This window comes from Streptomyces sp. NPDC026575, from assembly GCF_055567415.1.
The window spans coordinates 350568-405260 of the sequence record NZ_JBVHQM010000001.1 but is presented as its reverse complement, the minus strand read 5'-3'; the positions used below and the strand labels follow the sequence as shown (position 1 = coordinate 405260).

At 68.6% G+C, this 54693-nt stretch carries 55 protein-coding genes and 5 pseudogenes (1 of these 60 cut by a window edge); 23 read left to right on the top strand and 37 right to left on the bottom strand.

The window, feature by feature from the left end; genetic code table 11:
* From ACZ4NB_RS01940 to ACZ4NB_RS01910, 7 genes and pseudogenes are all read right to left on the bottom strand, one after another.
* A protein-coding gene (locus tag ACZ4NB_RS01940) for a 4-hydroxy-3-methylbut-2-enyl diphosphate reductase (RefSeq protein WP_467657654.1) crosses the window boundary here: on the bottom strand, positions 1 to 189 show its beginning. It extends 819 nt beyond the left edge of the window; the window shows 189 of its 1008 coding nt (coding positions 1–189); it begins with the start codon at positions 187 to 189; the stop codon falls past the left edge of the window.
* Positions 186 to 1268 (bottom strand): polyprenyl synthetase family protein, encoded by a 1083-nt coding sequence (locus tag ACZ4NB_RS01935; RefSeq protein WP_467657653.1) that lies wholly within the window; start codon positions 1266 to 1268, stop codon positions 186 to 188. Before ACZ4NB_RS01935 ends, ACZ4NB_RS01940 begins: the two co-directional genes overlap by 4 nt.
* Positions 1265 to 2401 carry a flavodoxin-dependent (E)-4-hydroxy-3-methylbut-2-enyl-diphosphate synthase gene (ispG, locus tag ACZ4NB_RS01930; RefSeq protein ID WP_467657652.1) on the bottom strand — a complete coding sequence of 379 codons (1137 nt, stop codon included), beginning with the start codon at positions 2399 to 2401 and terminating at the stop codon, positions 1265 to 1267. Before ispG ends, ACZ4NB_RS01935 begins: the two co-directional genes overlap by 4 nt.
* 1 nt (position 2402) lies before the next feature.
* The gene (dxr, locus tag ACZ4NB_RS01925; RefSeq protein WP_467657650.1) at positions 2403 to 3635 is read right to left on the bottom strand and encodes a 1-deoxy-D-xylulose-5-phosphate reductoisomerase; all 1233 of its coding nucleotides are present in this window, start codon (positions 3633 to 3635) and stop codon (positions 2403 to 2405) included.
* A gap of 116 nt (positions 3636 to 3751) precedes the next feature.
* Positions 3752 to 5713, bottom strand: a complete 1962-nt coding sequence (locus tag ACZ4NB_RS01920; RefSeq protein WP_467657649.1) for a 1-deoxy-D-xylulose-5-phosphate synthase — start codon at positions 5711 to 5713, stop codon at positions 3752 to 3754.
* Positions 5714 to 6122: 409 nt separating this feature from the next.
* A pseudogene (locus tag ACZ4NB_RS01915) lies at positions 6123 to 6448 on the bottom strand (transposase family protein); the annotation flags it as partial.
* Between the two features lie 815 nt (positions 6449 to 7263).
* Positions 7264 to 8178 carry a tyrosine-type recombinase/integrase gene (locus tag ACZ4NB_RS01910; protein ID WP_467657648.1) on the bottom strand — a complete coding sequence of 305 codons (915 nt, stop codon included), beginning with the start codon at positions 8176 to 8178 and terminating at the stop codon, positions 7264 to 7266.
* Positions 8179 to 8652: 474 nt separating this feature from the next.
* Between ACZ4NB_RS01910 and ACZ4NB_RS01905 the strand changes: the two are divergent.
* Positions 8653 to 9422, top strand: a pseudogene (locus tag ACZ4NB_RS01905) (transposase family protein).
* 56 nt (positions 9423 to 9478) lie between these two features.
* On the opposite strand, the pseudogene ACZ4NB_RS01900 reads toward ACZ4NB_RS01905, so the two are convergent.
* Positions 9479 to 9670, bottom strand: a pseudogene (locus tag ACZ4NB_RS01900) (DUF6233 domain-containing protein); the annotation flags it as partial.
* Between the two features lie 1299 nt (positions 9671 to 10969).
* Here ACZ4NB_RS01900 and ACZ4NB_RS01895 point away from each other — a divergent pair.
* The gene (locus tag ACZ4NB_RS01895) at positions 10970 to 11446 is read left to right on the top strand and encodes a hypothetical protein (protein ID WP_364845508.1); all 477 of its coding nucleotides are present in this window, start codon (positions 10970 to 10972) and stop codon (positions 11444 to 11446) included.
* A 938-nt stretch (positions 11447 to 12384) separates the two neighbouring features.
* Positions 12385 to 14145: a group II intron reverse transcriptase/maturase gene (gene ltrA, locus ACZ4NB_RS01890; protein ID WP_467657646.1), complete on the top strand. Its 1761-nt coding sequence runs from the start codon at positions 12385 to 12387 to the stop codon at positions 14143 to 14145.
* Between the two features lie 242 nt (positions 14146 to 14387).
* Here ltrA and ACZ4NB_RS01885 read toward each other — a convergent pair whose 3' ends face one another.
* The 7 genes from ACZ4NB_RS01885 to ACZ4NB_RS01855 all read right to left on the bottom strand — a co-directional run bounded on the left by ACZ4NB_RS01885 (position 14388) and on the right by ACZ4NB_RS01855 (position 20845).
* Complete coding sequence (locus ACZ4NB_RS01885) at positions 14388 to 15785, bottom strand: hypothetical protein (protein WP_467657645.1); 1398 nt, start codon at positions 15783 to 15785, stop codon at positions 14388 to 14390.
* Positions 15782 to 16201: a hypothetical protein gene (locus ACZ4NB_RS01880; protein ID WP_467657644.1), complete on the bottom strand. Its 420-nt coding sequence runs from the start codon at positions 16199 to 16201 to the stop codon at positions 15782 to 15784. Before ACZ4NB_RS01880 ends, ACZ4NB_RS01885 begins: the two co-directional genes overlap by 4 nt.
* Before the next feature lie 116 nt (positions 16202 to 16317).
* On the bottom strand, positions 16318 to 17268 hold the full coding sequence (locus ACZ4NB_RS01875) for a CHAT domain-containing protein (protein WP_467657643.1): 951 nt from the start codon (positions 17266 to 17268) through the stop codon (positions 16318 to 16320).
* Positions 17265 to 17882 carry a hypothetical protein gene (locus tag ACZ4NB_RS01870; protein ID WP_467657642.1) on the bottom strand — a complete coding sequence of 206 codons (618 nt, stop codon included), beginning with the start codon at positions 17880 to 17882 and terminating at the stop codon, positions 17265 to 17267. Before ACZ4NB_RS01870 ends, ACZ4NB_RS01875 begins: the two co-directional genes overlap by 4 nt.
* A 99-nt stretch (positions 17883 to 17981) precedes the next feature.
* Positions 17982 to 18806, bottom strand: coding sequence for an IS5 family transposase (locus ACZ4NB_RS01865; RefSeq protein ID WP_467657641.1), 825 nt, complete (start codon positions 18804 to 18806; stop codon positions 17982 to 17984).
* Between the two features lie 359 nt (positions 18807 to 19165).
* Positions 19166 to 19894 (bottom strand): hypothetical protein, encoded by a 729-nt coding sequence (locus tag ACZ4NB_RS01860; RefSeq protein WP_467657639.1) that lies wholly within the window; start codon positions 19892 to 19894, stop codon positions 19166 to 19168.
* 139 nt (positions 19895 to 20033) lie between these two features.
* A protein-coding gene (locus ACZ4NB_RS01855; RefSeq protein WP_467657638.1) for an IS5 family transposase occupies positions 20034 to 20845 on the bottom strand; the annotation gives its coding sequence in 2 pieces (ribosomal slippage) (positions 20034 to 20519 and positions 20522 to 20845; 810 coding nt in all).
* A 180-nt stretch (positions 20846 to 21025) separates the two neighbouring features.
* Between ACZ4NB_RS01855 and ACZ4NB_RS01850 the strand changes: the two genes are divergently transcribed.
* Positions 21026 to 22120: an alanine racemase gene (locus ACZ4NB_RS01850; protein WP_467657637.1), complete on the top strand. Its 1095-nt coding sequence runs from the start codon at positions 21026 to 21028 to the stop codon at positions 22118 to 22120.
* Positions 22121 to 22166: 46 nt separating this feature from the next.
* On the opposite strand, the gene ACZ4NB_RS01845 is transcribed toward ACZ4NB_RS01850, so the two are convergent.
* Positions 22167 to 22823: a TetR/AcrR family transcriptional regulator gene (locus tag ACZ4NB_RS01845; protein WP_467657636.1), complete on the bottom strand. Its 657-nt coding sequence runs from the start codon at positions 22821 to 22823 to the stop codon at positions 22167 to 22169.
* A 135-nt stretch (positions 22824 to 22958) separates the two neighbouring features.
* Between ACZ4NB_RS01845 and ACZ4NB_RS01840 the strand changes: the two genes are divergently transcribed.
* The 5 genes from ACZ4NB_RS01840 to ACZ4NB_RS01820 all read left to right on the top strand — a co-directional run bounded on the left by ACZ4NB_RS01840 (position 22959) and on the right by ACZ4NB_RS01820 (position 25964).
* A complete protein-coding gene (locus ACZ4NB_RS01840; protein WP_467657634.1) occupies positions 22959 to 23702 on the top strand; it encodes an SDR family NAD(P)-dependent oxidoreductase in 744 nt (247 codons plus the stop codon).
* A 27-nt stretch (positions 23703 to 23729) separates the two neighbouring features.
* Positions 23730 to 24173, top strand: a complete 444-nt coding sequence (locus ACZ4NB_RS01835; RefSeq protein WP_467657633.1) for a VOC family protein — start codon at positions 23730 to 23732, stop codon at positions 24171 to 24173.
* Positions 24170 to 24916 carry an SDR family NAD(P)-dependent oxidoreductase gene (locus ACZ4NB_RS01830; protein ID WP_467657632.1) on the top strand — a complete coding sequence of 249 codons (747 nt, stop codon included), beginning with the start codon at positions 24170 to 24172 and terminating at the stop codon, positions 24914 to 24916. Before ACZ4NB_RS01835 ends, ACZ4NB_RS01830 begins: the two co-directional genes overlap by 4 nt.
* Before the next feature lie 49 nt (positions 24917 to 24965).
* Complete coding sequence (locus ACZ4NB_RS01825) at positions 24966 to 25262, top strand: alpha/beta fold hydrolase (RefSeq protein ID WP_467657630.1); 297 nt, start codon at positions 24966 to 24968, stop codon at positions 25260 to 25262.
* Positions 25263 to 25562: 300 nt separating this feature from the next.
* Positions 25563 to 25964, top strand: a complete 402-nt coding sequence (locus tag ACZ4NB_RS01820) for a nuclear transport factor 2 family protein (protein WP_053924797.1) — start codon at positions 25563 to 25565, stop codon at positions 25962 to 25964.
* Here the strand turns inward: ACZ4NB_RS01820 and ACZ4NB_RS01815 are convergent.
* Positions 25887 to 26183, bottom strand: a complete 297-nt coding sequence (locus ACZ4NB_RS01815; RefSeq protein WP_467657629.1) for an MmyB family transcriptional regulator — start codon at positions 26181 to 26183, stop codon at positions 25887 to 25889. The genes ACZ4NB_RS01820 and ACZ4NB_RS01815 overlap by 78 nt on opposite strands.
* 66 nt (positions 26184 to 26249) lie before the next feature.
* Positions 26250 to 27221 (bottom strand): alpha/beta fold hydrolase, encoded by a 972-nt coding sequence (locus ACZ4NB_RS01810; RefSeq protein ID WP_467657628.1) that lies wholly within the window; start codon positions 27219 to 27221, stop codon positions 26250 to 26252.
* A gap of 149 nt (positions 27222 to 27370) precedes the next feature.
* Between ACZ4NB_RS01810 and ACZ4NB_RS01805 the strand changes: the two genes are divergently transcribed.
* The 4 genes from ACZ4NB_RS01805 (at position 27371) to ACZ4NB_RS01790 (ending at position 30903) form a co-directional block, all read left to right on the top strand.
* Complete coding sequence (locus ACZ4NB_RS01805; RefSeq protein ID WP_467657626.1) at positions 27371 to 27658, top strand: hypothetical protein; 288 nt, start codon at positions 27371 to 27373, stop codon at positions 27656 to 27658.
* 515 nt (positions 27659 to 28173) lie between these two features.
* On the top strand, positions 28174 to 29148 hold the full coding sequence (locus ACZ4NB_RS01800) for a zinc-dependent alcohol dehydrogenase family protein (RefSeq protein WP_467657625.1): 975 nt from the start codon (positions 28174 to 28176) through the stop codon (positions 29146 to 29148).
* A 72-nt stretch (positions 29149 to 29220) separates the two neighbouring features.
* Positions 29221 to 29838, top strand: a complete 618-nt coding sequence (locus ACZ4NB_RS01795) for an NADPH-dependent F420 reductase (protein ID WP_467657624.1) — start codon at positions 29221 to 29223, stop codon at positions 29836 to 29838.
* A 57-nt stretch (positions 29839 to 29895) separates the two neighbouring features.
* Complete coding sequence (locus ACZ4NB_RS01790; RefSeq protein WP_467657622.1) at positions 29896 to 30903, top strand: zinc-binding dehydrogenase; 1008 nt, start codon at positions 29896 to 29898, stop codon at positions 30901 to 30903.
* Positions 30904 to 31004: 101 nt separating this feature from the next.
* On the opposite strand, the gene ACZ4NB_RS01785 is transcribed toward ACZ4NB_RS01790, so the two are convergent.
* The gene (locus tag ACZ4NB_RS01785) at positions 31005 to 31721 is read right to left on the bottom strand and encodes a TetR/AcrR family transcriptional regulator (protein WP_467657621.1); all 717 of its coding nucleotides are present in this window, start codon (positions 31719 to 31721) and stop codon (positions 31005 to 31007) included.
* Positions 31722 to 31837: 116 nt separating this feature from the next.
* Between ACZ4NB_RS01785 and ACZ4NB_RS01780 the strand changes: the two genes are divergently transcribed.
* Positions 31838 to 32545, top strand: a complete 708-nt coding sequence (locus tag ACZ4NB_RS01780) for an NAD(P)-dependent oxidoreductase (RefSeq protein ID WP_053924791.1) — start codon at positions 31838 to 31840, stop codon at positions 32543 to 32545.
* Between the two features lie 60 nt (positions 32546 to 32605).
* Here the strand turns inward: ACZ4NB_RS01780 and ACZ4NB_RS01775 are convergent, their stop codons facing one another.
* The 6 genes from ACZ4NB_RS01775 to ACZ4NB_RS01750 form a co-directional block, all read right to left on the bottom strand.
* Positions 32606 to 32815: a hypothetical protein gene (locus ACZ4NB_RS01775; RefSeq protein WP_467657620.1), complete on the bottom strand. Its 210-nt coding sequence runs from the start codon at positions 32813 to 32815 to the stop codon at positions 32606 to 32608.
* A gap of 703 nt (positions 32816 to 33518) precedes the next feature.
* Positions 33519 to 33800 carry a carbamoyltransferase C-terminal domain-containing protein gene (locus ACZ4NB_RS01770; RefSeq protein ID WP_467657619.1) on the bottom strand — a complete coding sequence of 94 codons (282 nt, stop codon included), beginning with the start codon at positions 33798 to 33800 and terminating at the stop codon, positions 33519 to 33521.
* 266 nt (positions 33801 to 34066) lie between these two features.
* On the bottom strand, positions 34067 to 34417 hold the full coding sequence (locus tag ACZ4NB_RS01765; RefSeq protein ID WP_053924787.1) for a UBP-type zinc finger domain-containing protein: 351 nt from the start codon (positions 34415 to 34417) through the stop codon (positions 34067 to 34069).
* A complete protein-coding gene (locus tag ACZ4NB_RS01760; protein WP_467657617.1) occupies positions 34414 to 35874 on the bottom strand; it encodes an ATP-binding protein in 1461 nt (486 codons plus the stop codon). The genes ACZ4NB_RS01765 and ACZ4NB_RS01760 overlap by 4 nt, the downstream gene beginning before the upstream one ends.
* On the bottom strand, positions 35871 to 37547 hold the full coding sequence (locus ACZ4NB_RS01755) for an NAD(P)/FAD-dependent oxidoreductase (protein ID WP_467657615.1): 1677 nt from the start codon (positions 37545 to 37547) through the stop codon (positions 35871 to 35873). The genes ACZ4NB_RS01760 and ACZ4NB_RS01755 overlap by 4 nt, the downstream gene beginning before the upstream one ends.
* A gap of 142 nt (positions 37548 to 37689) precedes the next feature.
* Positions 37690 to 37863: a hypothetical protein gene (locus tag ACZ4NB_RS01750; protein WP_467657614.1), complete on the bottom strand. Its 174-nt coding sequence runs from the start codon at positions 37861 to 37863 to the stop codon at positions 37690 to 37692.
* 222 nt (positions 37864 to 38085) lie between these two features.
* Here ACZ4NB_RS01750 and ACZ4NB_RS01745 point away from each other — a divergent pair, with 222 nt between their 5' ends.
* Positions 38086 to 38442 carry a MarR family winged helix-turn-helix transcriptional regulator gene (locus ACZ4NB_RS01745; RefSeq protein ID WP_467657613.1) on the top strand — a complete coding sequence of 119 codons (357 nt, stop codon included), beginning with the start codon at positions 38086 to 38088 and terminating at the stop codon, positions 38440 to 38442.
* A 119-nt stretch (positions 38443 to 38561) separates the two neighbouring features.
* On the opposite strand, the gene ACZ4NB_RS01740 is transcribed toward ACZ4NB_RS01745, so the two are convergent.
* The 4 genes and pseudogenes from ACZ4NB_RS01740 to ACZ4NB_RS01725 all read right to left on the bottom strand — a co-directional run.
* Complete coding sequence (locus ACZ4NB_RS01740) at positions 38562 to 39587, bottom strand: alcohol dehydrogenase (RefSeq protein WP_467657611.1); 1026 nt, start codon at positions 39585 to 39587, stop codon at positions 38562 to 38564.
* Between the two features lie 833 nt (positions 39588 to 40420).
* Positions 40421 to 40705 (bottom strand): annotated as a pseudogene (locus ACZ4NB_RS01735) (transposase); the annotation flags it as partial.
* Positions 40706 to 41033: 328 nt separating this feature from the next.
* Positions 41034 to 41315, bottom strand: coding sequence for a three-helix bundle dimerization domain-containing protein (locus ACZ4NB_RS01730; RefSeq protein WP_467657755.1), 282 nt, complete (start codon positions 41313 to 41315; stop codon positions 41034 to 41036).
* Positions 41316 to 41612: 297 nt separating this feature from the next.
* Positions 41613 to 42023: pseudogene (locus ACZ4NB_RS01725) on the bottom strand (phosphatase PAP2 family protein); the annotation flags it as partial.
* A 161-nt stretch (positions 42024 to 42184) separates the two neighbouring features.
* On the opposite strand from ACZ4NB_RS01725, the gene ACZ4NB_RS01720 reads away from it, so the two are divergent.
* The 4 genes from ACZ4NB_RS01720 to ACZ4NB_RS01705 all read left to right on the top strand — a co-directional run bounded on the left by ACZ4NB_RS01720 (position 42185) and on the right by ACZ4NB_RS01705 (position 46046).
* A complete protein-coding gene (locus ACZ4NB_RS01720; RefSeq protein ID WP_467657610.1) occupies positions 42185 to 42565 on the top strand; it encodes a BlaI/MecI/CopY family transcriptional regulator in 381 nt (126 codons plus the stop codon).
* Complete coding sequence (locus ACZ4NB_RS01715) at positions 42562 to 43509, top strand: M56 family metallopeptidase (RefSeq protein ID WP_467657609.1); 948 nt, start codon at positions 42562 to 42564, stop codon at positions 43507 to 43509. Before ACZ4NB_RS01720 ends, ACZ4NB_RS01715 begins: the two co-directional genes overlap by 4 nt.
* Before the next feature lie 486 nt (positions 43510 to 43995).
* Positions 43996 to 44658, top strand: a complete 663-nt coding sequence (locus ACZ4NB_RS01710) for a response regulator transcription factor (RefSeq protein ID WP_467657608.1) — start codon at positions 43996 to 43998, stop codon at positions 44656 to 44658.
* Positions 44655 to 46046 carry a sensor histidine kinase gene (locus tag ACZ4NB_RS01705; protein WP_467657607.1) on the top strand — a complete coding sequence of 464 codons (1392 nt, stop codon included), beginning with the start codon at positions 44655 to 44657 and terminating at the stop codon, positions 46044 to 46046. Before ACZ4NB_RS01710 ends, ACZ4NB_RS01705 begins: the two co-directional genes overlap by 4 nt.
* Before the next feature lie 16 nt (positions 46047 to 46062).
* On the opposite strand, the gene ACZ4NB_RS01700 is transcribed toward ACZ4NB_RS01705, so the two are convergent.
* From ACZ4NB_RS01700 to ACZ4NB_RS01690, 3 genes are all read right to left on the bottom strand, one after another.
* A complete protein-coding gene (locus tag ACZ4NB_RS01700) occupies positions 46063 to 46290 on the bottom strand; it encodes a hypothetical protein (protein WP_467657606.1) in 228 nt (75 codons plus the stop codon).
* Positions 46291 to 46423: 133 nt separating this feature from the next.
* Entirely contained in the window at positions 46424 to 46675 is a 252-nt protein-coding gene (locus tag ACZ4NB_RS01695) for a hypothetical protein (protein ID WP_467657604.1), read from the bottom strand.
* A 94-nt stretch (positions 46676 to 46769) separates the two neighbouring features.
* Complete coding sequence (locus ACZ4NB_RS01690; RefSeq protein WP_467657603.1) at positions 46770 to 47612, bottom strand: COG4705 family protein; 843 nt, start codon at positions 47610 to 47612, stop codon at positions 46770 to 46772.
* Positions 47613 to 47850: 238 nt separating this feature from the next.
* On the opposite strand from ACZ4NB_RS01690, the gene ACZ4NB_RS01685 reads away from it, so the two are divergent.
* From ACZ4NB_RS01685 to ACZ4NB_RS01675, 3 genes are read left to right on the top strand one after another with little or no spacing between them, the layout of a single operon-like run.
* Positions 47851 to 48819 (top strand): bile acid:sodium symporter family protein, encoded by a 969-nt coding sequence (locus ACZ4NB_RS01685; protein WP_467657602.1) that lies wholly within the window; start codon positions 47851 to 47853, stop codon positions 48817 to 48819.
* Between the two features lie 9 nt (positions 48820 to 48828).
* Positions 48829 to 49278 (top strand): response regulator transcription factor, encoded by a 450-nt coding sequence (locus ACZ4NB_RS01680; RefSeq protein WP_467657600.1) that lies wholly within the window; start codon positions 48829 to 48831, stop codon positions 49276 to 49278.
* Between the two features lie 3 nt (positions 49279 to 49281).
* Positions 49282 to 49512 (top strand): winged helix-turn-helix domain-containing protein, encoded by a 231-nt coding sequence (locus ACZ4NB_RS01675; RefSeq protein WP_467657599.1) that lies wholly within the window; start codon positions 49282 to 49284, stop codon positions 49510 to 49512.
* Here the strand turns inward: ACZ4NB_RS01675 and ACZ4NB_RS01670 are convergent.
* The 5 genes from ACZ4NB_RS01670 to ACZ4NB_RS01650 form a co-directional block, all read right to left on the bottom strand.
* A complete protein-coding gene (locus ACZ4NB_RS01670) occupies positions 49482 to 50633 on the bottom strand; it encodes an ABC transporter ATP-binding protein (RefSeq protein ID WP_467657598.1) in 1152 nt (383 codons plus the stop codon). The genes ACZ4NB_RS01675 and ACZ4NB_RS01670 overlap by 31 nt on opposite strands.
* Positions 50630 to 51292: an ABC transporter ATP-binding protein gene (locus ACZ4NB_RS01665; protein ID WP_467657597.1), complete on the bottom strand. Its 663-nt coding sequence runs from the start codon at positions 51290 to 51292 to the stop codon at positions 50630 to 50632. The genes ACZ4NB_RS01670 and ACZ4NB_RS01665 overlap by 4 nt, the downstream gene beginning before the upstream one ends.
* Positions 51292 to 51645 carry a hypothetical protein gene (locus tag ACZ4NB_RS01660; RefSeq protein ID WP_467657596.1) on the bottom strand — a complete coding sequence of 118 codons (354 nt, stop codon included), beginning with the start codon at positions 51643 to 51645 and terminating at the stop codon, positions 51292 to 51294. The genes ACZ4NB_RS01665 and ACZ4NB_RS01660 overlap by 1 nt, the downstream gene beginning before the upstream one ends.
* 172 nt (positions 51646 to 51817) lie before the next feature.
* A complete protein-coding gene (locus ACZ4NB_RS01655) occupies positions 51818 to 52699 on the bottom strand; it encodes an LLM class flavin-dependent oxidoreductase (protein WP_467657595.1) in 882 nt (293 codons plus the stop codon).
* Positions 52696 to 53622 carry an NmrA/HSCARG family protein gene (locus ACZ4NB_RS01650; RefSeq protein ID WP_467657593.1) on the bottom strand — a complete coding sequence of 309 codons (927 nt, stop codon included), beginning with the start codon at positions 53620 to 53622 and terminating at the stop codon, positions 52696 to 52698. Before ACZ4NB_RS01650 ends, ACZ4NB_RS01655 begins: the two co-directional genes overlap by 4 nt.
* Before the next feature lie 121 nt (positions 53623 to 53743).
* Between ACZ4NB_RS01650 and ACZ4NB_RS01645 the strand changes: the two genes are divergently transcribed.
* Positions 53744 to 54322 carry a TetR/AcrR family transcriptional regulator gene (locus ACZ4NB_RS01645; protein WP_467657592.1) on the top strand — a complete coding sequence of 193 codons (579 nt, stop codon included), beginning with the start codon at positions 53744 to 53746 and terminating at the stop codon, positions 54320 to 54322.
* Positions 54323 to 54693 lie beyond the last annotated feature (371 nt).

The following is a 54693-nucleotide window of genomic DNA, read 5'->3' as shown; positions in this document are numbered from 1 at the left end:
GGTCTCCTCTACGAAGACCGCGCCCTTCTGCTCCAGGATCTTGATGACGTACTGGTTGTGGACGATTTCGTGGCGTACGTACACCGGCGGCCCGTGCAGTTCGAGGGCTTTTTCCACGGTGGCGATGGCGCGGTCCACGCCGGCGCAGCAGCCGCGTGGAGCCGCCAGCAGGACGCGTCGGCGGTTCATGACGCACGCTCCGTGGCGAGTGCCGCGACCTGCCGCAAGGCATCGGCCGCGGCGGGCGGGCAAGGGATGCTCCTCAGTGCGGTGAGGGCTTGTCCGTAGCGGGTGGTGATCATGTTCTCCACGGCGGCGCGGGCTCCGTTGGCGTCGAGGACGTCCCGGATGTGTGCCGCGCCGTCCTCGGTCAGGCCCGGATCGCCCACCATTTGGTGTAGGTACCGTCGTTGGGCGGGGGTCGCGTGCTGGGTGGCGAGAGCGAGCAGGACGGTGTGCTTGCCTTCACGCAGGTCGTCCAGGACGGGTTTGCCGGTCTGGTTCGGGTTGCCGTACACGCCCAGGAGGTCGTCGCGGAGCTGGAAGGCTTCACCCAGCGGCAGCGCGAAGGCGGTCAGGGCCTCGTGGAGGGCGGGTTCGGCTCCGGCGAGGACGGCTCCGGTGTGCAGGGGTCGCTCGATGGTGTATTTCGCGGTCTTGTATCGGATCACGCGTAGGGCTGCGGCCACATCATCCATGGGCCCCAGGGGAGCCGTGAGGTCCAGGTACTGGCCGTAGATGACTTCCTCGCGCATCGCATCAATCACGCGTCGTGCGGCGGTGAGCCGGGCGGGCGGGTGGCCCGCACTGTGCAGGAGTTCGTCGGACCAGGCCATGGCCATGTCGCCGGCCAGGATCGCGCCGCTGGTGCCCCACCATGCCGCGTCGTGGCCTCGCCTGCCGGGGTGGCAGGCGGCGAGAGCGTGGTGGACGGTGGGCCGTCCACGGCGAGTCGGGGTGCGGTCCATGATGTCGTCGTGGATGAGGCAGAAGGCGTGGAACATCTCCAGCGCCGCCGCCGTCCGGACGATGGGCGTGAGGTCGCCGTGGCCGCCGCCCGTGTGCCAGCCGATCACACACAGCATGGGGCGCAGCCGTTTCCCGCCCGCGTCCAGGAATTCCTGCAGGGTCCAGGGGAGGTCGGTGGGCAAGCGCATTTGCTCGGCGACTCGGGCCTTGGATTCGAGGAACTCGCGTAGCACACCGTCAACTTGGGTGGGTACAGCGGCCAGGTCGATGGGCGGGGTGGTCAGGGACGAGATTGTCATGAGCCTCCGCCTCCCGGTGCGGGGTGGTTCTCTTCCGTCAGGCGCAGGGCTTCGTCGATCAGGGTGTCGACTACCTGGTGCTCGGGAACGGTCTTGACGACCTGCCCGCGCACGAAGATCTGGCCCTTGCCGTTGCCGCAAGACACGCCGAGGTCGGCTTCGCGGGATTCGCCGGGCCCGTTGACGACGCAGCCCATCACCGCGACCCGTAGCGGGTGGGGGAAACCGTCGAAGGCGGCTTCGACCCGGTTGGCGAGGCGGTGGATGTCGACTTGGAGGCGGCCGCAGCCGGGGCAGGAGACGATCTCCAGCTTGCGCGGGCGCAGTCCCAGGGACTGGAGGATGTGGTTGCCGGCCTTGATCTGCTCGACAGGGGGTGCGGAGAGGGAAACACGGATGGTGTCCCCGATCCCTTCGCCCAGGAGGATCCCGAAGGCAACGGCGGACTTGATGGCGCCCTGGAAAGCGGGGCCGGCTTCGGTGACGCCGAGGTGGAGGGGGTAGTCACAGCGTTCGGCGAGGAGACGGTTCGCGGCGATCATCGTCAGCGGGTCATGGTGTTTGACCGCGATCTTGATATCGGTGAAGTCGTGTTCCTCGAACAGTGAGCACTCCCACAGAGCGGATTCCGCCAGTGCCTGCGGCGTGGCACCGCCGTACTTGGCCAGCAGACGGGGGTCCAGGGAGCCGGCGTTGACCCCGACGCGGATCGGCACACCGGCCGCGGCCGCCGCGGCGGCGATCTCCTTGATCTTGTCGTCGAACCGTTTGATGTTGCCGGGGTTGACCCGTACCGCGGCGCAGCCGGCGTCGATGGCGGCGAAGACGTAACGGGGCTGGAAGTGGATGTCCGCGATCACCGGGAGCTTCGACTTCTCGACGATGGCAGGCAGAGCTTCGGCGTCATCCTGGGAGGGCACGGCGACGCGGACGATGTCACAGCCCGCGGCAGTGATCTCGGCGATCTGCTGCAACGTGGCGTCCACGTCAGCGGTGTTGGTGGTGGTCATGGTCTGGACGGATACCGGTGCGCCGCCGCCGACTGGGACATCGCCGACATGGATTCGCCGGGTGCGGCGGCGCACCGGAGCAGTGGGGGGCGGGGCGGGGAGGCCGAGATCGATGGCGGGCATGTCAGACCTCCTGCGCCTGGTATGCGGGGCTGGGGATGGGGTGGTGGAGGTGTTCGTGGGTGTGCCGGCGGGCCCAGGTGTCGGCGGCGCGGATGGCGTCGAGGGAGAGCTCGTGGTCGGGGACCGGGATGTGGTGGTCGAGGGCGTGTTCGATGGCCTGGGTGATGGCGGGGAAGGGGACGATGTCGTTGAGGAACGCGGCGACTGCCTCTTCGTTGGCGGCGTTGAACACGGCCGGGGCACTGCCGCCGAGGCGGCCTGCGTGGCGGGCCAGGGCGATGGCGGGGAACCGCGCCTCGTCGACGGGCTCGAAGGCCCAGGTGTGCGCCCGGGTCCAGTCCAGGGGCGGGATGACGGCGGGGGGCGGCCGGTGGGGCCAGGCCAGGGCGGCGGCGATGGGCAGGCGCATGTTCGGCGGGGCCGCCTGGGCGAGGGTGGAGCCGTCGGCGTACTCGGCCATCGAATGTATGGCGGACTGCGGGTGTATGACGGCCGTGATGCGGTCGTAGCCGATGCCGAACAGCATCTGGGCCTCGATGATCTCCAAGCCCTTGTTGACCAGGGTCGCCGAGTTCACGGTGACCAGGGGGCCCATCCGCCAGGTCGGGTGCTCCAGGGCCTGCGCCGGGGTGATGGCAGCCAACTGCGTGGGGGTGTGGTTGCGGAAGGGGCCGCCGCTGCAGGTCAGGACCAGGCGCTGGAGGCCGGGCACGGGGCAGGCGTAGGCCCATCCGGGAAGGCACTGCATGATCGCGCTGTGTTCGGAGTCCACTGGCACGATCTGCCCCGGCCCCGCCACCCGCCGGATCAACTCGCCCCCGGTGACCAGGGATTCCTTGTTCGCCAGCGCCACACACCGCCCGGCTTCCAGAGCGGTCAGCGTGGCCGGCAGGCCCGCGGCACCGGGGAGGGCGTTGAGCAGGATGTCGCACGACCAGGCGGCGGCCACCGCCAGCCCTTCCGGACCGGCCAGCACCATGGGCAGCGGGTGGCGGGGCCTACCGGTCTCCCGCACCAGTGCGGCGAGCGCGGCGGTGACGTCCCCGACAGCGCCGGGGTCGGTGACGGCCACTACCTTGGCCCCGGTGCGCAGGGCCTGACGGGCCAGCACATCGGGGCGTCCACCGCCCGCAGCCAGGCCGACCGCCCGGAAGCGGTCCGGATACGCCGTGATGACGTCGAGTGCCTGTGATCCGACCGAGCCTGTCGATCCCAGGACCACCACCGACCGCACACCACCATCCCCACCGACCGCGGTCGGCGTCCCGGTCGTTGTCAGGGTGCCGCCCTGGCGCAGCGGTGGCCGGGCGGAGCGGCCGGGCGGGTGTGGAAGAACTGGCTGGGCGGCCATTACTGCCCCACTTCATGGTGGGGGCGGTCGGCGCGGGCGCGCAGGACGGAGTAGGCGATGCCCTGCGCGGTGAGCCCGGCGGCGGCCAGGATGTCGGAGCGGGTGCCGTGAGAGAGAAACCGTCCCGGCAATCCGAGCACCCGCACCGGCACTCGGGAGCCCGCATCGGCCACCGCGCGCGCCACGGCCGTGCCCACACCGCCGGATCGGGTGTTGTCCTCCACCGTCACCACCAGCCGGTGGCGCACGGCGAGTTCGGTGAGTTCGGGTGGTACGGGCAGCACCCAGCGCGGGTCCACCACACTCACCCCGACCCCTTGCTCCTGCAGGTAGCGCGCGGCTTCCACCGCCGGCCCGGCCAATGGGCCCACGGCCACCAGCAGCACATCCCGCGCCGTGGATCGGTGGAGGACCTCCAGGGGCCCGTGGCGTTCCAGGGCCGCGATGTCCGCGGAAACGGAGGCTTTGGGGAAGCGCAACGCGGTCGGCCCATCGGTGTGAGCGACGGCTTCGCCCAGGAGCTCCCGTAGCCGGGTGGCGTCCCGGGGAACCCCGACCCGCATCCCAGGCACCGCACCCAGCAGCGTCAGGTCCCACATCCCGTGATGCGACGGCCCATCAGGACCCGTCACCCCCGCCCGGTCCAGGACGAACGTCACCGGCAGCCGGTGCAGCGCCACATCCATCAGCACCTGGTCGAAAGCACGGCCCAGGAACGTGGCATAGACCGCCACGACCGGATGCAGGCCGCCCAGAGCCAGGCCCGCGGCAGACGTCACCGCATGCTGCTCGGCGATCCCGACATCGAACAGGCGGTGCGGGAACCGCTCGCCGAAGCGGGCCAAGCCAGTCGGTCCCGGCATCGCCGCAGTGATCGCCACCAGGTCCTCGTGCCGTTCGCCCAGCCCGCACAGCTCGTCGGCGAACACACTTGTCCACGACGGCGCGCCGACGCCCGTAGGCGGCCGGCCGGTGGCGGGGTCCAGGACACCGACCGCATGCATACAGTCCGCCGCATCGCCCTCGGCCGGGGCGTAGCCACGGCCCTTGACCGTCACCGCATGCACCACCACCGGACGGCGCAGATCCCGCGCCATCGACAGGGCCTCTTCCAGCGACGGCAGGTGGTGGCCGTCGACCGGGCCGAGATAGGCGAAACCGAGCAGGCGGAACAGATTCCGGGCCACCGGCAGCGGCCCGGGCAGCGCGGCGTCATCTCCGCCATGGTGGCCACCGGTACTCAGGTGATCTGTCCCGCCGCCTGAGTCAGGGCCAGCACCCGTTCGTGGCTTGTTGTTGCCCTCCTCGGCATCAACCAGCGAGTCGATGTTGTCGGGTCCGGTGCCGCGCAGGTGCTGGAGGTGGTCGGCGAGGGCGCCGATCGTGGGGGCGTAGGAGCGCATGTTGTCGTTGAGGACGACGACGACCGGACGTTCAGGCGCGGCGCCGAGGTTGTTCAGCGCCTCCCAGCACATCCCGCCCGTCAACGCACCGTCCCCGACAACGGCGACCACCGCACGGTCACTCTCACCCGCCAGATGGCGGGCCTTGGCCAGGCCGTCGGCGTAGGACAAGACGGTGGAGGCATGGGAGTTCTCGATCACATCGTGCGGGGACTCGGCCTGGGAAAGGTAGCCGGACAGACCGCCCGCCTGCCGCAGGCGGTCGAACCCCCCGGCCCGGCCGGTCAGGAGCTTGTGGACATAGCCCTGGTGACCGATGTCGAACAGCACCGTGTCCTGCGGGGAGTTGAACACCCGGTGCAAGGCGATGCTCAGCTCCACCACACCCAGATTCGGCCCCAAATGCCCACCGGCCGCGCATACCTTCTCCACCAGGAAGGCCCGCATCCGCGCGGCCAGCAGTGGAACTGACCCCGCTGGAAGGCGCCTTATCGCCTCAGGGCTGATATCAGAGTCCAGCAACAACTGATCTGATTGTGTCGCGGTAATGGTGGACATCGCAGGTCTCTTTCATAGGAGAGCAGCCCAGGGCCATACACCGGCTCACCGGAGGCAGACACCCGTCCGATGCGCGCAGTAGACACATGCACACAGTGCCTCTTCCACGCTCAGACTGCGAGTGCTCTCAAACCCGTGAAGGCACACACCACCAGCACTTGACGCACACGCTGCACCGCGTCAAAGTGCCCTGTGCCAAACCGCTCGTTAGTGGTGCTACCAGTACGCCGCCGTAACGAGTCCGTGCACAAGAGGATTCGGCCACCTAGGTGTTGAACGTGTTGAACGCCCGCGCTGGCGAACAACCCGCGACCCTCAAACATCGGGGCCACCATGTGTTCGCGGCCATGGCAGTCCGACTCACGAAAACGCCGGTCCCCGTACCTTCCATGCTTCCAGAGCAGCGAAATCACACACCGGTCTCACGGCCTGACACGGAACCCTTTCCAACCTCATGTTGAGGCGTGTGAAGGACGAGGACGGCCTTCACGGTGATCGTGATCCGGGTCGTGCTGCAGCGGAATTTGCGGAGTAGTCGCCAGCCCTTGAGGGTGGCCATGGCCTCTCGCCGACGCAGCGGATCTCGGCGTGGATTGTGTTGTGGCGTCGCTTCCATCGCTTGAGGGGACGCCCCCGGAACGGGACTCGGACGGGACCGCCGGCTCTGTGCTATGCCTTATCCGCCCAGCACTTCAGTCCGGCCGTGGTGAGCGCGTCGACGACCCCGTGCTGTCGGCGATCAGCAGGGCGGTGGCGTGCCGGCATGTGAGCGGCGCGTGCTGGGGAGCGATGATACCCGTGGCGGAGAGCTGCCCCCTGCGGTTTGGGGCCGCATCTGTTCAGCTGCGTCGCTGCTGCTGTTCGGGCGGGATCGCCGTCAGGGCTTGGGGGCCCCGGAAGCGACGAGAGCCGTCGAGTTCGGCGCCGATGATGATGGTGAGGTCGTCCTTGGGGCCGGCAGATAGTCGTCCGGCGGGGGATTGCCAATTGCAGGGCGGTTGTACTGTGTGGTGCGACAACTGGCATCAGGTCTCCACCCCGGACGCTGCGGAGGTCTGGACCACGGCGTGCCGCATGACCCCGGGAGTCGGCCCGCTTCCCGGCGTAGCGCCGCCGATGCTGACTTTGTGCTGACTTACTGACCGCGAAATGCCCTCTGACCTGCAACGATTCCTTGCCGTGCCTCTTCGGCTTCCACTGGCACTGCGATTTGCAGTCAGTTTGCAGACGGCGCGCTGACCGGCGTTTTTGCAGGTGGCGAAGGGGAGTGTGCGGATTCGCCAATGTGCAGGTGTGCTCACGTGTGGGCGGCTTCGGCAGTCTTCATGCTGACCTCTTGCTGACTTTCCTGACGGTCCGTCTGTGGATCTCGTTTGTAGTGGCGGTGCCGTTGCCGGAGGGGCTCTGGTCGGCGCTGGTTGCCCTGTTGTGGGGGAGCGGCGGGTATTTCGGTGTCGAGGTGATGGCAGGCCACCGATATTCCGTCGATGAGGCGGTGCCCTGGCCTGCGGGGGGGGGCGGGGTTCGGAATGCGGTGGGGTGGGTGGGTATCAGGTTGCGGGGGTGTGGTCCAGGGCTTGCCTGGCCCGTGCGAGCGATCCGGGCATCACGTGTCGGTAGGCGCGGTAGGTCGTCTCGATCTTGCGGTGACCCAGCCACTCGGAGACGTCGGTGATGGGGATGCCGTGTTCCAGGCAGACGGAGGCGAACAGGTCGCGGTAGCCGGAGAGGGTCATGCCGTCCGGCGGAGGCAGCACGGTGTGCAGTTTGGCTGCTCGCGTGCTCTCTATCCGGTAGGTGTAATAGCCGTTCGGTCCGCGCAGCAGGTAGCCCTCGTCCGTCGTGCCGTGTCGCTGTTCAAAGCGTTCGATGGCTTCCGTTACGGATCGCGGCAGAGGGACGTCGCGGAATTCTCCTGGCCGGCGGTGTTTTAGGGGTGCGGGCCTGTAGGTGTTGTGGTGGATCTGGCAGGTTACCCGGTATACGTCGTCGGAGATCACGTTGTTGACGTTGACGTTGACGTTGACGTTGACGGCGCGGGCCTCGCCGTTGCGCAGTCCGCAGCCGCGCATCATGGTGATCATCAGGCCCAACTGGAAATCCGCCGTGCGGGCCGCGGCTGTGGCGTATTCGACGGTCGGGATGATGGATCGCGGGGGAAAGTAATCGCGGGTTTTGATGCCGAGGGTGGGGTCGGTGGGGATGGCTCCTTTGCGGACCGCGTCCAGGAGGACGGCCCGGAGGAGGCCATAGACGTTGCGCTGTGTACCAGGCTGGATGTTCCGGCGTTCCATGCCGGTGATGAAACGCTCGATGATCATCGGGCTGATGGATTCCATCCGGTGTTCGCCGAGTTCCGGATAGAGGTGTGCGGTGAGGTGGGAGCGGTGTTTTCGGCCCGTGGAGTAGTCCACGAGGTGGCGTTGCCTCGTGCGCCAGTACTCCGCGTATTCGGCGAAGGTCATCCGCGCCAGTCGGCGGCGCTCTTCGAGCAGGGCGGCGGGAGCGTTGCATTTGGTGGTGTAGAGGTGGACGAGACGGTCCCGGGCGGTTTGCTGGGTGGCATACCCGCTTTCCTCGCATTGTCGGCCCGCTAGATCCCGGTAGCGGACCGTGTAGTTGTGCGGGCATCTCGCAGGCCGTCCGCACGCGCATTTCGTGAAGAAGCTCCCCATGCCGCGCGCAAGTAGTGCTCCGCCCATATCCAAGGCACCGCCTTCTTGGTTGCCGACGGCTTGGCTGTTTCGTGTGGGATGGCCGCCTCGGCTGGCCGGGACGGGCCCTGCGAAGGGATCTCCGCCCGACTGCGGCTCTGCTGGCGGCTCCCCTCTCACGAACCTCTGCCCCTACTGCTTGAGGGCATGGTTGGTATCACCCGGATCAGCGAACGCGCACCTAAAGGGTGTTGCAGAACGTGGTCGGCTGGGCATTTTTCCTGTATGGGTGGGGTGTTGCGGGCTGAGCGGTTGTGGGTGGAGACGTTCACGGGCTTGCGGATGAGTGGCTTTGAGGGCCTGTTGAAGGTGGTGCGGGAGCGGGGTGGCAATGGGCCCGGAGGCGGTCGCCCGTGGTGTCTGCCGCTGGCCGACCGGGTTCTGCTGGTGGCCGTCTACTACCGCACCAACCTCACGATGCGGCAGCTCGCCCCGCTCTTCGGGATCTCCCCGGCCACCGTCTGCCGGGTCATCAAGCGGCTCGGGCCTCTGCTCGCTCTGGAGCCGGCCCCACGACCGGTCGCCGGCGTCGAGCGGTTGTGGATCGTGGACGGCACCCTCATCCCCGTCCGCGACCGGACGGTGGGCGCCTCCTCACGCAACTACCGCTTCTCGGCAAACGTGCAGGTCATCATCGATGCCGACACCCGGCTGGTCGTTGCCACCGCCCGTCCGGCCCCGGGCAACAAAGCCGACGCCCACGTCTGGCGGTCCTCCGGCCTGCCCGCCCACTGCGAAGGCACCCCACCCTGGCCGACGGCGCTTACCTGGGAACCGGCCTCATCGTCCCGCACCGCAAGAGAGCCAAACGCCCCCTGCTGCGGGCCCAGGAGGAAGACAACGCCGAACACCGACGCGTCCGTGCCCGCGTCGAGCACACCTTTGCCCGCATGAAGAACTGGAAAATCCTCCGCGACTGCCGCCAGAAAGGAGCCGGCCTCCACCACGCCGTCCAGGCAGTCGCCACCATGCACAACCTCGCCCGCACAGCATGAACAAGCAGGTCAGCCGCCACTCCGGCCTGCCCACACCCACCCTTCTGCAACACCCTTTAGCCGTACCCCTTTCCGAGTTCCAGCGCGGGCTTGAGTACCGCGGCGGCGTCGCAGTCGTGGCAGGCTCGCGCGCCTGGTCGCATCAGCGCGTCGAGCGCTTCCATCGCGTCCAGCTCCGTCCCCCCGCCGCCCGTCTTCCGGCAGCCGGCGTCGTGCACGACCATTCCGGCCCGCCGCTCGGGATCTGGCCGTACTACCCATCCCGACGGTGTGGGCGGGGGGAGTTCTGCCGGGAGCCGGTGCGTCGGAACGGAAAATCAAGTCCACCCCTCGATCGGCTGGAGCGGGTCGGCTGTGACCCAGACCCTGTACTCCGCTGCCTCCATACCAGTTGGCGTGGCCACCCAGGACGGCACCCCGATGAGATAGCGCCACGGGTGCGGCCCCCCTGTCTCATGCCTCTCATGAAGGCGCACGCGTACGGTCTGCCCGTCAGGCAAGGTCAGGGAGATCTCGGCCGACCGGGTTCCGGCCGGCGGCTGGTGCTTGGCGTTGCCGCCCATCTACGGTCTCCGGAACCCAGCTGCCTCGTCCATCCATGCAGAGCCACCCGCTCGCCGCATCCTGCATCGCGCGACGACCAGTGCGGGTGCCACCACACCTGCACCGACAGCTTCAGCTGACGCCGCCGCAGCACGGTCGTCCCCCCTCGTCGCCCTGGATCGGCGAGGGCCCGGTACGTACGGTCCCAGGCGCAATGCGCGGCGAGAAGGTCCTCGGGGAAGGAACGGCATCGCATACCAGCTATTGCATCGCGTGTTCGATTCATGGCGCATCTGTGCGGGTGGGGGCGGGCGGCCTGTTTGTGACTGAGTTCTTCGGATGGCCCGTGAGCGGTTGAGTTGGCCCAGCTGAGCGTCGCAGTTGGCCGGTGCGTGTTCAGCCGTGGGCGAGAAGCTGTTTCCGATCCTCGCGCTCAGGACGGTGTCAGCGCTCGCCTGTGGAGGCTCGGGTGCTCTCGATGGTGGGGTTAGCGGCCCCAGTGCCTGGCCCGGCTGGGGGCCGACACCGCCAGGGACGCCGCCTTCGCCCGGTGTTGGCTACGTCGTGGCTGAGATCGGGGGGGTAATCACTCGGGTGAGCGATGGGGAATGAGCCGTGGCTCTGGGGCAGGTGCCCGGGGTCCGCTGCTCCGGTGGGCTGGCTGAGGGGGAAAAGACGTCAGACAGGTGGAACGCGGGACGGGGGTGACGCCTGGTGGCTGCTGCGCGGGCCCCTGGCCTTTGTGCTGGACGGAAGCGATGAGGCGATCTTTTCGCTGCCTTGGTGGGCTTCCGGCCATCGGGTGGTGTTCGAGTGAGGGCGGACGCGGCTGCGGACAGGTTGTTCCTGCGGGCGCCCGTTGCCCGTCCGCCGCGCGGTCGCCGGCGGCCCTTCACAGGGTGGGCTGCTGGGCAGGCTGTCGCGCCGGGGGTGGACTTTCCGGCGGTCGTGGCGCGCGTCCAGGCCCATCGTTTGTGTTCGTCGACTCCGCGAGAGGATCCCTCATGTCGGTCCGAAAGTCGTCTCTTCCCATGCTCTTGGGCGCTTCGTTGCTGGTCGCCGGTGCGCTATCGACGTCGGCCACTACGGCCAGCGCGGCGCCGGTGCCGGGGGCGGCGAAAGTCTGTTCCATCGAGGACTTCCGCACGTATGACGGTATGAAGCAGATGAGCTCAAAGGTTGAGTTGTGCGCGTTCTCTGACGGTGAGAAGTTGCAGTGGGGGCTGGCATCGGCGAGGTGCTTCATCTCAAACCCGTTCTCTCCGTGGAGTGAGCTCCCCGAGTGCAGCGTGATGTCGTCGTATCTACTCAGCGTGTCCAAGGACGGCGTCCCGTTGGATGTAAAGGAGCTGCGCTACGCGGGACCTGGCACCTACCGCTTCACTGTGCACCTGCAAGTCAAAGGCCAGTCGTCGAGCGGTGACGTCGACACCTGGGTCGACGGTAAGCCCACGTACACGCTGAACCTCACCACGCCGTAGGAAACGACGAGCCCGTCCTGTCGGGGACAGTACCCACAACGGATGCGGGAGCGGCTAGAGGTGCCGTCCTCCAGAGCTGATCGGCCTCCTCGAAGTAGCTCATCACTGGGCGATGCAGACAGGCACCGCACAGTGATGGGCGCGCTGCCACACTCAGCGAGTGAGGCTCCCGCATTGATCTTCAAGTCAGCCTCCGCTACCCAGCGGACCACCTCGGATGCTCAGCCGGGCCAACTCAACCGCTCACGGGCCATCTGAAGAACTCAGTGTGCGACACGAAGTCGCTCCAGGTAAGTAAGGACAGCCACGTGAAGGAGGTATCGATCGGCTGAACTTCGGGCCAGTGTCCAAGGCCCGTCCCCGCGCTCCCATGCGCCGCTGGTAACGGCGGGGTGTGAAGCGGAGCGTTCAAGCCCAAGGGCGTCCCGGCCATCGGGGTGCAACAGGTGAGGGGAAGGCTGGACGGGCGAACGCAAGTGAACCCTTGATGATGCCTCGTGACTTTAAGACCGTGTCGATGGCGTGTTGGCGGCGGTCACAGGACCCGGTGCTGAAAGGCGCCAAGCGACCTTCGGGTAACTGAGCCCGGAGGGAGGACACCGCTGGTCCCGGGGTAGAGGGGGCGCCCACCCCAGTCGCGTCTTACTGGTGCGGAACGTGGAAACCCCGACGGGGTCCAGGCAACGGCCTGGTAGGTCGACCGCAAGGAAGGCTGAGGTCCCCGGCGGGAGAAGGAAGATCCAAGAAGCGAAGGCCGGCGGGCCGAAAGGCCAGAGGAAACCGGGAGATTGGGACCTTCACCCGCTCTCGCATAACTCGCCGGATACGGGTCCTGGTGACCCGGCCCGAAAGGGCGCCCACGTGGATCAGGTGAGCCTTTGAAGTCACCACTGCAAGGAAGCCGGAACCGAGGGACAAGTTAGACACCGGAGGCGAACATGGAGATCGCGGCACCTGTCGTGACGTCCTCGCCTGCGGTGAACGGACCCGAGGACGACTTACTCGACTGGCACGGCATCGACTGGGCCACCTGCGAGGAGAACGTACGGCGGCTGCGGCAGAGGATCTTCAAGGCAACGCAGGACGGGGACCTCAAGAAGGTCCGCAACTTGCAGAAGCTCATGCTGCGAAGCCGCAGCAACACGCTGATCAGCGTGAAGCGGGTAACGCAGCAGAGCAGTGGTCGCATGACCGCTGGCATCGACGGGGAACAGGCTCTCACGCCGAAGGCGAGAGGCACCTTGGCGGCCGAGATCCATCGGTCGTCGAAACCCTGGAAGGCCAGGCCGGTCAAGCGAGTGTTCATCCCGAAGAGCAACGGGAAACAGCGACCACTCGGCATCCCGGTCATCCGTGACCGGGTCCTCCAGGCCCGCGTGAAGAACGCGCTGGAGCCCGAGTGGGAAGCGCGGTTCGAGCCGAGGTCTTACGGCTTCCGGCCCGGCCGCAGCTGCCAGGACGCGATATCCGCGATCTTCTGGACGGTGAAGGGCAAGAACCCGAAACGTCTGTGGGTCCTGGACGCGGACCTGTCGGCGGCGTTCGACCGCATCGACCATGACCACCTCATGACCATGCTCGGCCAGTTCCCGGCCAGGGACCTGATCCGCGGCTGGCTGAAGGCGGGCGTGATCGACCGCGGCCGGTTCGCACCGACCGAGGAGGGCACTCCTCAAGGCGGTGTGATCAGCCCGCTGTTGCTGAACGTTGCTCTGCACGGACTGGAACAGGCCGCAGGGTGCCAATACACGGTGCGGGCCGGGCGCGAGCCCGGAGCCATGCCGGGCACTCCGGTGCTGGTGAGGTATGCCGACGACTTTGTTGTGCTCTGTCACGACGAGGAACAGGCGCATCAGGTCAGGGCCCGGCTGGAGGACTGGCTGGCGCCGAGGGGTCTTCGCTTCAACGAGGAGAAGACCCAGGTCGTTCACCTCGATAAGGGGTTCGACTTCCTCGGTTTCACCGTCCGCCGCACGGGCGGAAAGCTGATCATCAAGCCGAGCACAGCGGCTTGCGCGAGGCTCCGGGCGCGCTTACGGACCGAGGTGAAGACCCTGCACGGGTCCAATGCCGAGGCCGTGTTGCGCAGGCTGATCCCGATCGTTCGCGGTTGGGCCGCCTACTACCGGGCGGTGGCGTCCACGACGACGTTCTCGTCGCTGGATCACTACATGTGGCGGCTGACCTTCAAGTGGGCCAGGCGCCGTCACCGCAACAAGTCGAGTCACTGGGTTGCGGCCCGGTACTTCGGCAGATTCCACCCGTCCCGGCGTGATCGGTGGGTGTTCGGCGACCGCGACAGCGGCGCCTTCCTCATCAAATTCGCCTGGACCGGCATCGTCCGCCACCAGCTCGTCAAGGGCGGAGCGTCCTTGGATGATTCCGCGCTGATCGAGTACTGGCGGGACCGCCGCCGCAGGAAAGCGCCGCCGCCGATGGACAAGACGAGTCTTCTCCTGGCGGTCCGGCAGCAGGGGCTCTGTCCTCTCTGCAAGCAGGCGCTGATCGTCGGAGCCGAATACGAACCGGACAGTCCACGCGAGTGGATCAACTGGTTCGCGGCTTCGAAGAAGATGCTCCACAAGCATCACTTCACCTACCGACGAGACGGCGGAACGGACGAGCGGAACAACCTTCGCCCCGTGCACTCCGAATGCCATCGACAGCACCACGCTGGCGACAGCAAAAGGACCACATAACCCTGCTGACCTGCGAAGCCCTCGTGGCTTGCTTGAGCCGGATGCGGGGAAAGCTCGCACGTCCGGTTCTGAGGGGGCCGGGGATCAGCAATGGTCTCCGGCTACCCGACCACACTGTTGTGACCGAGCGTCCCAGTTGGCGGATAAGCGGTTCAGTTGGCGGGGCTGAGTACTTCGGTTGGCGGGCATCGCGGCACGCGGCACTGTGAGCTGGGCGTTCCTGTCCGGCGGGCTGAGGCTGCTCACAGGATTGCTGGGAACGCCACCGTCGGATCGCCCAGGAGTACGAGGCTCTGCCGGTCGAGTGCGGCCACACGTAGCCGGGTCAGCGCAGGGCGGAATGCAGTCTTTCCGTTGGCCAGGTTGCTGTAGATGCTCGCCCACTGGGCGTGCAGTTTCCCCACATCGGCCCGGTACTCGGACAGCGCAAAGCCCAGTGGTTCGCCAGCGTACAAATGCGAGGACAGTGCGGAGGCGATCCGCTCGCCCAGCTTCTGTCCGGTCTCAGGCACCTTGAGTGTCCAGCTGAACGTAGGTTCGACATGACCCAGCACGGCCCGCACCGGATTTGGTCGGCCGAGTAGCTGCAGGGTGGCGGGTGCCACCATCGGCCCTAGGCCCGCCACAGCCGACACCGTGCCCAGAGCAGAACTGCCTTCTGGCAGCAGCCCGGTGTACAGGCTGTCTCCGCTGGCGCCCGCCGAACAGCATGCCTGTGCGTACCAGATAGAGCCGGGCGGCATCCGCTCGCACAACTCCCGCAACGGTACGATCGCATGAGACACGTCGACGGGCAGGCCCAGCGCTGCCCGCATCGCCTCCTTGTCGCCCAACGGGCCGGTCTGCCCATGACTGGACGTGGCCACCAGGCCCGGTGAGGTCTCCTCGAGCTCCCGCAACAGCGCGGCTGCAGTCGCCTCTTCCCCGACGAGCTGCCGGAACGCGGTGAGCGGCGGCGGGGTGAGATTCTCGGCCAGAGGCTTGGCGATGGCCGAATTCATCAGGGCGGTGATGTCTTGGGGGCCGTGGATGACCGTCCAGCCGAGGGCCCGGTCCAGAGCGGTCGTGGTGCCCTGCCAGCCGGACAGCAGTGCGTCGATGTAGTTTCCCAATGCGTCTCCGGACAGTGGAATCCGCCCGACCGCATGCCGGGTGCCCAACGCGTACTGCACATACCAGGGGATGATCTCCGGGCCGCCGATGATCACCACGTACTTCGGTAGACAACCGCGGGCCACGCCGAAGGGGCTCAGACCTATCGTGGGCTCCTCCGGTTCCTCCTCCGGGTAGTAGCGGCGCAGGAAGCGGCCCTCCAGTCTCGGACGCCAGCGCAGCACCACGGTGCCGGGGCGTTCGGCCAGCAGCCTTTGCACAGACTCTGGGGCATCGGCGCCGGCCGCCTTCGCCGCGTCTGCCAGACCTGAGTCTTCCGGCTCCGGCAGCAGTACGCCGTACCCAACGTCCAGTGCTCCCCACTCGCGCATGTCGGCGGGGGAACCGAACGGCAGCGCATCCTGGCGGTGCGGGATGCTCTTGGGTCGCGCCCCCCCGCGGTCGGCACCTTGGCCGAGAGCGGTCCGCGGGGCCTCTTCACCTGTCCAAGCGTTGATCTGGATCTCTTCGGGAAGGACTTCGGTCATGGGTTCCCCAGTCCCAACTGGATGCGAAGCTCGGTGATCCGCCGCTGGACTATCTCCAGCAACTTGGGGTCGCCGGTCCGCGGGTCGAAGGTGGCTACGTAGGCTTCCCAGAAGTCCAGCTGCCCACGGAGCGTGGAGAAATCAGCGGGGGGCAGGGCGTCGGAGCCGGGGAAGACCCGCAGCGGGTCGTTCTGCACATAGAGGACGGGATCGGACCAGCCGTCAGCCCCAGTTGGATCCCGTCCGGCCATCGCGATGCGGGGATTGGTGAAGACAGTGGCCCAGTCGAGTTCACGGGAGCGGCGAGGGCCGGGGGACACTGCCGCCCGCACCGTGGCGAGCACCTCGGGGTAGAGCGCCGCGCAGAACTGGTTGGTGTCACCTAAGGGCTGTCCCGCAATCCCTGGCGGGCGCACGACGACAGCTACGGCACCTCGCCGCGTTGTCGGAACGCCCGGATACGCCCAGTATCCGGACGCCCCTCCGCCTTGCGATGCACCGCATCTGACGCCGTCCGCTGATCCACCAGGGATTACGGGACAGCCCTTAGGCCGACCTGTCTGCGCATCCCTGCGACGGCTGGAAGCCCTGCGTTGGCCAGATCATGCGCCAGTGATTGTGTCTCCGATACCTCGGCGGACTGACAGGCGCTCAGCACGACCAGCCAAGGGTCGCAGGGCTTCAGGGCCCTGATCAGATGGGGCAGCTTCAGGTGCAGGGAGCCAGACTCGTCAAGCAGTCCCTCCGCCCCATCGCCCTCCGCTGCCTCGAAGTCGGCGAAATGGGCGAAGGCCAGTGTGCTCACTCCGCCACTTGCCCCTCCGTGGCACAGCAGATGCAGGACGTGCGGCTGGGCATCGGTGATCTTCGCGGCGAGTTTCGGAGCACTGGTCGGTATGAGTTCGGCCGTCGCCTTCCCCGGAAGTCCTGCGGCCGTCACGGCGTTGAGCACCGCGGTCTCGCCGCTGATGATGTGCAACTGGACGTCAATGGCGTCGGCATCGGCAGAGCGGACAGCGGACAGCAATGTCTCGGCCTGCGGCACCCCGGAGCGCCGGGCAGCTGACAGTACCGCGACCAGCCGCAGGGGGCGGGAGAAGCCCCGCTCCGTGACTTCCTGGTGGCGTCTAGCGATGCGCACGATCGGCCAGCGCGGGTCGAGGACGAAGAAGCCGTGCTCGGTGTCGCAGAGTTGCTCCCAGGGCAGCCGGTCGGCATCGGAGGAGACCACACGGAAGTAGAGCGGGCAGTCCACCGACTGCGCCAGTGCGGCCGCCAGTCCCGCGTTCACCGCGGGGTGCTGGGAAAGGCGGGCCAGCAGCTCCTTGCCCCGCTCCATGACAGAGCCACCCGGGTCGGAGACCTCGATCGGGGCGTTGTGGCCCATGGCCGGGATGTTGGTCGGGGCATCCTCAAGCTTGAGCATTACCTGGGCCATGGGGGACTCCCCGACGGGCTCGAAGCTCAGCACCGTTCGGATCATGGCTGCTCCAGCCGCTTGTTGACGAGCTCGCGCAGCTCGGCAAGGGCCTGCGCGGCCCCGCGGTCATACGCCTGCTTCATGTCCGATGTCTCGCCGGGCACAGCAGCGGCTTCCATAAGGTCAGCAGCCTGCGATTCAATGAACCGCTCGGTCGTGGCCATCCAGTTGGGGACCGTGTGCGCCCGCTGGTAGTGGGCGAGAGCCTCCTCTCCAGGACCGGCCCCGAGGGCCTTGGGCAGAATCTCCTGGCTGGTGGCTGAGTTATTGATCGGGGCCCGCCCGGTCAGCCAGTCCTGACCCGGCTGTTCGGGATCGGGCCATTCCTCCCGCAGCGGGGTCTCGGCCTGCTCCGGCTGGATGTATGCGAAGAGAGATGAGCCTTGAGGTGCCACCAGCCCGCCGAGCCGGGCGAGAGATGCCTGCGCCTGTGCCAGCACCTTACCGGCGGGGTCCAGCCTCATATCGCTGTACAACGTTGGACCGGAGCGCCGCAGGCCCAGCCCGTCGGCGAGCATGCGGGTGGCGATGTCGGATGGGTTGTGCGGGGGCGAGCCGAGGGACAGCACGGACGCGCCAATGCCGTCGGCCAGCAGTTTGATGTCATCACCACTCACGGACACCCAGTTGTTCGGCTCTACCGGGAGCCCCGGAGCCGGGCTGACCGTGAGCAGCGGAAGTGAGCGTTTGATTCTCTGTTGTCTGTTTCATTTGGCTTAGCTGTCACGCCAGTTGGTGGTGGTTTCGTGGGTGAGGCGGCGGGTCATGAGGTTGATGGCGGCCAGTTGGATCATGGCGGCTGATCGGTGTGGGTGGGTTTCGTAGTCGCGGGCCAGGCGGCGGTGGTGCATGAGCCAGCCGAGGGTGCGTTCGATGACCCAGCGGCGGGGCTGGACGTGGAAGCCGCGGGTGGTGGGGTCGCGTTGGACGATTTCGAGGTCGATGCCGAGGTTGGCGGCTTGTTCCACGGCTTTGGTCTTGTAGCCGTTGTCGGCCCAGGCTTTGGTGATGGTGGGGTGGCGCTGGCGGACTCGAGTCAGGAGTTGGGTGCCGGCGGCGGAGTCGTGGACGCTCGCGGCGGTGACGGTCACGGCCAGTAGGAGGCCGAGGGTGTCGGTGACGATGTGCCGCTTGCGACCGATGATTTTCTTTGCCGGGTCGATGCCTTGGCTGGTCAGGTGGACGGTGGCGGAGGTTTTGATGCTCTGGCTGTCGATCAGGCAGGCGCTGGGGTGGCTCGAGTGGCCTTCGGCCTGGCGGACTTTGCCGCGTAACAGGCCGGTGAGCTGGTCGAAGATGCCGTCGGCTTCCCAGTGGGCGAAGTAGCCGTAGACGGTCTGGTGGGGAGCGAAGTCGTGGGGCAGGTAGCGCCAGGGGATGCCGGTGCGGTCGATGTAGAGGATGGCGTTCATCAGGGCGCGCAGGTCGTGGGTGGGTTTGCGGATGCCGTTGCGGGCCTGACGCCAGGCTTCGAGGGTGGGGCGGATGAGTTCCCAGCGGGCGTTGGACAGGTCGCTTGGGTAGGGGCGTGAGGGCTGCATGATGCCTGGGTATGCGGTGGTGGCCAACCTGGGCAGGGCGTGTGCAGGGGTGTCGGTTGCACCGGGGCGTGCGTTCTCAATCTCGCGTGAACCGGTAGATTTCTAAATGAGACGGAGTTTGTGCGTGGAAACCGGCGCACAACTGGTCTGCTGATTGCCACAGAAGCCATATTTTCGACGGATCGCTTGGGTTGGCGCTCATGCCTGGCCTTCGGAAATCACCATGAAATGGCCGACAAGCGAATCAAACGCTCACTAACAACGGCTAACACAATGAGGTGGATCAGTCCTGATGGTCGTGTCCGGGGCCGCAACGACGTCACCCGGTTGATCCCTCTGCTCGATGCGATCCCGTGCTGCTAGGGAACCCGGAACCTTGCGCACGTCGGCCCGCGCTGTGTGAGCGAGCCGCACTCGTCCTTGGTTCCGTCGCCCGCATTGAGGGCCATGATGCTGATGCCTGCGGCCTGTGGTGGAAGGGACATCGGCATACTGACCCGCTGCTCGACCACGCCCTTGTCGTTGGGTCTGAGCTCACTTGAGTAGGCGTCGACCGACTCAACAACAGCCTCGGACAAGTCGGCCCTGACAGCGTTTACAAACACATTAATGCTCGCCCCCGTCTCGACGCCGTCAGCATGAACATCGAAACGCAATTTCAGATTGGACCGAGGGCCCTCGACTTTGATGTTGGTGATGGTCGGCCGCCCGTTTCCCCCAGCAGCCTTTGCCGCGCCGATAACCGCCACGCTCAGAGCCGCCATATAGAGGATCACCCCGAGAATGAGCACAACGGTCTCCCACAGGTTGCCCCGCCGTGTGGGGTGGACGAGCAGAGCCACAATGCTGCAGACGATGGCGAGGATGGCGCAGAGCGAGGCCACATAGATGGGCCACGAGTCGTTGTTGAGGGCAACGAACACGACGTCGCTGCTGAGGCCAAGGAGGGTCATGACGCCGGCAACGGCGACGAGGGCGCCAGCCAGGATTTTGGCAACGTCGTCCAGGCGCTTTCCGATCCTGGCCTGGATCTCCTCGGGCGTCGGGGCAGGTTCTTGTTCGCTGCCCCACTTCGGTACCCCGCTCATTGCGCTCCTCCTGACCGCAGGCTCTGGGCGGTCAGCCGGTCGTCCGGCTGGCGACCGGCCCTAGTGGAAGACGCTAGGTTCGCGCGAGATCCTCAGCGACCCGGAGTTGGGCCGAACGGAGGAACGATTAGTACAACGGCTAACACAATGAGCTGAGTTGTCGCTGGGTGATCAGGCAGCAGGCGAGTCTGAGGAACGCCTCGTGGATGTCCGCCCTGCGTTCCCATCGGATGCGCAGTCGCCGGAAGCCGTGCAGCCAGGCGAACGTGCGCTCGACCACCCACCGGTAAGTACCCAGCCCAGTGCCGTGCCGGGTGCCACGGCGGGCGATGGCTGGAACGATGCCGCGAGCGCGGACCTGGTCGCGGTAGATGTCGTGGTCGTAGCCGCGGTCGGCGAAGTGCGAGTCGGGCTTGCGGCGCGGACGACCCACCCGGCCGCGGACGGGCGGGATCGCATCGAGCAGCGGGATCAGCTGGGTGACGTCGTTGCGGTTGCCGCCGGTCAGCAGGACCGCGAGCGGGGTGCCGTGCCCGTCGGTGATCAGGTGGTGCTTCGAGCCGGCCCGGCCGCGGTCGACCGGCGACGGACCCGTGTGCTGCCCCCTTTTAGCGCCCGGACGTGGGAGGAGTCGACCACACAGCGAGACCAGTCCAGCTGTAAGGCCGCGTTCAGCTCAGCAAGCAGGACCTCGTGCAGCCGCTGCCAGACACCGGCCTCGTTCCAGTCCCGCAGCCTGCGCCAGCACGTCATGCCCGAGCCGAAGCCCAGCTTCCTGGGCAGGTACTCCCACTGGATCCCCGTGTGCAACACGTACAGGATTCCGCACAGCACCTCCCGGTCCGGCAACGGCTTGCGGCCCGGATTCCGAAAGCGTCGCTCGCGCTGCGGAAGCAGCGGCTCCAAGCGGTCCCACAGCTCATCCGACACGATCCACGGTGACGTCCCCACACGGGAACGAACGCTCAACTCCCGCCCCGGACATGGCCACCAGGACTGATCCACCTCATTGTGTTAGCCGTTGTAAGAGGTCGTCTCGATTGGTACGTGTGCCCCTTGGTATGGCCCTGTGGGCATGGTCCGCTGACCTGTCATGATCATCCCGACGTTTTCCGTGGTGGGAGGCAATGGATGGCGATACCGCTGCCCGATGGGCTGGCTACGCCGGCACTCGTGGTCGATCCGGACGTTCTGGACAGAAACATCTCGGGAATGGCCGGGGTTTCGCGGGCCCAAGGGTTCGCCCTGCGCCCGCACGCCAAGAGCCATAAGTGCGCGCAGATCGCTGACCGTCAGCTTCGGGCCGGTGCGCGCGGGCTGTCGGTGGCCACGATCAGTGAGGCCGAGGCGTTCGCCCGGGTCGGCGTGGATGACTTGTTCATCGCTTACCCCGTGTGGCTCGATGCCGACAAGGCACGGCGGCTGCGCCGATTGGCGCACGACGTAGCCCTGAGAGTCGGTGTCGAGTCAGTCGAAGGCGCCCAGCAGCTGGGAGATGCCGTGCGCGGCAGCGCCCGGCCGGTCGAGGTGCTCGTCGAGGTCGACAGCGGGAGTCAACGGACGGGAGTACAGCCTCACGCTGCTGGTGAGGTCGGGAACGCGGCTGCTGACGCCGGACTGGATGTCGTCGGGGTGTTCACGTTCCCGGGACACGGCTACGGTCACCACGCGCAGGCGCGCGAGCGCGCCGCACGAGACGAGGAGCGCGTGCTGGGCGAGGCCGCACAGGCGCTGTGTGACCTTGGACTCGACGTCCGTGTGGTGAGCGGTGGGTCGACTCCGACGGTGGGGCAGTGGCAGCCGGGTGCGGTGAACGAGTTGCGGCCCGGTGTCTACGTCTTCAATGACGCCACCCAGTTGGCCATCGGCACATGCGGTGTGGAGGATCTGGCGCTGGTCGCTGCGGCGACGGTGATCAGCGTTCCCGCCCCTGACCGCTTTGTGCTTGATGTCGGTAGCAAGGTCCTCGGCTCCGACCGGTCGCCTTGGGTGACGGGCCACGGCTACCTGCCCCAGTTCCCGCAGGCAACCATCGCTGGGTTGTGGGAGCACCACGCCGTTGTCCGGCTTCCGGAAGGGGTGCGGGGGCCACACCTCGGGGCGTTGGTCGCTGTCGTCCCCAACCACATATGCACGCCGGTAAATCTCGCCGATGAGCTACTGGTCGTCCGAGACCGCGAGGTGATCGACCGCTGGCAGGTAACGGCACGAGGCGCCAATACCTGAGCGCCGTCTCAGGCGGAGAGCCGGCGGTAGCAGATCAGAGTCGCGGCTATCCCGGCGAAGGCAAGGAATGCGAGGTTTGGTGATCGTGGTCGCCGTGGGGTGTTCCGTCTCGGTCTGGGATGGCGGCGTCGACCAGGGTGGCGGCTACGGTGCGGGCCGCGGTTTCGGCGCTGGGGTCGCGGTCCAGCCAGGCGCTGATCCCGGCACCGTCGTAGAGCAGTACCAATTGGTGGGCGAGTGACTTCGCGTCCTTGGCGCCTGCCTGCTGGGCGAGGTCGAAGAAGAGTTCGTGCAGCCAGGTGCGGTAGTCCTGCGCGGCCTGTTCGACGACACCACCGGGTGGGGCGTCGGCACTCGCGCTGATGAACGCGCAGCCACGGAATCCCGGCTCGGTGAACGAGAGACCCTGCACCTCGAACGCGCCGACCAGGCGCTCCTTCGGGGTGTCGTAACGGGTCTCGAGTTCGTGTGCCATGCGCTCGGCGGTCGCGGCGTGCCGTGCCTGCAGGTAGGCGCGGACCAGGCCGTCCTTGCTGCCGAATGCGCTGTACAGCGTTGCTTTCGCGACTCCGGCGTGCTCGATGACGCGGTCGATCCCGACCGACTGGACACCCTCGGCGTAGAACAGCTCGTTGGCGGCGGCCAGCAGTCGCGCCCGCGCTGCCGCGCTGCGTTCCTTCGGTGACAGCACCTTGTCAGACATACCCGCATAGTAGCAGACAGGTCTGTCTGTCTTTATTGGTCGCGCGTTCCTCTTGACATATTCAGACCGGTCTGTCTAGGTTTGAGGTGTTACCAGACAGACCGGTCTGGATGACAAATTTGGAAGGTGCATCCCATGTCTGTGGAGCACGAAAACCTCGAACTGCATCCCATTACCGCCCTGGTCACCGGGGCCACGTCCGGCATCGGCCGGGCGGTCGCCAAGCGGCTCGCTGCCGATGGAATGTCCGTTGTCGTGGTCGGCCGCAACGCTCAGCGAGGTGCCGGGGTCGTCGACGAGATCACCGCGGCCGGCGGCCACGCCCGGTTTGTCGAGGCGGACCTTGAGGACGCGGCCGGCATCGACCGACTCGCCGGCGAGGTCGGCGAGATCGACGTCCTGGTCAACAACGCCGGGCAAGCCATCTGGGCACCTACCGAGGAGATGAAGGTCTCCGAGTACGACGCGATGTTCGCCAGCAACGTCCGCGCGCCGTTCTTCCTCGTCGCCGCGTTCGCCCCGGCGATGGCGGCGAAGGGATCGGGCGCAGTGATCAACATCGGCAGCATGGCCGGCAGCCTCGGCCTGGCCACCGGCGCCGCGTACGGCGCGACCAAGGCCGCGCTGGCGGCACTGACGCGGGGCTGGACCGCCGAGTACAGCGGCCGCGGCGTCCGCTTCAACACCGTCGCCCCCGGACCGGTCTACACCCGGCCCGAGGCCCGCGACCTTTTCGACGCGCTCGCCGAGACCACCGCGATCAAGCGCGCTGCAGAGCCCGAAGAGATCGCCGAGGTCGTCGCCTTCCTCGTCTCGCCGAAGGCCGGCTACGTCACCGGCGCGACCATCGCCGTCGACGGCGGCCGCACCGCCATCTGAACCTGCCTGCCCTGAGAGGCAACGTTCATGAGGAGCACCGTGTGCGGACTGAGCGTCGACGCCGCCGACGCCGAGAACCTCGCGTACTTCTGGGCCGAGGCACTCGGGCGGAACGTCACCCCGAGCACGAGCCCCGAATTCCCCACACTCGACCCGGACGGGGCCACCCCGCGGCTGAGCATCCACCAGGTCCCCGAGCCGCAGTCAGTGAAGAAGCGGCTCCACCTCGACCTCATCAGCCCCCTCTTCGAGGCCGAGCCCCAGCGGCTGATCGTGCTCGGCGCGTCCCGGATCCGCGACGTCACTCAGGGCTTCGCCCGCTGGACGACGTTCGCCGACCCCGAAGGCAACGAGTTCGACCTCGTCACTGGCCGAGACGTGAAAGGCAGCCAAGGAGTATGCACCCGCGTCTGGGCGAACGCGTCTGAGACCAGGTCGCCCGGCAGTACAGAAGCACAGGAGTTGAAATGAACAAGCCCGTCATTCTGATCACCGGAGCGCTCAGCGGCATCGGCCGCGCCACCGCCGTCGCCTTCGCCAAGAAGGGCGCGAAGGTGGTCGTTGCCGGTCGACGCGATGAGGCCGGCAAGGCGCTCGCCGAGGAGCTGCGCTCTTTCGGTTCCGAGGCCGAGTTCATCAACGCGGATGTCCGCAAGGAGGATGACATCCGCGCTCTGGTCGACGAGACCGTCGCACAGTTCGGCCGTCTCGATGTCGCGGTGAACAATGCCGGCACCGAAGGCCAGGTCGGCCCGATCACGGAACAGACCGCGGAGACCTATGCCGCGACGTTCGACACGAATGTTCTCGGCGTGATCCTGAGCATGAAGCACGAAGTGCGCGTCATGCAAGGACAGGGCAGCGGAGCCATCATCAACATCTCCTCGACCTACGGGCACGAGGGTGCGGCGGGAGCCTCCCTCTATGTCGGCAGCAAGCATGCCGTCGAAGGCATCACCAAGTCCGTGGCGCTCGAGCTCGCCAAGTCTGGAATCCGCGTGAACGGCGTGGCGCCTGGTCCTACAGACACCGGCATGCTGACCCGCTTTACCGGCATACCGGAGAACAAAGCGGCTCTGGTGGCGGATGTTCCGTTGGGTCGCCTCGGCCTCCCTAAGGAGCTTGCCGACGCGATCGTTTTCCTTGCATCGGACGAAGCTTCATTCATCACCGGGCATATTCTCAACGTCGATGGCGGTCACACCGCCAACTGACCTGTCCAGGCGCGGAGGTTCGCTCCGCGCCCGGTTGACCTGGCCGTGAGTGGAACTGTTCTTCAGGCTTCTGGCGCACGCAATCAGCAAGGTGAGACGAGCTGCGTCCCAGCGAGTTTCACTGATCCACGCCGATCGGCGATGCCGGTCTCGCAGGGCCGCCGGCGTCGCCTCCAGCGGCGGCCGGACTCCCGACACCATCGAGCAGATGGCGCGGGACGCCGAGGCGTTCATTGATGCCCTCGGCCTTACCGTCATCGACGTTCTCGCCCACTCCATGGGTGGTCTGGTGGGGCAGCAGGTCGCCCTCGACCGTCCCGAACTGGTGCGCAAGCTGGTGGTCTGAACCGCGCCCCGCGGCGGACTGGGCCTGGGAGCCATGCCCCCCCGAGACCGAGGCGCTCTTCTTCGAGACGTACACCGGCAGGAGGAATCGCCCAGCTCATCCTCTACCCCGACGCGAACCACGGTGCTCATCACCAGTACCCCGAGCTGTTCGTCAAGCACGCCAAACTCTTCCTCGATTCCGAGTAGGAGTCGGCGAGGATCAGCCGCGTGCGCTCTGCGGCGCGGCGGGTGCAGAAAACCATGTCAATCGACATGATGATGGGCGAGGGGATGCAGGGGCTACCTCGTGGAGGACCACATGACTACTCCCGAACAGAACAAGGCACTGGTGCTGGAAGCGTTCGACGCGCTGTTCAACAAGCGTGACTACGTCGCCGCCGAAGACTTCTGGTCCGAGCGCTACATCCAGCACAGCGCGCACATCGCACCAGGACGCGCGGGTCTGTTCGGCCTGGTCCGCTCGCTGCCGGACACCCTGCGCTACGAGCACCAGTTCGTCCTCGCCGAAGGCGATCACGTCATGCTCTACGGCCGCTTCAGCGGCCAAGGCAGCCCCGCCGCCTCGGTGGCGGCCGACGTGGTGCGCATGGAAAACGGCAAGCTCGCCGAACATTGGGACGTCCTACAGGATGAGGCGACCCACGCCGAGTCCGCCAGCGGCCTGCCGATGTTCGGTGACCACTTCCCGCCCGACCGCTGACCGGCTCCGGTGTGGCCGAGCTGCCGGGGGCAGCGCGCCGAAGTCGGTGAGTACGACGATGGCCGCTGTGTTCCAGGCCAGCAGGTCCTGGCGCCGGCCCGAAATCATCGCGGGGATGTCATGCATGCCGTCGAACAGCTGCCGCAGCTGCTGGTCCACCGAGGTGGCTGTGGAGTGGTCCCGTGATGGCTCGGTGATGTTTGCGGTGGAAAACTCCATCGAAGCCGGCCGTACGCCTTTTACGGTCGCCGGTGGCGCAGGAGGGAACGCCGTCCTGGAGTGCCGTCAGGGCGTGGGGCGCCTCAGTCGGCGGCCCAGGAGGACGGCTCCTGTGCCCGCGATCAACGAGGCGGCGGCGATACCGGTGAGTGCGCTCTCGGCCCTGGATCCGGTGTCGGGCAGCATGGGCCGGGCGGATTCGGCTGCGGTGGCGGCTTGGAGGACGAGGTCGGTGACCGCTTCGGGGTGGGCGATCATGGCCACATGGGAGGAGTCGATTCCCACCGTGTGTGAACCCGCGCGCTTTGCCTCGAAGCGTTCCTGGTCGGGGTTGATGGTCTTGTCCTGCTTCGCGACGAGGAACCACGACGGGATGTGTTTCCAGGCGGCCACCTTTGCCTTCTCCGAGAACGCGGTGGTTGCCACGGGCCGTTGGGTGACCGCCATGAGCCTCGTGGTGCTCTCCGGCAGGTCGGCGGCGAAGACCTGATGGAGTCTGTCGGGCTTGAGGTAGAGGTCGGTCCCGCTGAGGCCGCCGCCGGCCCGGTAGGGGACGGACTTCGTGGCGGTGTCGAGTTCGCTGGGGAACCTGGCGGCCAGGGACATGCCGCTCTCGCCCACGTCGGGCATCAGTGCCGCTACGTACACCAGGGATTTCACCCGGGGGTTGCCCGCGGCGGCCGAGCTGATCAGGGCGCCGCCGTAGGAGTGGCCCACCAGCACGATCGGGCTCTTGATGCTGTCCAGCACGGAGGCGATGTAGGTGGAGTCGTTGTACAGCCCGCGTAGCGGGTTGGCGGGGGCGATGACGGTGTAGCCATGGCGTTCGAGCCGCTCGACCACCCTGTTCCAACTGGAGGCGTCCGCGAACGCCCCGTGCACCAGCACGATGGTGGGTTTGGCCATGGCCGTGGTCGTGCCGCCGTCCGCGGCGGCAGGGGCTGCCACGGTCGTGCACAGGGCCATGGCGCACCCGGCCGCGATGACGTGTGCGCGACGTATTCGGCGCCGTGAGCCGGGGACCGGAAACGCTGCCATGCCGTTCTCGCCTTCTGTGAGACCTATGGCATCCGAGTGTTCAGCCGTACGCACCGGCAGGCGCGGCCACGCACTCAACCGGGTCACAAAAGTGGGCCATGGGGGTGAGTGCCGGAGTCAACGGGTTTCCCAAACCTGCGTCATGAGCTGTGTGTATTCCGAAGACCGTCCAGCGTCGTGCGCAGAGCGCGGGCTCGACTGGATGTCTGCTGCAGAAGCCGTGCCGCTGCGCGAACTTCCGTCCCGACGCCCTGCCCGAGGTGATCACCCGCTATCTGGACGCCCACCGCGCTCATGCCACTGCCACCGCACCCGACCCGGACCACTACCTCGCCACACACCACCTTGAGGGCAACTTCCCTGGCGGGGCAGTGGACCTGCACTACTGCTTTACCCTCAGCGACGGCCTCATCGAGAACCTCGTCATCGAACCCTGACCTGCACCCACGCATGCCCCAGTCGGCAGCACAGCACGCGCCGCGCAGTCCCGCAGGAACAACTTGCCGCAGCGCCTGACCATTGCGAAATCGCCGGCGGCTTCGCGGCCGCCCAGTACGTCACTGACATGGAGGAAACAGACGGCATCAAGTTCCCGACCAAGCGTCGCGCGTATCTGCGCGGGCCCGAGGGAAGTCCCGACACGATCACGTCATGGTGAGCATCGACCTGAGTGACGTGCACTTCTCATGACGTCCTCTGACGCACAGCGGCGCCCATGGCGACCACGTCGACATCGGCACGGCCTGTATCCATGACGCTCAGCAGAGATTCGACGCAGGACGGTCGGCGCGCTCACCTCCCGCCGTCGCCCGGTGAGCCTCTCCCGGCAATTCCGTGGAACAGGTGCGAGCCTGAAGAGCCGCCGAGACGGGAGGTTCAAGCTGCGATGAGAGCGCGTCACTGAGCCATGTCTTCGTCCGCACCGATGTCTCGTAACAAGGAGTGGTGCCCCATGCTCGCCATTCACCTCACCCAGTTCGGGGAGCCGGAGAAGAGCCTGAAGGTTGTGGACGTGCCCGCGCCCCCGGCTCCCACCGCCGGGCAGGCACTGATCCAAGTCGAGTATGCCCCGCTCGACCACCACGACCTCCTCCTGGCGCAGGGCATCTACCCCCTCCGCCCTGAGCTGCCCACCGCCATCGGCAACGAGGGCGTCGGCACGGTCGTGTCCGTAGGGCCCGACGTCACGCAGGTCCGTCCCGGCGACAGGGCCCTGCTTCCCTTCGGCGTCTTTTCCTGGTCCGCGCAGGTCATGGCCAAGGCAGCAGACCTGAGCGTCTTGGACAAGTCCATCGGCCTCGATCAGGCCGCGATGCTCAGCATCAATCCCGTCACCGCGGGGCTCCTGGTCGGCCTGCGCGACCTTCCGGCCGGTTCCTGGGTGGTGCAGAACGCGGCGAACAGCGGGGTCGGCCGGTCCGTCATCGTGTTCGCCAAGGAGCGCGGGCTGCGAACGATCAACATCGTGCGCCGTGCGGAACTCGTGAACGAACTCGAAGACCTCGGCGCCGACGTCGTGGTCGTCGACTCGGCGGACGCCGGCGCGCGCGTGCGGGAAGCCATCGGATCCGATCCGGTACTACTCGGCCTCGACGGCGTCAGCGGAACGGCGACTGCGCTGCTGCTGGACGTGCTGACCGACGGCGCCTTGCTGGCGATCTACGGGTACCTGAGCGGCCGGCCGTTCACGCCCGCCCCGGACGCGCTGCAGACGAAGAACATCACCACGACGGAGTTCTGGATGTACCAGGACGAGTTTCTGCCCCGCCTTCCGGCTCTGAACGCGGAGTCCGCGCGGCTGGTTGCCGAGGGAAGACTCGTCCTGCCCTCCGCGCCCGTCTACAAGGCGGCGGACTTCCCCGAGGCACTCGTGTACTTCCGGAAGAACGGCAAGGTCCTCCTGGACTTCAACCCGCATCGCGCGTAGGCGCCGGCGCACCTGCCGCTGAGGCCGGGACCACCCCGAAAGGCCCCCGAAACACGATCAAGGATGAGCAGCATGACAGCACACAGCACCATCGGCATTCTCGGCGCGGGAGAGGTCGGCCGGGCCGTCGCCGACAAGGCTGTCCGTCACGGACATGAGGTACTCATCGGCAACAGCCGGGGACCGGAGACACTCAAGGCCGTCGTGGCGCAGCTGGGGCCGAAGGCCCACGCGGTGACAGCCGAGGAGGCGGCGCAGCCGGACCTCGTCTTCCTCGCGGTGCCGTTCTTCGCCGTACCGGACCTGACTGGCCTTACCGACTGGTACGGGAAGATCGTCGTCGACACGACGAATCAGTTCGCCGCGGCCAACCCCTGGCGGGGCCGGTACGACGTCGGTGACCTCACGGGCAGCGAATGGGTCGGCGTGCGCCTTCCCGGAGCGCGGATCGTGAAGGCGTTCAACACCCTGTTCGCCGCGTTCATCGCCGGGAACCCCCGGCACGAGGAAGGCCGCCAGGTGGTCTTCTACGCGGGCGACGACGCCGCCGCGAAGGCGGCCGTGGCCGCTTTGCTGGACGCGTTCGGTTTCGCCGCACTGGATCTCGGTGGTCTGCGAGAGGGTGGCCGGCTGATGCAGCTCGACGGCCCGCTCAGCGCACGGCACTTCCTGCTTCAGGATGCCGGCTGACGACCCGGACCTCGGCCACCCCGGGGCCGAACGCCCAGCACACACAGGAGGAGCGTCATGAGCCGTCGTGTCGTCTACACCCGCGGCGGGCCGCCCGCCGACGTCCTGACCGTCATCGAGGAGCCGGAGCCGGCAGCGCCGCAGACCGGTCAAGTACTCGTCCGCACCACCGCGTTCCCCGTGCACCCTGGTGATCTCCAGGCCGTCGAGGCGTATCCAAGGAACAGCGGACAACCGGCCCCCGCCGGCATCGAAGCCACCGGCGTGGTGGAGGCCATCGGCCCGGACACACCGGTGGCACCGGGGGTCGAACCCGGCGCGCGGGTGGCGGTCTTCCCGCACCCGGGCGCCTGGTCCCAGTGGATCATGGCGGCCGCCCGGGTGGTGGTCGCCGTACCAGCAAAAGTGCCCGACGAGGTCGCCGCGCAGATGCTCGTGAACCCGATCACCGCAGTGATGCTGCGCCACGAGGCGGAGGCACACGCCTCCATCGGGTACGACGGTGTTCTGCTGCAGACCGCGGCCGGCTCGTCGGTCGGACGACTGCTGACCGCCGTGTGCCTGGCCCACAGCATCTCGATCGTCGACGTCGTCCGCAGCGAACGCGGTGCCGCGGAACTGCGTAAACGTTTCCCGGACGTGCCGGTGGTGGCGACGGAGCATGCAGGCTGGGCCGATGACGTCCGCAGCGCGGCGGACGGCCGTCCGGTGAGTGTGGCTCTAGATCCGATCGGCGGGAAACTTGCCGAGAGCCTTCTGGACCTGCTGACGCCGGGCGGAAAGCTCATCTGCTACGGGCAGATGGCCGCGGAGCCGATCTCACTGCCCGCGTCGACGCTGCTGCACAAATCGCTGACGCTGCGCGGCAGGAGCATCGGCCGCTGGATGTCAGACGCCTCCGCCGAGAGGCAGGCATCCGACGTCGCCGCCGCGAAGCTGATCGCGATGGCGTTCAAGGACCAGTTCGATGTGGCCGCCACCTACGGTCTCGGTGACCTGGCAGAGGCCGTGGAACACGCGGTACGGCCCGGCAAGGTCGGCACCGTCCTCATCCGCCCCTGGTAACCACCCCTGCGGGCATCACTGCGCCCATGGGAGAGAGCCTCCGGCATCAGCGGCCGGATCGCGCCGCCGGCGTGGCCGGCGGCGGTCTGTCGGGCGAGTCGTCAGGTGTGCTCGGGGATCCCCAACGCTCGTACCACCTGATCGAGTTCCTCCTGGTAGAGCTTTTGCGGGCTGCTGGTCTGGGTGCGCAGGTGGCCGTACACCTCGAGCGATACCAGGCCGTGCAGGCGGGCCCAGAGGCGAAGTGCGAGGGCGACGCCGGCCGGCGGCAGCGCCGGGAAGGCCGGACGGACCTTGTCGAGCAGGCCGGGGTCGAAGTCGGACCACTCGAACCGGCTGTCCCGGTGGAGGTGTTCGGTATGGGGCCAGGCTGCCGCAGCCAGCGCGGTGACGCCGAGGCAGACCCGGCGGGCGGCGTCCGGGGCGGCCCCGCCCTCCGGGGCCTGATAGCCGGCGACGGGGTCGCCGTAGACGAGCCGGAATCCCTCGGGGTTGGCCAGGGCCCAGCCGCGGAAGGCGTCGGACCAGGCCCGGATCCGGGCGGCCGGATCGTCGGGAGGGGCGGCTTCCCACGCGGCGTCCACGACGTCGGCGAGAGCGCCGTACACGTCGCGGATGAGTGCGGTGACAAGGTCGTCGCGGGTCGCGAAGTAGCCGTAGATGGCGTTGGCGGTCATGCCCATCTCGCGGGCGATCGCCCGGAGCGTGATGGCGTCGGGACCACCCGTGGCCATCAACGCCAGTGCCACGCTCTTGATTTCGGCCGTCGTCTCGGCCCGCAGCCGCTCGCGCCGTCCCCGGCTTCCACTACCCGTCACATGAACACAATACAGCGTCACGATTCATGGTGCCGTAGTGAAACTTCACGGCGTATAGTTACTGCACGCCGTCACCGCACAGGGTGCGGTGACCTTCGCATGACCTAGGGGAGACCATGCACATTGGAGTCATTGGAGCCACCGGAACCATCGGCAGCCGGGTTGTCACCGAAGCTCTCGACCGAGGGCACCGCGTCACGGCATTCAGCCGCGACGTTGCACGCCCGAGGGCGGAGGAACGCCGGGAGAACGTCACCTGGGCGAGCGTCGACGCCCTCGACCCGGCGACCATTGCTGCCGTTCTCCCCGGCCTGGACGTGCTGATCAGTGGATTCCAGCCTGGGAACGCGGCCAAGGACTTCTCGGACACCGTGGCGCGCTCGATTGCCGACCCCACGGTGTACGCCACCGCGGCGCGAGCCCTGCTGACAGCCCTGGCCAGCCACCCTCGAACCAGGCTCATCGTGATCGGCGGCGCCGGCAGTCTGGAGATCGAGCCGGGAGTAGTACGCGCCGACTCCGATGAACTGCTGCACGAGAGCCTCGACCAACTCGGACTGCCCCGCGACTACGCGGCAGCGGTGCGCGGCCACCGGGACGCACTGAACGTGCTGCGCACCTCGAACCGGCTGTGGACGTACTTCAGCCCGGCCGAGGAGATCGCCCCCGGCGAGCGCACCGGCCGCTTCCGCATCGGTGGCGACCAGCCCGTCCTGGACGCCGACGGCCGCAGCCGCATCTCGGCGGAGGACGCCGCGGTCGCCCTGATCGACGAGGCCGAACTGCCGCGCTTCGTCCAGCGCCGCTTCACGATCGGCTACTGAGCGAGCTGGTGGGGACGGCCGCCGACACCGGCCGCCCCCACCGTCCAGCGCGGAGAACTCTCAGGTCGGGCGGCATCCATGAACGCCTCCTTGCATGACACGGGCACGGCTCAGCCCCAGGAAGCCGATCTCGCCCGGCGGGTCCGCGGCCTGGACGGCTTCGGTGACATAGGCGGCCTGCACCGCGAGGGCGCGGAAGAGCGCGGGACCGTCGCCCAAGGGCGGACGGTGCTCGTCGAGGACGGAATCGAGGACGTCGACCGTGGCCATGTCGGCGACCCGACTTGGCGGTCCGGTGCGAGTATCTGTGGTCCCGCCGCGCCCTTTTCCTCGGCGCACAGGCGTCCTCGGGCCGCGAGGCAGTCGAGCCGTCGCTGCTCCGCCGTCGCCCAGTGTCCTACTCGCTCAGGGTCGAGGGGCGTGGCGTTGCCGACGCGGAGCTTGGTGGGGCCGAGGGCCCGCATCGTGCGCAGGCTCTCCAGGTTGCCGAGCCTCCCATCGTGGAAGGGCGGGTTGGCTGCCCGCCCCTTGACGACGCCCATCAACGGTGTGGCCACGAAGTCTCCGGCCATCAGGTCGCCGTTGCAGGAGAGGGCGGAGGTCTACCGCCTCTTCGCCGAGGAACTCCCGTACCTGCCCGGCTATCAGCACGCCCGAGTCCATCTCGTCAACGCGTTCACCAAGGAGAGCGGCATGATCTTCCGCCGACGGCAGGCCCGCACGGCTGTCTGCGCGCGCTGGCCCGGGCAGGCGTCGGCCCGGAGCAGCGTCACTCTCACCCATTTCCTCTTCCGGCGTACAGGACGGGGCGGGGGAGCTCTCGGCCGTTGTGGGCGGCGGTTGGCCGGTCACGGCGACGTGCTCTCAGTTTGCGCTGCTCGCCATCTGCTCCAGTTCGAGCCGCCAGCGCTCGCTGAAGCGGTAGGCGCCATCCGTGGTTGCCCGGAAGTTGACCGATTCGGCGGCGGGTGCATTATCGCCGCGGGGTAATGAAGGTGCCATTGACGGCATATCCATCCAGCCCGTGGAGTTCGCCGTATGCAATCAGGTCGCTGGTGCGGTTGATGAACCCGCGTCCCGAATGGTTGAGCGAGGTGTGGCAGAGGACGCTGAATCCGGTCAATTCTCCGAAGGAGATCAGCAGTTCGGCCATTTCCGGGTTCGCCGTCGGGTCGACGGTCTGAGTGCGAGCTGTTCCGTCGACGTGCGTCACTGCCTGCAGTTCGCTGGACTCGACCTGGCTGAAGTACAGCATGTAGGGATCGGGGACCCAGCCGATGATGTTCCCGTCGCGGAGGTAGCGGGAGCGCAGGTCAGCCCGGCGATGCCCTCTCCCACGACGGTGACTCGCATCGGCCGTCCCTCCGTGCGGCTGCGGAACACCCGGCCGACCAGGTGCCACGAGGTCCATCGCCTCGCCATCTTGGCCAGTGCTCGGTTGGGCGGTGCTCGGCTGGGGCACCGGACTGATGCCCTGTCCTCGGCCCGTGTGCCCGCGCGATGAGATCTCAGCCCTTCTGCCTATCCCAGCCGGTCGGCCCAGTCCTCCGGGACTCGTCCCGCGGGGCCAGGGGTGGGCTGATCGGCCGGGTGGCTCTCAGGGGGAGCCAGGGGCGGGCCCGAGGCGTACATCTCCGAGGTCTCGTAGTTGTAGAACCAGGTTTCGCCCGGTTCGAAGCTGCGGATCAGCGGGTGCCCGGTGGCCCGCGCGTGAGCCGTCCCGTGCTTGGCCGGCGAGTCGTCGCAGCAGCCGATGTGGCCGCACTGTGCGCAGCGTCGCAGGTGGAACCACCAGCCGCCGGCCGCGTCGCACTCGGCGCATCCGGTTCCGCTGGGTGGAACCGAGGGGTCGATTCCGTCGGGAGAACTCATGAGGTCTCCTCCTGTGGGGGAGGGGGGTCGGCGGAGGCCAGCGGGAGGCGTACCTGGAAGCGTGTGTCGCCGGGAACGGACTGGAACCGCAGGTCCCCGTTGTGCTTGTTGACGACGATGCGCCATGAGATGTCCAAGCCGAGACCGGTGCCCTCACCTACCGGTTTGGTGGTGAAGAACGGGTCGAAGATGCGATCGCGGAACTCCGCGGGGACTCCTGGACCGGTGTCGCGGAATTCGACGAGTAGATGGTCGCCATCACGCGCGGTCCGTACGGTCAACGTGCCGTCGCCGCCGGTGCTGTCCATCGCCGAGACGGCGTTGTCGATCAGATTCGTCCATACCTGGTTGAGCTCGCCGGGGTAGCCGGGGATCTTCGGCAGGCGGCGGTCGTAGTCCTTGACGACGGTGATGTGGGGACCGATCTTCGCGGAGACCATCAGCAGGGTGCTGTCGAGCAGCTCATGCACATCTGCGAGCTGGTGGGGTGCTCGATCGAGTTGCGAGTACTGTTTGGCCGCGGTCACGAGGGCCGAGACGCGGGTGGTCGACTCCTCGATTTCGTTCATCAACACCTCGATTTCGACAGTGCAGTTGAGCCACCGCACGGCATCTTCGAGGGTGTCCGCGTCCACCGCTGCGGCGACCTGGTCCAGCCAGTCGGTGTCGAGGCCGGCCTGTACGAAGGTCGGCGCGAGCTGCCATCCGTCCCCGATGCCGTGGTCGTCCAGCCAGTCGGAGAGGGTGTCCTCCCGGTCCGAGGCTTCCAGCGGGCTCAGGGCGGTGGCCTTGGCGACGCGTTCGGCGGTGCGTTCTTGGACGTCGATGAGCGTCTCCAGAGTGTCGCGCCGGTACGGGCGTGCCGCGATGATGCCGAGCTTGTGGCGCATCCCGGCAACACGGTCACGGAGCGCGGACGTTGCTCGCACGGCAGCGGCGGCGGGGTTGTTCAGCTCATGGGTCAGACCTGCGGACAGCGATCCGAGAGCCAGGAGCCGTTCTCGCTGGCCGACGGCTTCCTGGGCGCTCTTGGTGCCGAAGAAGAGGCCCTCGAGGAGGTGCACGGCCATGGGAAACCACTCACGCATGATCGCGGCGAAGGTCTCCGCAGGCAGTACGAAGAAGCGTGTGGGCTCAAGAACACGGAGCGAGCTGTTGTAGACCTGCCGCAGGCGGTCGCCCAGATAGGCCTGGAAGGCTCCCGCGTACACCCCGCGGCTGGAGCTGCGGGTGATCTCCACGTCGTAGTCCCCGATCCGGCGCGAGAGAACGATGGTCCCTTCGAGCAGCACGTAGAAGCACGTGGCATCGTCGCCCTCGGCGTACACGGGCCCGGGCTCGAACTCCTCCACACGGCCTTCGCGGCAGAGCCGGGCGATCTGGTCGGGGGCCAGCTTCTCGAACAGGAACAGCGAGCCGAGTTCTTCCTGGCTGCACGGCAGCGGCTGGCCGTTCATGACTGCTCCAGATATCGGTGGGCGAGCATGACGGCCATGGCTCCCTCTCCTACCGCGGAAGCGACACGTTTGGCGGACTCGGCGCGGGCGTCGCCGGCCACGAACACGCCAGGGACGTTGGTCTCCAAGTGGTAGGGCGGCCGGTCCAACTCCCAGCCGGCCGGCGGGCGCCCCTCGGCGGTCAGATCGGGGCCGGTCAGGATGAACCCGCGGGAGTCGCGGAACACCGTGCCCTCCAGCCAGTCGGTCAGCGGGGCTGCGCCGATGAAGACGAACAGCCACTGGGCGTCGACGAGTTCGGTGTGGCCGGTCGCGATGTCGCGCAGGGTGAGCCGTTCCAGTTGCCGCGAGCCGTGGGCGGCGTCGACCACCGTGTTGGTCCTTACGGAGATCGTGGGTGTCTCGTCCACCTGCTGGATGAGGTAGTGCGACATCGACGTGGACAAGGACGGCCTGCGCACCAGTACGGTGACCGACTTGGCGCTCCGGGCCAGGTATATCGCGGCCTGGCCTGCGGAGTTCGCGCCGCCCACGATGTACACGTCATGGCCCTGGCATGCGGCTGCTTCGGTCAGGGCCGAGCCGTAGAACACTCCGCAGCCGGTCAACTCGGCCACGTGGGGTGCATCCAGTTGTCGGTACGACACGCCGGTCGCGAGAATCACGGAGTGCGCGGCGACAGCGGAGCCGTCCGAGAACCGGACGACGCGCGACGCGCCATTGATCTCCAGCCCGGTGACCTCGCACGCGGTCAGTATCTCGGCACCGAACTTCGCCGCCTGACGCCGAGCCCGGTCCGTGAGCTGTGCCCCGGAGACTCCGTCCGGAAATCCGAGATAGTTCTCGATGCGCGAGCTCTGGCCCGCCTGGCCTCCGGTCGCGGAGCGTTCCACGAGGACGGTCCGCAGGCCCTCGGAGGCGCCGTACACCGCCGCACCCAAACCGGCTGGTCCGCCGCCGATGATGACGAGGTCGTAGACGTCGGTTGCCGGGGTCGTCGCCAGGCCGACCCGAGTGGCGAGCTCCCGGTCCCCGGGTTCGATGAGGGCCGTGCCGTCCGGAGTGATCACCAGCGGGAGCCGCAGGCCCTCCTGGCCCGCGGCGCACAGCAGCCGCCGGCCTTCCGGGTCGTCGGACGAGTACCACCGGTACGGCACCTGGTTGCGGGCCAGGAACTCCCGTACGGCCGACGAACGCGCCGACCAGCGGTGTCCGACGACCTTGGTGAGGGGCACCGGCCGGTGGTCGGTGGCCCGCCAGGCCGACAAGAGATCGTCGATGACGGGGTAGAGCTTCTCCTCGGGCGGCTCCCAGGGTTTGAGGAGGTAGTGGTCGAGGTCGACGACATTGATCGCGTCGATGGCCGCATTGGTGTCCGCGTACGCGGTCAGCAGGACCCGCCGGGTGTCGGGGTAGATGTCAAGAGCCTGCTCGAGGAACTCGATGCCGTTCATGTTCGGCATCCGGTAGTCGGCCACGATCACCGCGACGGGGCCGCCGCGCAGCTTCAGCTCGCGCAGGGCGGCAAGAGCGGACTCGCCGGACTCCGCGCGCACAATGCGGTACGACCCGCCGTAGCGTCGCCGCAGATCGCGGGCGACAGCACGCGACACGCCCGGGTCGTCGTCCACGGTCAGGATCACGGTCCGCGCCGGACCGGCGGCCCGATCCATAGGCATCCCGTACCCGAGTCGATGGCCCTTCCGCACCGACTTCACGTGCCTGTCTGGCACGCCAGTGCGCCAGCAATATCCATCCTATGAGTGAATGCCATGCTTTGCTATACAAGATCAAGAATGCGGCTTCCTGTCGCACTCATTCGACCCGGTCGTCGACGTCGCACGCCGATCGCAGTACGGCACTGGCCATCGCGTCAGCCGTCGCGACCTCGGTGATCTCGTCCAAGAGGTGCGGTCCGCTGCTGACCGCCGTGGCGACGGCGCGAGAGATCCCGTGTCCTGCGGCCGAGGCGGTGAGCAGTGCCCGCATGTGGGCCCCGTGTCACGCGCCTGTCCCACGGCTGATGACGCAGGCACTTAAATGTCGGAGCGTGACTACAAAGCCGCGGCGTTTCACGATCTTGTTGGTTCCCGAACATGCGGAGGACAGGGGCGGTGCCGTGGCGGAGGACTCAGCCGTCAGATCGGCGGTCGTCGAGGTGACGGGGGAGACGGGTGCCTCGGGCTACCCCGCTACGCCAAGCACGGGATCGTGGGCGACATCGACCCCAGTGCGCGCACGGTCGAGGTGCACGACTGCCTCGAACTCCTCGACCAGCAACCCGGCCTGTCCAACGCCGAACTCGCCCGCGGCGCTTTCGTCACACGGCAATCCATGAACGTCGTCCTCCGCGGCCTCCAGGACGCAGACCTGATCTCCCGGCCCGCCACCACCGACCACGGCCGCGCTCTCCCCGCGCACCTCACCACCAAGGGCCGTAGCCATCTCGACGCGGCCCGCTCCGCCGTCTGTGCCATCGAACGGCAGATGGTCGACGCGATCCCGCAGCGGCGTCTGGCCGCCCTCCTCGCCGACCTCGACCGCATGGCGGCAGCCCTTGGCGGTTGAGCGGCTGCCCCACCGGCGACGACTCCCCCGGACGCCGGAGCCCCACCCCCTGCGGCAGAGGGGCCGGGGCTCCGGGCCACGTGCCTCCGCGGTGCACGGCCGACCGAGGGCCGGGTACGTCAGCGGGTGGTGAGCACCATCCGGAAGCGGGCGGCGCCGGACAGCATCTTCTGATAAGCCGCGTCGGCCTGGTCGAGCGGCACGGCCTCGATCGTGGGGCGGATCCCGTGCAGGACGCTGAACGCCAGGGTGTCCTGCACGTCCTGCGCGGTGCCGGACGGGTGGCCGCGGACGGTCCTGCCGCCCATGATCAGCTGAGCCGGGTTGATTCCCAGCGGGGCGGGGTCCACGCCGATGACCACCAGTTCGCCGCGGTGGGTGAGCCCGTCCATGGTCGCCGTGATGGCTTCGGAGTTGGCGGCGGTGGCCAGGACGACCTTGGCGCCGCCGAGGGCTTGCAGAGCGTCGGCAAGAGGGGTGTCCGCCGTGCTGTCGATGTAGTGGTGCGCGCCGAGTTGCTTGGCGAAATCGGCCTTGGCGGCTCCACGGGCGATGGCCACGGTCTCGAAGCCCATCGCGGCCGCATACTGCACCCCCAGGTGCCCGAGGCCGCCGATGCCGAGTACGGCGACCAGGTCGCCCGACCGTGCGGAGCTGCGCCGAAGCCCGTTGTACGTGGTCACTCCGGCGCATCCCAGGGGCGCCGCATCGGTCGCCGTCAGCCCGTCGGGGATCCGGGCCAGGGCATCCGCCGGCGCGATCACGGACTCGGCATACCCGCCGTCGTACGCCCATCCGGGGACCTTGAGGTTCTCGCACACCATGAAGTCGCCCTGCCTGCACGGCGTGCAGTGGTGGCAGCTGCCGCCGAACCAGCCCACCGCCACCCGGTCACCCACCTGCCGGCCGTGGTCCTGCATTCCCTCGCCGAGCGCCTCGATGCGGCCGGCGATCTCATGCCCGGGAACCAGAGGAAACCGCACACCGGGGAACGCATCGTTCACGAAGTAGACGTCGCTGTGGCAGATCCCGCAGGCGTCCACGGCCACCCGTACGTGCCCGGCACCCGGCCGCTGCACCTCACGGTCGACGATCTCGAACGGACTGCCGGCAGCAGGAACCTGAGCGACTCGGTAGGTGCTCATCTCGATCTCTCCGGGATATCGGTACGAGGGCCCCTCCACCCAGCACACCAGCTCCGGCCCGATCACGCACGCCGGAAGAGATGTCCTGACCAGAGGCGCCTGTTGGGGCCCTACTAGGCGACCCCCACAGGCTATATGAAAATGGATGCCATTTCTGAATTGGTGATGGTGAAGCGGCTCGACTGCCGCACAAGAACCTGAACTCCCCGGGCCGTCAGTCGGCTCCTCCGCCACCTCAAGGAGCGTGCGTGGCATCGGGGTTGATGCCCAGGAGTGTGACCCGGCCTCCCCGTTCTGCCGCGGCGAGCAGTTGTCGCCCGGTCCACGCAAGGGACGTGGCAGGGGTGGTCAGATGCCATGCGGGGAGGGAGGTGTATCCGCTCCTCCCGCCTTGGGCGCCGGTGCGCCACAGTTGGACGGTGTGGTCGGATCCGGCCGTCGCGAGTATGTCCCCGTCGCCGGGGCGCCATGCCAGCGCCGATGCGCATGCGGGGAGGACGGCCAGTCGCGTCGGTCTCCTGGGGGCGATGGCCCAGAGTGACAGCGCCTGGCGCGCGGAGTCCCTCCCCTCACACCCCGGCGTTCGTGACGAAGCCTCTCACGTTGGTTTGCCAGCGCCGGAACCAACGAGTTGACCATTGCGTCCAATTGCGAGATGGCCATGCCGGTCAGCTCCGGGTCGCGGAGAAGAGCCCGTCGGGGCACCCGGGCTGCTCGGCGACGATCGCGGCGGCGGCTTCTGATGCTGCCTCGCAGCCGGGGGCCGGCTGGGTTCCACCGGGGTGGAGCGTGTAGTTCCAGTCACCGTGGAAACGGTGCCAGCTCAATGGCAGCGCATCGTCGAGCCGGTGCAGGACCGCCTCGTGCAGCCGGGCCCACATGCCGGCCCGCGACCCGATCAGCAATCGTCGGTGGGCAGTTGACTTCGATATCCCGAAGCACGGCGGCAACGCACGCCCGGCACAGCCACTGACCAGCTCGTAGACGATCGCCGCGAACACCGTCTCATCAGGCGTGTCCTGCGTCCCACCGCTCTGGGGCCGCACCTTCGACGGCGGGATCAACGGCCTCGCGATCTCAGCCCGTCCGGAACTCTCCACTCCACGTACCCGACCCATACACGGGCCACCGTCCACTTCACCACGTAGGACACGGTCTTACGACGCGGTACGCGATGGTGGAAGTGGCGAGTTGTGCTGCGAGCGGTGCCGGATCGGCTATCCGATTCCTGCGATCAGGGCTGTGGCGGACAACGCCAGCGCGCCACCGCCGACGATGCCCAACGATCACGCCATCCCAGCGGTCAGCCACCCGCTCAAGTGAGTCCATGCGGCGAATGCGAAGGTGAGCCCACCGGCCACGAACCAAGGTCCCCACAGGTAGGTGTGCCAGTGGCTGACCGGCAGCAGTTCCGGGTGAGTTCGATGGCGTGTGCCTGATCGCCGGTCATGTCTCGTCTTCGCTTCGATCTGGTGCCTTCGTGGCCGCAGCGGTGGAAGGTTGTCGAGTGGTAGCGGCTTCGGCAGCAGTGTCGTTCGCGGCCAGCGCCTTCCTGACTCGGCGTTCAACCGAGATCGCTATGTAGGTCCTGACTCGGGCGTGGCCCAGCTCTTCGTACGCCGTCCCCACCAGCTCCTCGACGGTGGTGGGGGCCTCTGTGGGGAAGGTGGTCTTCAGGCGTGCCGTCATCTCCTGGAGGGCTACGCGCTCGGCCTGCCGGGAATGCACCCCTCGGTGACCCCCTATGACCAGTTGTTCCGACGCCGCTGCGACAGCGGCGGTGACCACTGTGAGGGAGAAGCACAGTGACGACCCTGCCCCGCCAGCGCGGCTTGACCGAGCAGGCCGCCGACGCCGCGATCGACACAGCCAACCGCCCGCTGCGCCCCGGGAGTCGAGATGTCCTGAGTGTCGGCCCGGGCAGCACTGCTCAGCCCGTGCCGCGAGGCGTTCGCGGGGGCCTGGGAACGGGCAGCCGGCCTCTGGTGAGAGCAACCATGGCAGCCAGGTAGGCAGCAGCCAGCCGGTGACGACATCGCTCGGCCAGTGAACGCCCAGATAGATCCGTGTGAGACCGACACCGGCCGCCCACAGCACAGTCGGCCCCCAGACGCACCAGCGCAGGATTCGCCGTGCGGCGTGGGCGGCGGCCCAGCACACGAGTCCGGCGACGAGGGCAGAGGTGGTGCTGTGCCCGGAAGGCATCGAGAAGCGTGAAGCGTGCGTTGCCCAGTCGGCATGCGGTGGCCGTGGCCGGGCTATGACCAGCATCAGGGCAAGTCGCAGCCCCTGGCCGAGCAGGAGTACGGCGAGGGCGGCGACCGCGCCGGCTGTCCGTCCTCGTGCGCCGCGACCCGTGAGGAATCCGGCGAGCGCGACCAGGAGACAGGGCCAGATACCGGTGCCGGAGTCGGTCAACGCCCGGGCCGTCGCCACGGCCGCTTCCGGTCGGTGGACCAGCGTCCAGTCGTGCAGCGCTCGATCGCCGGGCAGCGCCCCCTTCCGAGAGGGGCATGGGGCGGCGGGCCGCCCGGGGTGTCTACAGCAATGTAGTCGGTCTACAGCACTGTAGACGCCCCCATGGGACAATCAGTTCCATGACTGAGGAGCGCGGCGACCGTCGGCCGTCCGGCGAACTGGAAGCGAGTGTGCTGGCCGCCCTGTGGGCCGCAGACGGCGGCCTCACCGCCGGGGAGGTCCGCAGGGCCCTGGGGTCCGATCTCGCCCGCACGACCGTGACGACGATCCTGGCCAGGCTGCACGAGAAGGGCATCGTCACCCGCTCGCGGTCCGGACGCGGCTACGCCTATCTCCCGGCGGCGGACGCTCCTGGACTGAGCGCTCGTCGAATGCGCGCCGAACTCGACCGCGGCGAGGACCGCGGCCGCATCCTGGCCCGGTTCGTCTCCGACCTGAGCGACGAGGACGAGAAGACGCTTCGGGCCCTGCTGAACGGTGGCGAGGAGGCCGACGCATGAAATTCGTGGTCTGGCTCCCGCTGCTGATCCCACTGCTCGCGGTCCCGGTCGCCCGCCGCGTCACCGCGCGACTCAGCCCGCGCACCGCCGCGTGGACGCTGGGGGCGTGCTCGGCCCTGCTGGGCGTGTGCAGCACCGCGGCCCTGGGTGTCCTTGCCCTCGGCGGTGCCCTGCAGATCGCCCCGGTCGCCGCGCTGGAAGGCATCTCGCCACGCTTGCTGGACGACCGCACGCAGCTGACGCTGCCCGTCGGGATCCTCGCTGCCGGCCTCCTCGTCGGCGCAGCAGTGGCGGCCGCTGCGGTCGCCGCACGCAACTGGCGGGAGCTACGGGCGGCCCGGCAGGCCGCCGGGACCGCGATCGGTGAGCTGTCCGTACATCCCGACGAACGCCCTTACGCCTACGCCCTGCCCGGCCCCTTCGGCCGCCGGGGCCGCATCGTGGTCAGCAGCGCGATGCTGCGGTCGCTGAGCGCCGAGGAGCGCGAAGTCCTCTTCGCCCACGAGCGCGCACACCTCGCCGGAAGGCACCACCTGTTCCTGAGCTGCGCGCACCTGGCGGCAACGCTGCACCCGCTGTTGCGCGGCCTGCGTGAGCCGCTCACCTACGCCCTGGAACGGTGGGCGGACGAGGCCGCAGCCGAATCCGTAGGAGATCGGCAGCTCGCGGCCCGGGCGATCGGCAGGGCAGCTCTCGCGGCCGTGGCACCCGAAGGCCGCCCAAGGCTTGTGCCCGGAGCCACGTGCGGCCCCGTACCTCGACGCGTCGCGGCCCTCATGGATTCCGGCACCACCCGGGCGACCGGACCGCGCGGCTCGCGCCGCCGGTTGGTCGCGGCCCTTCTGGTCGGCTGCCTCGCCCTCTCGGCTGCCTCCATGCTCCACGCGGCGAACGAACTGCACAGCAGCGTCGAGATCGCCGAGAGCGGAACCGACTTCCGGTAGCCGGCTCGATCCCGCGCAGGGGCCCGGGCGCGGCGACGGTCACGGCAGATGCGATGCGACCGGTGGGTTGGTGTCGCTGTCCACTGGGTGGTGGATCGGTCCTGCGGAGCGCATCACGGCCTGAGCGACGGCGAGCCGAGTTCCGGGCCCGTGTCGGGCACCATGCCCCGCCATATGAACGCAACGGAGTGGACGAGGCGTGTTTTCGACCACGAACTTCCCTCACTCTCGTTCGTCTACAGTGCGGTAGACCGTCTACCCGGTTGTAGTCGCTTGGGGGCACGGTCACCCGGCTGCCCCCGCAGTGCCACTACGGCAAGGGCGACCCGTCCTGAGGCGGTCTGGGGAGCAGCCCCGGGATCCGGACGTCCACGCCGTGTCCGCCACGGGCGCTGCGGGCCGCCGCCCTCGGCTGTCGGCCTGCCCGGCGAACTGCGGCCGGCCCTGTACCCCGGGACGAGTGCCCGAGCCAGTGAGGTGATGTTGTTGCGTCTCACCATCATGGTCGTCGAGGACGACCATGCCCTGCGCGATGTGCTGGTGCGCGGACTGCGCGACGAGGGCTTCGAAACGGTGGCCGCCCAGGACGGCGCCACCGCCCTGCGGCTGGTCGACGACGGTGTGGACGCGGTGGTGCTGGACGTCGGGCTGCCCGACGCGGACGGACGGGACGTGTGCCAGGCGATGCGGGCGCGGGGGTTCGTCAGCCCGGTCGTCTTCCTGACCGCGCACCACCAACTCCACGACCGTCTCAGCGGGTTCTCCGCCGGGGGTGACGACTACCTTCCCAAGCCGTTCCACCTCGCCGAACTCGCGGCCCGACTGCGTGCTGCCCTCAAACGTTCCGGGCCCACCGCACCCACGACCGCCGGGGACCTGGTCCTGGACCCGGTGCACCACAGCCTGTGCGTACGGGACGTCGACGTGGCGCTGACGCCCACCGAGTTCCGCCTGCTGGCCACGCTGATGGCCGGCCTGGGGGCGGTGGTACCCAGAAAGGAGCTGGTCCGGGCCGGTTGGCCGGAGGGCGCGCAGGTCAGCGACAACACCCTCGACCAGTACCTGAGCCGGCTGCGTCGCAAGATCCGGGATGCGGGCAGCGGTCTGACGATCAGCACCCTCCGGGGGATCGGACACCGGCTGTCATGAGTACCGTCCCGAACCTCCTCGCCACGCTGGCCGGCCGCTGCCGACCCCGGACGCTGCGAGGCCGCCTGTCCCTGATCGCGCTGACCACTGCCGCTCTGGTGATGGTGATCCTCACCGTCGTGTTCAACACGATCGTTCGCCATCGCCTCCAGCAGCAGGCGGACAACGAACTGCGCACCCGTGCCACCACCGTGGCCGCGACCGTCGACACCCGCCACCACCCGGTACGCGTCCTGGAGACCCCGGACGACGCCGCCCTCGACACCAACGTATGGATCTACGCGGGGACCCGGCTGCTGGAGCACCCCGCCTCCGCCCCGGTCGGCGACACGATCACCCGCGCCGCCGCCGGTCTCGCCGCGTACGGTGACAAACGCTGCGCCGAGGTGGCGGCCGGTGATCGGATACGCCTGTGCGCCGAGCCCGTGGGCGGGGTCCGGCCGGGTGCCGGGCCCGCCGCTGTCGTCGTCACCGCCATGGGCCTCGCGCCCTACCGTGACTCGGCCGACACCCTGCTCATCGCCTCCCTCGCCTTCGACGCCAGCGTCCTGGCCTGCACCTACGTCCTGACCCGGCTGGCGGTGGGACGCGCCCTGCGGCCCGTGCGATCGATGACCGAGCAGGCCACCAGCTGGAGCGTGGTCGCCTCCGAACAGCGCTTCGGCGCCGGGGACCGCCCCGCCGAACTCACCCGGCTCGGGGCCTCACTTGACGAGCTGCTGGACCGGATCCGTGCCGTACTGCGCCACGAACAGCAGCTCACCCGGGAGCTCTCCCACGAGCTGCGCAACCCCCTGGCACGGATCACCGCCGAACTCGACTGGTTGCAGGCCCGCCCCCGCTCCACCACCGAAACCCGCGCCACCCACGCCGCCATCGCCGACGCCGCCGCCTCGATGCGCACCATCTGCGAGACCGTCCTCGACGACGCCAGGGCCGGCGCACACACCGTTCCCGGCACGGCGGACGCCATGGCCGTGCTGCCTCGACTCGCCGCCCGGCTCGAAGCCCCGGGGAAAGCCACGATCACTGTTTCCGGTGTGGACGCCCTGGTGGCCGGGGTGCCCGCCGCACTTCTGGAGCGCATCGTCGCCCCGCTCGTCGACAACGCGCTGCGATACGCCCGCACCCGGGTCGCGGTCCGGGTCTCGCCGGCGGACGACGGCATCTGCGTTGCGGTCGTCGACGACGGTCCCGGCGTCCCGGCCGCCTTCACCGCGCGCCTCTTCCAGCCGGGGCAGCGCGCCGACCCCGAGGACGGACACGGCGGAGCGGGCCTGGGGCTGCCGCTCGCGCGACGCCTGGCCCGCTCCGCCGGCGGTGAGGTGCGTCATGACGCCGGGCACGTCCCGGGTGCGCGCTTCGTGGTCAGCCTGCCCGCCGGATGACCCGTCCCGGTGGTGTTCAGGAAACACCCGTGAGGGTCTTGTCCTGGGAGGCCGCGGTCCTGCGCTCCTGAACCTGGGCGTAGGCCATGAGGCCGAGCAGGACCGCGAGGAGGACCGCCGACGAACCCGCCGTGCCGAGGTCGAGGCCGCCCTTGGCGAGCGGCTTGGTGAGGAAGTCGCCGACGGTCGCCCCGAGGGGCCGGGTGAGCACGAAGGCGATCCAGAACAGGACCACGTTCGGCACGGCCGGCACCCGCATCAGGGCGACGAGTACGGCGAGTACGCCGGTAACGAGCAGGGCGCCGCCCGCGTAACCGAGTCGAGTGAAGCCGGCCCCCGGAACCCGGGGACCGGCCGCCGTCCGGGGCGATCCGCGCTCAGCTCGCCTGCGGCGTGAGCCGCTCCGGCTCCGAGACGTCCCGCCGGGTGACCGTCAAGAACACCACCAGGCCGAGGAGGACCGCCGACGAACCCGCCGTGCCGAGGTCGAGGCCGCCCTTGGCGAGCGGCTTGGTGAGGAAGTCGCCGGCGGTCGCCCCGAGGGGCCGGGTGAGCACGAAGGCGATCCAGAACAGGACCACGTTCGGTACGGCGGGCACCCGCATCGGGGCGACGAGTACGGCGAGCACGCCGGTAACGAGCAGGGCGCCGCCCGCGTAACCGAGTCGAGTGAAGCCGGCCCCCGGAACCCGGGGACCGGCCGCCGTCCGGGGCGATCCGCGCTCAGCTCGCCTGCGGGGTGAGCCGCTCCGGCTCCGAGACGTCCCGCCGCGTGACCGTCAAGAACACCACCAAGCCGAGGATGACTCCCAGGAACAGCACGCTGGTGATCACCGTGCCCAGGCCGAGTCCGCCGTCGGCGGTCGGCTGGGACAGGTAGTCGCCGATCGACGCGCCCAGCGGGCGGGTCAGGATGTAGGCGATCCAGAAGCTCCACACCGCGTCCAGGCCAAGGGCGAAGTGCGCCACCGCGACCGCGGCGATCGCCAGGGCGAACAGGCCGGCGGAGATCCAGTATCCGAGGTCCATGCGCTCGGCGACCAGGTCACCGGCTGCCGTGCCCAGAGCGAAGGTGAACAGGACGGCGAGCCAGTAGAAGGACTCGCGGCGGGTGGTGTCGACGTGGTGGATGGAGAGCGTGCGCTCGCTGCGGTACCAGGCCACAAACACCACGACGAGGGCCACCGCGAAGGCGACGGTGCTGGTCTCCAGGGGTACGCCCAGGTTGTCGGTGAGGTTGTCGCTGATCAGTGTGCCCACGACGCTGATCAGCGCCACGGCGAGCCAGTAGATGCCGGGCCGGTAGGCGCGGGTGCGGAACTGCGCCACCAGGACCGCGACAAGCAGGACGCTCATCAGCAGCGACACGCCCGTCAGGCCCAGGCCGAGCTGCTCGTTCAGCAGGTCTGCCGCGGTCTCGCCGACCGTGGTGCACAGGATTTTGATGACCCAGAAGTACGCCGTGACTTCGGGGACCTTGTTCCAGCGGAGGCGCTGGCGGGCGTGGGCGGGAGCGGTGTCGGACGCCTCGTGCGTCTCCGTGACCCCAGGGATATCGGCTGTCATGGTGCCCGACCGTGCCACCGGCAACCTGAACGCATCCTGAGCAGCGCGCTGCGGCGCCCACGGAGGGACGGCCCACGCCGGATCATGACTGTCATGTGTCTCCCCGCACTCGCGATACCGGCGCTCGACCGCGATCTCCTGCCGCCGACGAAAGAGCGCCCTCATGAACCCCCTGCCGCCCGCATCACCCACTCCGCCGCAAGCGACCGCGTGGCTGCGCCGACACCTGGGGTGGGCCATGGCCATGACGTACGTCGTCGCCACAGCTCTGCCCGCGCCCGGCCTGTGGCTCCGCCACCCCTTCCTGCTGCCCGGTGCCAATGGTGCGTTCTCCGTGGCCCTGCCGCCGCTGTTGTTGTCGCTGGTGCTGTTCGCGGCCGGACTGCAAGTACCCCTTGACGACCTGGGCCACCTCCTGCGCAGGCCCGTCGCACTGCTGACCGGACTCGCCCTCCATCTGCTGACGCCGCTGCTGGTCATTCCGTTGATCACGTTCGTGTTGCACCGCTCTCCGGACTCCGACGGCGGCAGCGGTCTGACCGCCGCGATGATCCTCATCGTCGCGATGCCCGTGGCGGCCGGCGCCACGGTCTGGACCAGCAAAGGGCGCGGCGAGCAGTCGGTCATGGTGGGGCTGGTCCTGGCCTCGACCCTCATCAGCCCCTTCACCACCCCGGTGACCATCGGGCTGTTGTCTCCACTGCTCCAAGGGGACTACCAGGGGACACTGTCCCGGGCCGTGTACGGCAACGGCTTCGCGCTCACTTTCGTCCTGCTGCCCTGCGGGGCGGGCCTGCTGGCGAGGACACTCCTGTCCGGCGGTTCCCTGAACCGGCTGCTTCGGACCGCGGTGCCCGCGGCGCTGTGGGGCTCGTTGGTCCTGACCTACGTCAATGCCAGCGGAGCCCTGGGCACCTTTCTCACCCATCCGCGTCCTGTGCTGCTGGCAGCGGCCCTGGCCGTGGCCTCGACCGTGTGCGTCCTGTGCTTCGCGGTGGGCCGCGTCACCTCGCGGCTGCTCCGTCTGGACGCCTCCACAGGCTCGTCCGTCACTCTCGCCTGCGGTATGAACAACAGCAGTGCCAGCGCTGTTCTCATCACGACCGCGCTTCCCGACCGACCTCACCTCCTTCTCCCCGTCCTCGCCTACGGCCTCCTGCAGAAACTCGCCGCCGGTCGCGTCGTACGCGATCAATCGCCCCGCTAGCCTGAGGATGTGGCGCGCATCGTGCTGGTCGAGGATGACGAGACCATCGGGGGCCGCCTCGCCGCGACGCTGCGGGGTGCGGGGCACGACAGCGAGTGGTGCCCCGATGGTGCGTCGGCGCTTTCCCGTGCTGTTCGCGGGCCGGCCGATTTGGTGCTGCTGGACCTCGGGCTGCCGGACGCCGACGGCTTCGAGCTGCGTCGGCGATTGCGGGAGCGTCTGCCCGGTGCCGTGCTGGTCGTGCTGACCGCACGCACCGGAGAGATGGACGTCGTCCAGGCCCTGGAGTCGGGCGCGGACGACTATCTGACCAAGCCCTTCCGGCTCGCTGAGTTGCAGGCGCGGATCGCGGCTCATCTGCGTCGCGCCGAACCGGGCGGGAACCAAAGCCCGCTGCGGATCCGCCACGGCACCCTGCTGATCGACCGCGCGGCCCGGCGCTGCTCCACACCGACGTAGGAGGTGGAGCTGCGCCCCAAGGAGTTCGACCTCCTGGTCAGGCTGGCCGAGTCCGCCGGGCAGGCGGTGAGCCGGGAGGACCTGATGAGCGACGTGTGGGACGAGAACTGGTTCGGTCCCACCAAGACGCTCGACGTCCACGTGGCGGCGTTGCGCCGCAAGCTGGGCGACCAGGTGCGCATCACCACCCTGCGACACTTCGGTTACCGGCTCGAACCGTCCGGGGAGCACTGACCGTGCGCCGCCGTATCCTCCGCGCGGTCGTCGTCGCGGTGGTGTGCGCCGTCGTGCTGTTCTCCGTACCGCTGGCCGTGGCGACATTGCGTCTGTACCGGCAGGACGAGGTGCGCGAGTTGCAGCAGCTGGCCGACCGGGTGGCCGTGACCGTCCCGGCGGACGTCCATCACCCGCGTGACCCGATGGAGCTGCCGCACGTGGAGCCCGGCACCTGGGTCGGGGTGTACGACGACGGGGCGCGCCTGGTGACCGGGGCGGGGCCCGCGCGCGGGGACCGCCCGGTGCAGGATGCCCTGGCGGGGCGTGCCTCGTCGCACCGGCAGGGTGACCGGCTGGTGGCGGCGGTGCCGGTGGGTGCCCGTCGTGCCGCCCGTCGTGCCGCCCGTCGTGCCGTCCGTCGTGTCGTCCGACTCCGGCTGGATCAGCCGGCCGTCGGCCATGTACCAGCGGACGCCCAACTCCCGTGCGACCCGCGGATCATGGGTGGTGACCAGCACCGCCGCACTCAGCTCTGCGGCCGCGCCGAGCAGCACCGACAGCACCCGACGGCCGGTCTCGCGGTCCAGCTGCCCGGTCGGCTCGTCGGCGAGGACGAGCCGGGGCCGGCGCGCCAGCACCCTGGCCACCGCGACCCGCTGGGCCTGCCCCGCCGACAGCTCGTCCGGCAGCCGCCGCGCGAGCTCCTCCAGCCCGAGGCGTGCCAGTGCGGCCCGCGCCCGGGTGTCCGCTTCGTCGTCCGGTACACCGTCGATCCGCAGCGGCAACGCGACGTTCTCGACGGCGGTGAGCGGGGGCAGCAGACTCGGGCCCTGGAAGACGACGCCGATGTGCCGGGCGAGACCGCCCGCAGGTGCGCTGCCGAGGCCCGGATGGCTCACCCGGCCGGCCGTAGGACTGTCCAGCCCCGCCATCAGATGCGGCAGCGTGGACTTCCCCGACCCGGACGGCCCCACCACCGCGAGCCGGGCTCCGGGCGGAACCACGCAGTTCAGGCCGTGGACGGCGACGACCGCGCCCGGCCCCCTCCCGTAGGTCCGGGCCGCGTTCTCACAGCGGACCAGCGGCGTGCCGTTTTCCTTCGTGCCGGTGGCCCTCGGAGGGGCGGGCGCGTCCATCATGCCCACCTCCCGTCCCTCAGCCGCAGTATCCGGTCGGAGGCCCCCGCCACGGCACGGCTGTGGGTGACGACGACAACGGCGGTCCCGGCAGCGGCACGTTCGCGCAGCAGGTCCAGCAGCCTCCGTTCCGTCTCCGCGTCCACCTCACCGGTCGGCTCGTCGGCGAGCAGCACATCGGGCGCGTTCGCCAGCGCGACGGCCAGGCCCGCGCGAGCAGCCTCCCCTCCGGACAGCTCACCCGGCAGCGCCCCAGCGCGCCGGCCGATCCCCACCCGATCCAGCAGCTCCTGCGGCGGCACACGGGTCCGCGCGGGCGCCAGCCGCTGCACCAGCGCGACGTTGTCCCGGACGGTGAGGTAGTCCAGCAGATTGTCCGTCTGGAAGAGCACGCCGATGTGCCGTGCCCGGATGCCGCTGCGCTCGCGTTCGGCGCGGTGGCTGAGCCGTTCGCCGACGACTCGTACCGTGCCGCCGTCCGGTTCGTCGAGCCCCGCCAGACAGTTCAGCAGGGTGGTCTTCCCCGACCCGGACGGCCCGGTCACCGCCACCGTCTCGCCGCGCTCGACCTCCAGCCCGACGCCTCGCAGCGCGAACGTTTCCTCCTCGCCGGCCCGGAAGAACCGATACAGGGAACGGGCGCTGAGGACGGGCGCGGACATCAGGACCACCGGAAGGAGTCCGTGACGGTCCGCCAGGGGTCGACGTTGTCGGCTCCCACCCCGCCGGACAGCGTCAGCACGGCCTCGCCCTTGTGCGGCTTATAGAACACATACCGCTGGACGTCCAGGGGGACGCGCTTACCGGTCACCTGGTTGAGAGCGGAGTCGACGCGGTACTCGGCCAGCACCGCTGTGCCCTCCTTGCGCTGTACGTCGACCACCTTGACCAGCGAGAAGTGGGCGCTCGCGGCGCGGATCGCCGGAATGTCCTTGGTACGTACGGAGTTCACCGCCGGGGCCTTCGTCGCGTGGACGCCTTCCCCCCGCACGCTGTTGAACTTGTCGGTGAACACCGTCGCCGGCCCCTGAGTGGTCCGCGCCCATTCGGTGCGGCCGGGCCGGCATCCCGAAGACCTGCACCCCGGGCGTCGCTGGCGGGCGGCTGGATCGCAAGCGATCCCGAACCAGCCGCGCACGGTTTTCAGGGCGCCGCGCTCGTGCCGTGTCCTGCGCGGGTGTGCCGGGTCAGACGGGTAGGTGTACGGCGAGTTGCTCCCACTGCCGTACGGGCGGGGAGTCGGGTGTGGTGGTCACAAGGTGGAGGCTGACGTGATCGGCCCCGGCGTCGAAGTGCTCTTGGACGCGGTGGGCGATGTCCTCGGCGCGGCCGTGGGCCACCAGTGCGTCGACCAGCCGGCTGTCAAGCGCGTCCGGGTTCTCATGTCCAAGTCCACGCAGCAGGTCGCGGCGGTTCGGCAGGGCGGCTGCGGCTGTGGTGCGGGCCAGGTCGGCGGTGTCCGCGTGGTCGTGGCTGAGCACGCAGAGCTGTGTGATGGTCAACAGGCCGTCGTCTTCGAGGACGGCTCTGGCTGCTCGAGTGAACTCGACGGGCATGCCCAGCACTGTTGCGCCCCGGGCGCGTTCGGCGGCGAGGGCGAGCATGCCAGGGTCTAGGGCGGCGAGTACGCGGTTCGGTGAGGCGACCGTGTCGGGTGGCCCGAACGGGGCGTTGTCCAGCGCGTCGAGGTAGGTACGCATGGTGGCCAGAGCCGGGCCGGGACGGTGGCCGCGGACGCCCTGGGCCAGGCTGGCGTGGCTCTCCCACAGACCGAGCAGGAACCTTCCGGGGTATGCCTCCTCCAGGGTGCGCTGCGCGGCGGCGGCCGTGACCGGGTCGCGGGCGTAGATGTCGGTCATGCCGGAGGCCACGGTGATGTGCCGGGTGGCCGCCAGGAGGATCGCGGCCTGCGCCATGGCCTCCCGTCCCGTGATCTCGGGGAACCACAGGGTGCCGAAGCCGAGGTCCTCGACCGCGGCGGCAGCCTTACGGACCTCGGGTGCGGAGAGATGGTCGAAGTCCGCCGCCCAGATCCCGACGCGCCCGAGGCCGTGAGTGCGGGCGCTCATGCGTCCTGCCCGGCGGTGCGCGCGGAGTCGAGGAACGCGGCGATCTGGGACGCGCCGGTGCGCTCCAGCCAAGTGCTGAAGTCCATCGTGCCGGGGTGGATCTCCCGGGTGGCGGGGATGTCCGCGCGGTAGCCGTGTTCGTTGAGCCACTCGTTGGCGTAGGCGAAGTCTTCGCTCAGGGCCCGGATCGCGTCGATCGGAATCTGAACGTAGGGCAGCGGTATGCCGAGTGCCTTCCCGATCGCCGCGGCGACCTGAACCGGCGTGAGTTCGTCCCCGGCCAGAGAGACGGCCCGGCCGATCCACTCCTTCGGCTGGGAGAACGCCAGCGCGGTGACGGCGCCGACATCGTCGACGGCCATGATCTGCTGGGGGACCTCCGGAGCGAGCCCGGTGGACAGGTTCCCGTTCCGCAGCGCGTATCCGCCGGTGAAGTTCTCCATGAAGGACACCGGCCTCAGGATCGTCGCGGGCAGGCCGAGCGCGGCGACGTGCCGCTCGATCCGCCACTTGCTGACCAAATTCACCGGCAGCTTCTCCTCAAGGTGCCGGTCCGCTTCGGCGACCGAGGTGAAGACGAAGTGCCCGATGCCCGCGGCGTGCGCGGCCTCGGCGACGTTCACTCCCCAGCGGACCTCGTCGTCGGCGGTGAAGTCCGGGGCGGTGCCGGGCGAGCCGACGGTGGGCTGGACGCTGAACAGACCCCAGGCGCCCTCGGCCGCCGCGGTCAGGGAGTCGACGTCCTCCATCTGCGCCCGGATCACCTGTGTGCCGGCCTGCGCCAGCGCTGTGGCCTGCGGCCCGTTCGGGTCGCGCGTCAGTGCGCGCACCTGCCAGCCGTCGCGGAGCAGGTGATGTGTCACGGCCCTGCCCTGCAGGCCGGTCGCACCCGCCACCACGACGGTCTTCTTCGTCAGCTTCACGATCGTCTCCATTGCGTCCATGCGGAGGGGAAGCCACACCCTCATAAGTGGGGCGGCCCTCCGTTTCTCGTTCGATACGATATGGAGGACCACCCCGTTTATCAAGCCGTCAGGAGTTCCCGTGCTCAAGGACGCCGCCACCCCGCCCGGTCGGCCGATGCGGGCCGACGCCCGCCGCAATGCCGAGAAGATCGTGGCCGCGGCCGGGGCCCTGATCGCCGAGCATGGCGCCGACGCCTCCCTGGAGGAGGTCGCCCGCCGTGCCGGAGTCGGCTCGGCCACCCTGCACCGCCACTTCCCCTCCCGGCAGGCGCTCCTGGAGGCGGTCTTCAAGGACCGGGTGGAGGCCCTGTGCGCGAAGGCGGACGACCTCCTCACCGAATCCGACCCGGGCCAGGCGCTGACCACCTGGCTTCACGCCGTTGGCGCGCACGCCGTGGCCAACCGGGGCCTGGGGTCTTCGCTGATGCGGGACGGAGACCCGGCGCTTGGCGAAACCTGCCACGAAATGATCACCACTGCCGGAGAGGCCCTCCTTGCGCGCGCCCAAGCGGCAGACGCCGTGCGCGCCGAGATCACCATCGCCCAACTGCTCAAGCTCGTCGGCGCCATCGCGCTGGCCACCGAGCGGGAGATCGACGGCCCGGCCGAGGCCGACCTCCTGCTGTCGATCGCCATCGACGGCGTACGCACACGCTGACCCCGGTTCTCGCAAACGGTGGCGGGCTCAACGGGTCGATGAGCACCTCCCGCTCCGCTGCCAAGGCACTCCACTCACTCTTCACGAGCGCACTAAGTCGCACGCCAGGCACGCCACCCATGCCGCATACGCCTGCCGCGCCGGACGGCCGACGTGCAGAACTGAGCACCCGTTGCGAGGTGGTGGGAGGGATCACCGCGGTGGCATGCCTACCCGACCCAGCCATGCCACGAGCCCTGACCGTGGCGCAGCTCAGCCGTCTCGCGGCCGTACCACACCCCCAGCCCGCTCACCACGCACGACTAGGTTCGCCGTCAAAGAAGCCGAAACGGCTGAAAAGGGAGAAGATCGCTCGCTACGGCAAGGGGAAG

What these genes read in the sequence shown, in the direction of transcription:
- ACZ4NB_RS01715 (WP_467657609.1), top strand. Translation starts at nt 42,562, where the DNA reads ATGAAATTCGTGGTCTGGCTCCCGCTGCTGATCCCACTGCTCGCGGTC.
- ACZ4NB_RS01895 (WP_364845508.1), top strand. Translation starts at nt 10,970, where the DNA reads ATGTCGGTCCGAAAGTCGTCTCTTCCCATGCTCTTGGGCGCTTCGTTG.
- ACZ4NB_RS01820 (WP_053924797.1), top strand. Translation starts at nt 25,563, where the DNA reads ATGACTACTCCCGAACAGAACAAGGCACTGGTGCTGGAAGCGTTCGAC.
- ACZ4NB_RS01720 (WP_467657610.1), top strand. Translation starts at nt 42,185, where the DNA reads ATGACTGAGGAGCGCGGCGACCGTCGGCCGTCCGGCGAACTGGAAGCG.
- ACZ4NB_RS01765 (WP_053924787.1), bottom strand. Translation starts at nt 34,417, where the DNA reads ATGAGTTCTCCCGACGGAATCGACCCCTCGGTTCCACCCAGCGGAACC.
- ACZ4NB_RS01655 (WP_467657595.1), bottom strand. Translation starts at nt 52,699, where the DNA reads ATGAGCGCCCGCACTCACGGCCTCGGGCGCGTCGGGATCTGGGCGGCG.
- ACZ4NB_RS01740 (WP_467657611.1), bottom strand. Translation starts at nt 39,587, where the DNA reads ATGAGCACCTACCGAGTCGCTCAGGTTCCTGCTGCCGGCAGTCCGTTC.
- ACZ4NB_RS01885 (WP_467657645.1), bottom strand. Translation starts at nt 15,785, where the DNA reads ATGACCGAAGTCCTTCCCGAAGAGATCCAGATCAACGCTTGGACAGGT.
- ACZ4NB_RS01910 (WP_467657648.1), bottom strand. Translation starts at nt 8,178, where the DNA reads ATGACCTTCGCCGAATACGCGGAGTACTGGCGCACGAGGCAACGCCAC.
- ispG (WP_467657652.1), bottom strand. Translation starts at nt 2,401, where the DNA reads ATGCCCGCCATCGATCTCGGCCTCCCCGCCCCGCCCCCCACTGCTCCG.
- ACZ4NB_RS01705 (WP_467657607.1), top strand. Translation starts at nt 44,655, where the DNA reads ATGAGTACCGTCCCGAACCTCCTCGCCACGCTGGCCGGCCGCTGCCGA.
- ACZ4NB_RS01850 (WP_467657637.1), top strand. Translation starts at nt 21,026, where the DNA reads ATGGCGATACCGCTGCCCGATGGGCTGGCTACGCCGGCACTCGTGGTC.
- ACZ4NB_RS01810 (WP_467657628.1), bottom strand. Translation starts at nt 27,221, where the DNA reads ATGGCAGCGTTTCCGGTCCCCGGCTCACGGCGCCGAATACGTCGCGCA.
- ACZ4NB_RS01845 (WP_467657636.1), bottom strand. Translation starts at nt 22,823, where the DNA reads ATGTCTGACAAGGTGCTGTCACCGAAGGAACGCAGCGCGGCAGCGCGG.
- ACZ4NB_RS01775 (WP_467657620.1), bottom strand. Translation starts at nt 32,815, where the DNA reads ATGGCCACGGTCGACGTCCTCGATTCCGTCCTCGACGAGCACCGTCCG.
- ACZ4NB_RS01875 (WP_467657643.1), bottom strand. Translation starts at nt 17,268, where the DNA reads ATGATCCGAACGGTGCTGAGCTTCGAGCCCGTCGGGGAGTCCCCCATG.
- ACZ4NB_RS01830 (WP_467657632.1), top strand. Translation starts at nt 24,170, where the DNA reads ATGAACAAGCCCGTCATTCTGATCACCGGAGCGCTCAGCGGCATCGGC.
- ACZ4NB_RS01835 (WP_467657633.1), top strand. Translation starts at nt 23,730, where the DNA reads ATGAGGAGCACCGTGTGCGGACTGAGCGTCGACGCCGCCGACGCCGAG.
- ACZ4NB_RS01755 (WP_467657615.1), bottom strand. Translation starts at nt 37,547, where the DNA reads ATGGATCGGGCCGCCGGTCCGGCGCGGACCGTGATCCTGACCGTGGAC.
- ACZ4NB_RS01920 (WP_467657649.1), bottom strand. Translation starts at nt 5,713, where the DNA reads ATGTCCACCATTACCGCGACACAATCAGATCAGTTGTTGCTGGACTCT.
- ACZ4NB_RS01750 (WP_467657614.1), bottom strand. Translation starts at nt 37,863, where the DNA reads ATGCGGGCACTGCTCACCGCCTCGGCCGCAGGACACGGGATCTCTCGC.
- ACZ4NB_RS01860 (WP_467657639.1), bottom strand. Translation starts at nt 19,894, where the DNA reads ATGAGCGGGGTACCGAAGTGGGGCAGCGAACAAGAACCTGCCCCGACG.
- ACZ4NB_RS01935 (WP_467657653.1), bottom strand. Translation starts at nt 1,268, where the DNA reads ATGACAATCTCGTCCCTGACCACCCCGCCCATCGACCTGGCCGCTGTA.
- ltrA (WP_467657646.1), top strand. Translation starts at nt 12,385, where the DNA reads ATGGAGATCGCGGCACCTGTCGTGACGTCCTCGCCTGCGGTGAACGGA.
- ACZ4NB_RS01865 (WP_467657641.1), bottom strand. Translation starts at nt 18,806, where the DNA reads ATGCAGCCCTCACGCCCCTACCCAAGCGACCTGTCCAACGCCCGCTGG.
- ACZ4NB_RS01760 (WP_467657617.1), bottom strand. Translation starts at nt 35,874, where the DNA reads ATGAACGGCCAGCCGCTGCCGTGCAGCCAGGAAGAACTCGGCTCGCTG.
- ACZ4NB_RS01790 (WP_467657622.1), top strand. Translation starts at nt 29,896, where the DNA reads ATGAGCCGTCGTGTCGTCTACACCCGCGGCGGGCCGCCCGCCGACGTC.
- ACZ4NB_RS01780 (WP_053924791.1), top strand. Translation starts at nt 31,838, where the DNA reads ATGCACATTGGAGTCATTGGAGCCACCGGAACCATCGGCAGCCGGGTT.
- ACZ4NB_RS01770 (WP_467657619.1), bottom strand. Translation starts at nt 33,800, where the DNA reads ATGCTGTACTTCAGCCAGGTCGAGTCCAGCGAACTGCAGGCAGTGACG.
- ACZ4NB_RS01800 (WP_467657625.1), top strand. Translation starts at nt 28,174, where the DNA reads ATGCTCGCCATTCACCTCACCCAGTTCGGGGAGCCGGAGAAGAGCCTG.
- ACZ4NB_RS01795 (WP_467657624.1), top strand. Translation starts at nt 29,221, where the DNA reads ATGACAGCACACAGCACCATCGGCATTCTCGGCGCGGGAGAGGTCGGC.
- ACZ4NB_RS01815 (WP_467657629.1), bottom strand. Translation starts at nt 26,183, where the DNA reads ATGGAGTTTTCCACCGCAAACATCACCGAGCCATCACGGGACCACTCC.
- ACZ4NB_RS01690 (WP_467657603.1), bottom strand. Translation starts at nt 47,612, where the DNA reads ATGACAGCCGATATCCCTGGGGTCACGGAGACGCACGAGGCGTCCGAC.
- ACZ4NB_RS01685 (WP_467657602.1), top strand. Translation starts at nt 47,851, where the DNA reads ATGGCCATGACGTACGTCGTCGCCACAGCTCTGCCCGCGCCCGGCCTG.
- ACZ4NB_RS01670 (WP_467657598.1), bottom strand. Translation starts at nt 50,633, where the DNA reads ATGATGGACGCGCCCGCCCCTCCGAGGGCCACCGGCACGAAGGAAAAC.
- ACZ4NB_RS01665 (WP_467657597.1), bottom strand. Translation starts at nt 51,292, where the DNA reads ATGTCCGCGCCCGTCCTCAGCGCCCGTTCCCTGTATCGGTTCTTCCGG.
- ACZ4NB_RS01840 (WP_467657634.1), top strand. Translation starts at nt 22,959, where the DNA reads ATGTCTGTGGAGCACGAAAACCTCGAACTGCATCCCATTACCGCCCTG.